The organism is Niallia sp. FSL W8-0954, from assembly GCF_038005605.1.
GTDB classification, from domain to species: domain Bacteria; phylum Bacillota; class Bacilli; order Bacillales; family Cytobacillaceae; genus Niallia; species Niallia circulans_A.
The window spans coordinates 4,834,425-4,892,095 of the sequence record NZ_JBBOTN010000001.1; the positions used below are offsets into that span (position 1 = coordinate 4,834,425).

The 57,671-nt window shown below is 36.5% G+C and carries 45 protein-coding genes and 2 pseudogenes (2 of these 47 cut by a window edge); 24 read left to right on the forward strand and 23 right to left on the reverse strand.

Annotated elements, in window-relative coordinates; genetic code table 11:
* Positions 1 to 430, reverse strand: the 5' end (the start) of a protein-coding gene (locus NX902_RS23585) for an NAD(P)/FAD-dependent oxidoreductase (protein WP_095329440.1). The gene continues 653 nt to the left of window position 1, outside the view; only the first 430 of its 1,083 coding nucleotides appear in the window; the start codon lies at positions 428 to 430; the stop codon falls past the left edge of the window.
* A 613-nt stretch (positions 431 to 1,043) separates the two neighbouring features.
* On the opposite strand from NX902_RS23585, the gene NX902_RS23590 reads away from it, so the two are divergent.
* From NX902_RS23590 to NX902_RS23600, 3 genes are read left to right on the forward strand one after another with little or no spacing between them, the layout of a single operon-like run.
* Positions 1,044 to 2,240 carry a quaternary amine ABC transporter ATP-binding protein gene (locus tag NX902_RS23590; protein WP_341161041.1) on the forward strand — a complete coding sequence of 399 codons (1,197 nt, stop codon included), beginning with the start codon at positions 1,044 to 1,046 and terminating at the stop codon, positions 2,238 to 2,240.
* Entirely contained in the window at positions 2,237 to 3,067 is an 831-nt protein-coding gene (locus tag NX902_RS23595; protein ID WP_095329438.1) for an ABC transporter permease, read from the forward strand. The genes NX902_RS23590 and NX902_RS23595 overlap by 4 nt, the downstream gene beginning before the upstream one ends.
* Before the next feature lie 49 nt (positions 3,068 to 3,116).
* A complete protein-coding gene (locus tag NX902_RS23600) occupies positions 3,117 to 3,989 on the forward strand; it encodes a glycine betaine ABC transporter substrate-binding protein (protein ID WP_163185069.1) in 873 nt (290 codons plus the stop codon).
* Positions 3,990 to 4,189: 200 nt separating this feature from the next.
* Here the strand turns inward: NX902_RS23600 and NX902_RS23605 are convergent, their stop codons facing one another.
* The 9 genes from NX902_RS23605 to NX902_RS23645 all read right to left on the reverse strand — a co-directional run bounded on the left by NX902_RS23605 (position 4,190) and on the right by NX902_RS23645 (position 13,801).
* The gene (locus tag NX902_RS23605) at positions 4,190 to 5,758 is read right to left on the reverse strand and encodes a glycoside hydrolase family 43 protein (protein WP_172859383.1); all 1,569 of its coding nucleotides are present in this window, start codon (positions 5,756 to 5,758) and stop codon (positions 4,190 to 4,192) included.
* Entirely contained in the window at positions 5,739 to 6,182 is a 444-nt protein-coding gene (locus NX902_RS23610; protein ID WP_123258546.1) for a DUF4064 domain-containing protein, read from the reverse strand. Before NX902_RS23610 ends, NX902_RS23605 begins: the two co-directional genes overlap by 20 nt.
* Before the next feature lie 25 nt (positions 6,183 to 6,207).
* Positions 6,208 to 7,095: a pectinesterase family protein gene (locus NX902_RS23615; protein WP_341161042.1), complete on the reverse strand. Its 888-nt coding sequence runs from the start codon at positions 7,093 to 7,095 to the stop codon at positions 6,208 to 6,210.
* On the reverse strand, positions 7,065 to 7,961 hold the full coding sequence (locus tag NX902_RS23620; protein WP_061796992.1) for a dienelactone hydrolase family protein: 897 nt from the start codon (positions 7,959 to 7,961) through the stop codon (positions 7,065 to 7,067). The genes NX902_RS23615 and NX902_RS23620 overlap by 31 nt, the downstream gene beginning before the upstream one ends.
* Positions 7,962 to 9,293 (reverse strand): glycoside hydrolase family 28 protein, encoded by a 1,332-nt coding sequence (locus NX902_RS23625; protein WP_123258547.1) that lies wholly within the window; start codon positions 9,291 to 9,293, stop codon positions 7,962 to 7,964.
* A 12-nt stretch (positions 9,294 to 9,305) separates the two neighbouring features.
* Entirely contained in the window at positions 9,306 to 10,427 is a 1,122-nt protein-coding gene (locus NX902_RS23630) for a glycoside hydrolase family 88/105 protein (RefSeq protein ID WP_171510195.1), read from the reverse strand.
* 141 nt (positions 10,428 to 10,568) lie between these two features.
* Positions 10,569 to 12,065 (reverse strand): extracellular solute-binding protein, encoded by a 1,497-nt coding sequence (locus tag NX902_RS23635; protein WP_095329433.1) that lies wholly within the window; start codon positions 12,063 to 12,065, stop codon positions 10,569 to 10,571.
* Positions 12,066 to 12,199: 134 nt separating this feature from the next.
* Positions 12,200 to 12,847 (reverse strand): YesL family protein, encoded by a 648-nt coding sequence (locus tag NX902_RS23640; RefSeq protein WP_095329432.1) that lies wholly within the window; start codon positions 12,845 to 12,847, stop codon positions 12,200 to 12,202.
* Positions 12,848 to 12,871: 24 nt separating this feature from the next.
* A complete protein-coding gene (locus NX902_RS23645) occupies positions 12,872 to 13,801 on the reverse strand; it encodes an ABC transporter permease (protein ID WP_213084020.1) in 930 nt (309 codons plus the stop codon).
* 558 nt (positions 13,802 to 14,359) lie between these two features.
* Here NX902_RS23645 and NX902_RS23650 point away from each other — a divergent pair.
* Positions 14,360 to 15,247, forward strand: coding sequence for a carbohydrate ABC transporter permease (locus NX902_RS23650; RefSeq protein ID WP_171510197.1), 888 nt, complete (start codon positions 14,360 to 14,362; stop codon positions 15,245 to 15,247).
* Positions 15,248 to 15,435: 188 nt separating this feature from the next.
* Here the strand turns inward: NX902_RS23650 and NX902_RS23655 are convergent, their stop codons facing one another.
* Positions 15,436 to 17,649, reverse strand: a complete 2,214-nt coding sequence (locus tag NX902_RS23655) for a helix-turn-helix transcriptional regulator (RefSeq protein WP_163185063.1) — start codon at positions 17,647 to 17,649, stop codon at positions 15,436 to 15,438.
* Between the two features lie 263 nt (positions 17,650 to 17,912).
* Here NX902_RS23655 and NX902_RS23660 point away from each other — a divergent pair, with 263 nt between their 5' ends.
* The 6 genes and pseudogenes from NX902_RS23660 to NX902_RS23685 all read left to right on the forward strand — a co-directional run bounded on the left by NX902_RS23660 (position 17,913) and on the right by NX902_RS23685 (position 24,936).
* Positions 17,913 to 18,920, forward strand: a complete 1,008-nt coding sequence (locus NX902_RS23660; protein WP_095329428.1) for a LacI family DNA-binding transcriptional regulator — start codon at positions 17,913 to 17,915, stop codon at positions 18,918 to 18,920.
* Positions 18,921 to 18,972: 52 nt separating this feature from the next.
* Positions 18,973 to 20,361: pseudogene (locus NX902_RS23665) on the forward strand (tagaturonate reductase); the annotation flags it as partial.
* Positions 20,362 to 20,397: 36 nt separating this feature from the next.
* Positions 20,398 to 21,876, forward strand: a pseudogene (locus tag NX902_RS23670) (UxaA family hydrolase); the annotation flags it as partial.
* 205 nt (positions 21,877 to 22,081) lie between these two features.
* Positions 22,082 to 23,500 carry a glucuronate isomerase gene (gene uxaC, locus NX902_RS23675; RefSeq protein ID WP_341161043.1) on the forward strand — a complete coding sequence of 473 codons (1,419 nt, stop codon included), beginning with the start codon at positions 22,082 to 22,084 and terminating at the stop codon, positions 23,498 to 23,500.
* Entirely contained in the window at positions 23,478 to 24,215 is a 738-nt protein-coding gene (locus NX902_RS23680; RefSeq protein WP_163185054.1) for an alpha/beta hydrolase, read from the forward strand. The genes uxaC and NX902_RS23680 overlap by 23 nt, the downstream gene beginning before the upstream one ends.
* A gap of 37 nt (positions 24,216 to 24,252) precedes the next feature.
* Positions 24,253 to 24,936, forward strand: coding sequence for a rhamnogalacturonan acetylesterase (locus NX902_RS23685; protein ID WP_341161044.1), 684 nt, complete (start codon positions 24,253 to 24,255; stop codon positions 24,934 to 24,936).
* 76 nt (positions 24,937 to 25,012) lie between these two features.
* Here NX902_RS23685 and NX902_RS23690 read toward each other — a convergent pair whose 3' ends face one another.
* Positions 25,013 to 25,705: a hypothetical protein gene (locus tag NX902_RS23690; RefSeq protein ID WP_341161045.1), complete on the reverse strand. Its 693-nt coding sequence runs from the start codon at positions 25,703 to 25,705 to the stop codon at positions 25,013 to 25,015.
* Between the two features lie 649 nt (positions 25,706 to 26,354).
* Here NX902_RS23690 and NX902_RS23695 point away from each other — a divergent pair.
* A complete protein-coding gene (locus NX902_RS23695; protein ID WP_163188371.1) occupies positions 26,355 to 27,815 on the forward strand; it encodes a sugar porter family MFS transporter in 1,461 nt (486 codons plus the stop codon).
* 280 nt (positions 27,816 to 28,095) lie between these two features.
* Complete coding sequence (locus NX902_RS23700; RefSeq protein ID WP_095329422.1) at positions 28,096 to 29,133, forward strand: PTS transporter subunit IIC; 1,038 nt, start codon at positions 28,096 to 28,098, stop codon at positions 29,131 to 29,133.
* Positions 29,134 to 29,196: 63 nt separating this feature from the next.
* On the opposite strand, the gene NX902_RS23705 is transcribed toward NX902_RS23700, so the two are convergent.
* On the reverse strand, positions 29,197 to 29,484 hold the full coding sequence (locus tag NX902_RS23705; protein ID WP_047940899.1) for a YxcD family protein: 288 nt from the start codon (positions 29,482 to 29,484) through the stop codon (positions 29,197 to 29,199).
* Entirely contained in the window at positions 29,472 to 29,915 is a 444-nt protein-coding gene (locus NX902_RS23710; RefSeq protein WP_095329421.1) for a hypothetical protein, read from the reverse strand. Before NX902_RS23710 ends, NX902_RS23705 begins: the two co-directional genes overlap by 13 nt.
* Before the next feature lie 460 nt (positions 29,916 to 30,375).
* Between NX902_RS23710 and NX902_RS23715 the strand changes: the two genes are divergently transcribed.
* From NX902_RS23715 to NX902_RS23730, 4 genes are all read left to right on the forward strand, one after another.
* Positions 30,376 to 31,134 carry a hypothetical protein gene (locus NX902_RS23715; protein WP_095329420.1) on the forward strand — a complete coding sequence of 253 codons (759 nt, stop codon included), beginning with the start codon at positions 30,376 to 30,378 and terminating at the stop codon, positions 31,132 to 31,134.
* Positions 31,131 to 31,583, forward strand: a complete 453-nt coding sequence (locus tag NX902_RS23720) for a hypothetical protein (protein WP_095329419.1) — start codon at positions 31,131 to 31,133, stop codon at positions 31,581 to 31,583. Before NX902_RS23715 ends, NX902_RS23720 begins: the two co-directional genes overlap by 4 nt.
* Before the next feature lie 229 nt (positions 31,584 to 31,812).
* The gene (locus tag NX902_RS23725) at positions 31,813 to 33,252 is read left to right on the forward strand and encodes an NAD(P)/FAD-dependent oxidoreductase (RefSeq protein ID WP_341161046.1); all 1,440 of its coding nucleotides are present in this window, start codon (positions 31,813 to 31,815) and stop codon (positions 33,250 to 33,252) included.
* A 128-nt stretch (positions 33,253 to 33,380) separates the two neighbouring features.
* Positions 33,381 to 35,387 carry a catalase gene (locus NX902_RS23730; protein ID WP_163188373.1) on the forward strand — a complete coding sequence of 669 codons (2,007 nt, stop codon included), beginning with the start codon at positions 33,381 to 33,383 and terminating at the stop codon, positions 35,385 to 35,387.
* Positions 35,388 to 35,902: 515 nt separating this feature from the next.
* On the opposite strand, the gene NX902_RS23735 is transcribed toward NX902_RS23730, so the two are convergent.
* On the reverse strand, positions 35,903 to 36,484 hold the full coding sequence (locus NX902_RS23735) for an NAD(P)H-dependent oxidoreductase (protein ID WP_095329417.1): 582 nt from the start codon (positions 36,482 to 36,484) through the stop codon (positions 35,903 to 35,905).
* 109 nt (positions 36,485 to 36,593) lie between these two features.
* On the opposite strand from NX902_RS23735, the gene NX902_RS23740 reads away from it, so the two are divergent.
* The 5 genes from NX902_RS23740 (at position 36,594) to NX902_RS23760 (ending at position 41,476) form a co-directional block, all read left to right on the forward strand.
* A complete protein-coding gene (locus tag NX902_RS23740) occupies positions 36,594 to 37,031 on the forward strand; it encodes a MarR family winged helix-turn-helix transcriptional regulator (protein ID WP_235850236.1) in 438 nt (145 codons plus the stop codon).
* A gap of 23 nt (positions 37,032 to 37,054) precedes the next feature.
* Complete coding sequence (locus tag NX902_RS23745; protein ID WP_163188375.1) at positions 37,055 to 37,705, forward strand: SIMPL domain-containing protein; 651 nt, start codon at positions 37,055 to 37,057, stop codon at positions 37,703 to 37,705.
* A 275-nt stretch (positions 37,706 to 37,980) separates the two neighbouring features.
* A complete protein-coding gene (gene guaC, locus NX902_RS23750; protein ID WP_095329414.1) occupies positions 37,981 to 38,964 on the forward strand; it encodes a GMP reductase in 984 nt (327 codons plus the stop codon).
* Positions 38,965 to 39,277: 313 nt separating this feature from the next.
* Positions 39,278 to 40,123: a hypothetical protein gene (locus NX902_RS23755; RefSeq protein WP_123258559.1), complete on the forward strand. Its 846-nt coding sequence runs from the start codon at positions 39,278 to 39,280 to the stop codon at positions 40,121 to 40,123.
* Between the two features lie 207 nt (positions 40,124 to 40,330).
* On the forward strand, positions 40,331 to 41,476 hold the full coding sequence (locus NX902_RS23760) for a fused response regulator/phosphatase (protein ID WP_095329412.1): 1,146 nt from the start codon (positions 40,331 to 40,333) through the stop codon (positions 41,474 to 41,476).
* A gap of 103 nt (positions 41,477 to 41,579) precedes the next feature.
* Here the strand turns inward: NX902_RS23760 and NX902_RS23765 are convergent, their stop codons facing one another.
* The 8 genes from NX902_RS23765 to NX902_RS23800 all read right to left on the reverse strand — a co-directional run bounded on the left by NX902_RS23765 (position 41,580) and on the right by NX902_RS23800 (position 54,270).
* A complete protein-coding gene (locus NX902_RS23765) occupies positions 41,580 to 42,437 on the reverse strand; it encodes a CheR family methyltransferase (RefSeq protein ID WP_123258560.1) in 858 nt (285 codons plus the stop codon).
* A 20-nt stretch (positions 42,438 to 42,457) separates the two neighbouring features.
* A complete protein-coding gene (locus NX902_RS23770) occupies positions 42,458 to 45,238 on the reverse strand; it encodes an ATP-binding protein (protein WP_163188377.1) in 2,781 nt (926 codons plus the stop codon).
* A 301-nt stretch (positions 45,239 to 45,539) separates the two neighbouring features.
* The gene (locus tag NX902_RS23775) at positions 45,540 to 48,020 is read right to left on the reverse strand and encodes a DEAD/DEAH box helicase (protein ID WP_172859490.1); all 2,481 of its coding nucleotides are present in this window, start codon (positions 48,018 to 48,020) and stop codon (positions 45,540 to 45,542) included.
* A gap of 332 nt (positions 48,021 to 48,352) precedes the next feature.
* Entirely contained in the window at positions 48,353 to 49,294 is a 942-nt protein-coding gene (locus NX902_RS23780; protein ID WP_095329409.1) for an ABC transporter ATP-binding protein, read from the reverse strand.
* Entirely contained in the window at positions 49,291 to 50,346 is a 1,056-nt protein-coding gene (locus NX902_RS23785; protein WP_095329408.1) for an ABC transporter ATP-binding protein, read from the reverse strand. The genes NX902_RS23780 and NX902_RS23785 overlap by 4 nt, the downstream gene beginning before the upstream one ends.
* Positions 50,347 to 50,364: 18 nt before the next feature.
* Positions 50,365 to 51,519 (reverse strand): oligopeptide ABC transporter permease, encoded by a 1,155-nt coding sequence (gene opp3C / locus NX902_RS23790; RefSeq protein ID WP_163188378.1) that lies wholly within the window; start codon positions 51,517 to 51,519, stop codon positions 50,365 to 50,367.
* A 1-nt stretch (position 51,520) separates the two neighbouring features.
* Positions 51,521 to 52,450, reverse strand: a complete 930-nt coding sequence (gene opp3b, locus NX902_RS23795) for an oligopeptide ABC transporter permease (protein WP_163188380.1) — start codon at positions 52,448 to 52,450, stop codon at positions 51,521 to 51,523.
* A gap of 152 nt (positions 52,451 to 52,602) precedes the next feature.
* Positions 52,603 to 54,270, reverse strand: coding sequence for a peptide ABC transporter substrate-binding protein (locus NX902_RS23800; RefSeq protein ID WP_163188382.1), 1,668 nt, complete (start codon positions 54,268 to 54,270; stop codon positions 52,603 to 52,605).
* A gap of 498 nt (positions 54,271 to 54,768) precedes the next feature.
* Between NX902_RS23800 and NX902_RS23805 the strand changes: the two genes are divergently transcribed.
* The 3 genes from NX902_RS23805 to NX902_RS23815 form a co-directional block, all read left to right on the forward strand.
* Positions 54,769 to 55,131, forward strand: coding sequence for a DUF3899 domain-containing protein (locus NX902_RS23805; RefSeq protein WP_163188384.1), 363 nt, complete (start codon positions 54,769 to 54,771; stop codon positions 55,129 to 55,131).
* A gap of 156 nt (positions 55,132 to 55,287) precedes the next feature.
* Entirely contained in the window at positions 55,288 to 57,006 is a 1,719-nt protein-coding gene (gene acsA / locus NX902_RS23810; protein WP_163188386.1) for an acetate--CoA ligase, read from the forward strand.
* Positions 57,007 to 57,201: 195 nt separating this feature from the next.
* Positions 57,202 to 57,671, forward strand: the 5' portion of a protein-coding gene (locus tag NX902_RS23815; RefSeq protein WP_172859112.1) for an aldo/keto reductase. It continues 448 nt past the right edge of the window; only the first 470 of its 918 coding nucleotides appear in the window; it begins with the start codon at positions 57,202 to 57,204; its stop codon lies off the right edge, out of view.

Consider the following 57,671-nt stretch of genomic DNA (forward strand, 5'->3'; position numbering starts at 1 on the left):
TATAGTTTAAGTTTGCCACTTCAAATCTTTCGGCACCTTCAATTTTTAATTTTTGTGGAGTGACGATTCCGCTTCCTACTGCCACAATGACTGTTTTGGAATAATGAACTTCTCCTGAATCTGTTTCCAGCAAGAAAATTCCTTCTTCATTTTTGGAGATAGAATGAATCTTCGTATTTGTCACTACTTCGGGGTTAAAGGTCAACCCCTGTTGGACAAGCTGTTCTCTCAACCTTTCCCCTGGCATTGGAGTGATGCCGCCAACATCCCAGATCATTTTCTCTGGATATAAATGCAGCTTTCCGCCTAACTGTGGTAAAAATTCAATAATTTTTGTCTTCATTTCTCTAAGCCCACTATAAAAAGCAGAATATAGACCTGCTGGCCCGCCGCCAATTATCGTCACATCGAATAGTTCTGTATGCTCCATTAACCGCTCACTCCTATAATGAAAGTTTTATACTATCTATTGATTAACTCATTCTGTTTATTAGTTAAATTGATTATCATTCTCATTTACATACTACCTTGTTTTTGGAACTTTTTCAATCCTATCTAGTAACTTTTAAACAACATTTTGTGAAATCAAACAATCTCTCTACTCAGAATATAGAACTAACTGCCGGTTTTAGATCGTACGTTTCTTTTTATACACTAAAAGTGCAGAATCTTGAGTTATTTAGTGAATCAGGTAGTATTTATAAGTATACAGTATATTTAATTTAATCAGAAAAAACTTTACGAACGATATAAACTGTATATGCTATATTTTCACGTTTGCACTGTCTTTTATTTGTTTTATATAATAAGAAGGACTCTACAGGAGAAGGATATGGATAAGTCCCATTACCATACTGGGAGTAACAACAAGCAAGTAATACTATATCACACTAATTTTCACCCAAAGTTCCACTAAAAGTATTGCCATAATACTCGCTTAATTCCTACTATTCCTCTATAAATAATCAGTTTTATTTTTTATTTCCTATTTATTTATCCATATTCGGAAATTCTCCCAAATAAAAAAGAAGGAGAAGTGATTAATGCCTAAAATTGAAGTTAAAAATCTTACAAAAATATTTGGGGGGAACCCAAAAGAAGGGCTGAAAAGACTAAAGGCTGGCGAAGATAAAACAAAAATACTGAAAGAAACAGGAATGACAATTGGTGTTGATAATGCTTCTTTCCAAGTAAAACAAGGAGAATTCTTTGTCATAATGGGATTATCCGGCAGTGGAAAATCTACGCTTATACGTCTCATTAACCGCCTGATTGAGCCAACCTCAGGTGAAGTGCTAATTGACGGGAAAAATATTACTACCATGAATAAAAAGGAACTTATCGAAATACGACGTAAAAAGCTCAGTATGGTTTTTCAGAATTTTGCGTTATTTCCAAATCGAACCGTGCAAGAAAATGTTGAATATGGTTTAGAAATCCAAGGACATCCGCAGAGTGATCGTTCAAAAAAAGCTCTTAAAGCCATTCATGATGTCGGTCTAAAAAGCTATGAGGCAAGTTTCCCTAATCAACTTAGTGGCGGGATGCAGCAACGGGTAGGTCTTGCTAGAGCATTAGCAAATGATAGTGATATCCTTCTAATGGATGAAGCATTCAGTGCATTAGATCCTCTTATTCGTAAAGAAATGCAAGATGAACTCATCCGTTTACAAAACAAGCTTGGAAAAACAATTATTTTCATCACTCACGACTTAGATGAGGCTCTTAAACTCGGTGACCGTATTGCCATTATGAAAAATGGCTTGATTGTACAGTTAGGGACAGCTGAAGAAATTTTAGAAAATCCAGCGAATGACTATGTATCGACATTTGTAGAAGATGTTGACCGTTCGAAAGTGTTAGTTGCTGGTCAAATTATGAAACAGCCCGATCTTATTACCACTTGGAAGGATGGTCCGAGAATGGCCGTAAGAAAAATGGAAGAAGCTGGTCTATCCAGTATCTTCGTAGTAGATAAGGATAAACAGTTAAAAGGCATTCTTACTATTGATGCTGCCATTAATGCCTATAAGGAAAATAAGTGGGTTGAAGACGTATTAGAACACGACTTCCATTCTACTACATACGATACCCCATTAAACGATTTAATTGGGGTTGCAGCAGAATCAAAATTCCCTATTGCTGTTACAGAAAATAATAGATTGTTAGGAATCATCGTTCGAGTCTCTATATTGTCTGGACTGATTCTCGGAAAAGAACAAAAGGAGGCTATCATATGAACTACTTCTTCTTTCCATTAGAAGAATGGACAAATCAATTTGTAGACAATTGGCTGCTGCCAGTTTTAGGTGACTTTTTCAACTCCTTCAGCGGAGTGTTAAGCGTATTTATAAATGCTGTCACCAATTTATTTACCTTCATCCCTGCTGAAATAATAGCAATCCTTTTAGCTCTTTTAGCTTGGCGCCTTGCGGGAAAAGGAATAGCTCTTTTTACCATTATTGGTGCTCTTTACTTAGGTTCGGTAGGTCTATGGACTGGCGCTATGCAAACTCTCTCTATTGTTATTGTAGCAACCTTTTTCTCTATTGTTGTTGGGGTTCCTTTAGGAATATTCACTGCTAAAAATCGAACATTGGATCATATTATCCGACCATTACTTGATTTCATGCAAACACTACCTAGTTTTGTGTATTTAATCCCTGCTATCCTGCTCTTTGGTTTAGGGGAAGTCCCAGCAGTTATCTCTACCTTTGTTTTTGCTACTCCGCCAGCAGTCCGTATGACAAGCTTGGCCATTAAACAAGTTCCCGCTGATATTGTAGAAGCTGCTAAAGCTTTTGGTTCTACTTCTTGGCAGTTGCTCGTAAAAGTTCAGTTACCTAATGCCATCCCAACTATTATGGCTGGAATTAACCAAACGATTATGTTGGCATTATCCATGGCTGTTATTGCATCAATGATTGGTTCACCTGGACTAGGAAGCACTGTTTTATCCGGTATCTCTAGTGTAAATGTTGGATTAGGTCTTACTGGTGGACTCGGAATTGTTGTTCTCGCCATCATCCTGGATCGAATAACACAGGGCTTAGGAAAAAAAGCATAAAAACAAGCAATCTATTAAATTAACAGGAGAAAGGAAGTATACAAATTTTATGAAAAAATTAAAGCTTAGCTTTTTAATGTTACTACTATTCACTCTTTTAATTGGCTGTTCCTCCCAAAACCAAAATACAGGAGGTAGCGAGTCAGGAAATTCTAAAACTGTTACTTTCGGTGTTACTCCTTGGACTAGTACTATTCCGCCAACAAAAGTTGCTAAACTATTATTAGAAGATATGGGCTATACGGTTAAGGAGAGTAATGCTGATGCCGGCGGCGTTTATACAGGACTTTCCCGCGGTGACTTAGATGTATTTATGGATGCTTGGCTACCTGATATGCATGCAAATTATATGAGTCGATACAAAAATCAATTGGAAGATTTAGCAGTCAGCTATAAAGAAGGGGAGCTCGGCTGGGTCATTCCCTCTAATGTAGAGGGCATTGATAGCGTAGAAGATTTAAAAGGAAAAGAAGATCTCTTTGGCGGAAAAGTGTACGGTATTGAAGAAGGTGCCGGAATGACCGTCACTTCTAAGGAAATGATTGAAGAATATGGATTAGATTTAGAATATGTTGCTTCTAGTGAAGGTGGTATGCTGGCACAAGCCTCTAAGTTTATCAAAAGTGGCGATCCTGTCCTTTTCTTAGGATGGCGCCCACATCCAATGTTTGTTGATTATGACTTAAAAGTATTGAAAGATCCAAAAAGTTTCTTTAAGACATCAGAAGTTCACGTAGTCGTAAATAATGGTCTAAAAGAAAAATCCCCTGAGGTTTATGAATTCCTCAGCCACTGGAGCATGCCTGTTGAGGATATTGAAGAAATGATTGTTAAAATCGAAGATGGCGCTGATGAGGAAGAAGTTGCACAGGAATGGATCGATAATAATAAGGATAAAGTAAATGCTATGTTAGGGAAATAAATAATGAAGCGGTTGGGACACCGATATTCCAACCAATATAAGCCCGAACAATTATATGGAGATTCTTATGCGATTTTCATATAATTGTTCGGGCTTTTTTTATTTTTGGACAGAGGATTGATGGTAATTGCTATCCACAGCGCTAGCACCGATCCGCTTCGTTATTACATTACTATGGGAAATGACAGAAGTAGATCCACTCAATTATTATCTAATCCCTCATAACGGAAGTATGCGAAATCAGCGTATGTACTTGCTTTTTTATCCATATCGTGGACTGCTATCCCAATGAAATTTCCGGTAAATCCCCCTGCTAAAAATAGAATATCTTGGCTGCTGGTTATTTCTTGCCAAGAATGTTCTTCATCTGAACGAAAGTAAAAGGTTCCTCTCGCTCCGTTTCCAATAACCTTTAGCTGCACTTCTCCTGCAGTAATAGTGATGATGGCTGGATCTAGTTGAAATTGCCCATCTTCACAACGCATAAAGCGAAGAACTTGGCCTTTTTCTTCATCAAATGTCACGTAAGCATATAGATAATTGCTATCATTTAAATAAAGCATGAGACCAGCCATTTGATTAAAGGTAGTAGGATGGAATGCTACGCTTGTTTCGGCCTGAAATTGAAAGTCCTTTTGACGAATGGCAAGAATATGATGCTCGAACATGGACTGAATGGATTCCCCTGCAAACATACGTAAATAATTAGATCTACTTGTTAAATCACACCAAGAGTCATCTGCTAAAATACGTAAAGTATTCCACTCTTTTTTTAAAGGGCCAGCAAAGTCATCCTCGAAATCAGTATTGTTTTGAAAAATTACTTGTTCACGCGTAATAATTTCAGTCACCAGACTGGGACCATTTGTACCAGATGAAAGGCGCAGCCAGCCGTCCTCTGTCCAATAAACCTCTTCTATCGCTGTTTCTCTTCCTAGTATCGCGGCTTTATTTTGTAATGGTCTAGTACATAAATAAACCATATACCAATTTCCAAGGGGCGTCTGCACGATGCTTCCATGTCCTGAGCATTGGAGCGATGACTCAGGTTTATCACTAGCTGTAAGCATAGGATATTCTGGATCTAATTCATAGGGTCCTGTTATTGCCTTTGAGCGGCAGACAGTTACTGAATGCCCTTTCCCAGTCCCTCCCTCTGCCGTTATTAAGTAATAATAGCCTCCATATTGATAGAGATGAGGAGCTTCCGTTTTAGCTAATTCTGTCCCATCAAATAGTTTATAAACGGATCCAATCAGCGCTTGATTCTTAGCATCATACTCCTGCATGACAATACCTGCTGATTTATTTCCTGTTATCATGCGATAATCCCAAATTTCATTTAACAGCCATTTACGTCCATCTTTATCATGAAATAAGGATGGGTCAAATCCACTGCTGTTTAGATATACAGGACTTGACCAAGGACCATTTATATTTGGCGCGGTAATCAAATAGTTATGACAATCCTTAAATGGTCTTTTTGTACTTTTAACATCTGTATAAATTAGGTAGAACAGCCCCTCTGAATAACTAATTTGCGGAGCCCATATGCTACCATTTTGTGGATTGCCTCTTAAATCAACTTGATTCGTAATAATATCTGTTTCGTGTTCCCAATTTACTAAATCATTAGACTGATAGATTCGTACTCCTGGCAGCCATTCAAAAGAGGAAACAGCAATATAATAAGTGTCATCTACTCTTAAAATATTGGGATCTGGATTAAACCCCCGTAAAATAGGATTTTTAACAGTGGTTCGATACATAGCCTTCTCCTTTCTGACTCACATTAACTCCTTTTCGCAACAAACATAACGTTCCTGCTAAAAAAAAGAGAAAGGCGATAGGAAAAGCAATAAACTGGGTACCTATCAATGTTGAAAATCCAGCAACGAGATAGAGGACTCCAGCCCATCTCGGATGTCGATTTCTCCAGATGAAAGCTGTCGCAACTATAACAAATGCTAGGACAAGTACTAGTGTAATACCGAACCATATAGCTAAGACATTCATGGCTTCTAAACTATCCTGCATCTCACCGAAAGAGACACCTTCCTGCAGAATAGGAAACACTGTTTCTTTATATGTTTCTATATCCATAGAGGTCATTGTTAGTGAAAATCCTCCTAGAAATAGGACACATAACACCATTCCTGCCATCCCAATTATTACTTCCCATTTCCGTTTCATTTCCCTCGTTCCCTTCTCCTAGTCTCTACCTGTAGTAATTTTCTATTTCCCGAAATGTTACTGTTTCTTGATTCTCCTTCTTTCCCCAATCGTCCCATTTATCCGAGTGAATATGAGTCCCTATTCTACATTGAGAAAAGGTTACATTGGCGTATGGTCTCCACGGCCGCCCTAAAAAGACATTTGTTACATCCTTATCTGCTGTTAAATAGCAACGAGAAAATAGGAAGCCATTTTTCCCGGTTGCAGTACTTGCTGCCGTAATATATCCTGGCAGGTTGTTAGGCCGTTTAAGAGATTTCAATTCACATTCTTCAAACTTTGCTTCTCCTCCACCAAATATATAATCAACGGTTCCTTCAATAGAACAATGGATAAAGGTTGTTATATTGTTCTGAAAGTTATTTTTTATTTCTGGAGTTGTAAAAGGAGTTCCATCCTTTTGTACATCTGGCAATGGACCGAGACAAACGGTATCTTGGTACCCTTTTATGGAACAATTTTTAAAGCTAACTTTGTTTCCTTCATTATATAAAGCAACTGCTTGCCCCACTATTTCTCCCGGCCCCGAATTATTTATGATTTCGATATTTTCTATCCAGATATTCTCTCCATTGATAAAAAGAGTCGCTGTTTGAAAAGTACCAATTTCACAACCAAACTCATCCAATTGCCGTGCATATTTATTTCCAATAATTCTGACCGTCCCTATTCCAAACAACTTGCGATTTGATTGATAAAGAAGGATATTTTCATAGTAATCTCCACCTAGGATGATGAATGTAACAGGTCTCTCGATATTGGAACAATGCATAATGGCTTCTTGAATACTCGTAAAATCACAATCATTGCCTTTCCCAATGACAAATTGAAGTTCATTTTTCATAAATGCTTCTGCAAAAAGTTTTCCCATTGCTTTCTCATTTCCTTTGTCTCTTGATGACCGCCAGTTACAATTTGGCTGTTCCACTGATTTTTTGCATCATATTTTCCATATATTTTTCCTAATTCCTCATCTAGCAGCATTACGCCTTCCAGCGGACACATGCGGTCATCTTTTCCAACAAGACTCAAGCGCGGTCTTGGGACAATTAACGATTGTACAGCTAAAGTAGAAAACTGCTTTAAAAAGCCTGGCACATAATAATAAAAACCATGATGATCTAGCCCCCGTTTCTGCCTTAATGTTTCTATATGTACCTGTGCAGCTATATCTACGGTTACTTTTATACGCTCATCTAGTGCTGCCATCCACCAGCTCATAAGGCCTCCCATTGACATTCCAATCGTCGCTACTCTGTTTTGGTCGATATCTGGCCGGTCTACAAGATAATCTAGAAAAGCAATATTATCAAAGATCCGCATCCCCCATAGCGATCTTCCATCTAATAACATTTCTTTAACTAATTCACTCTCTAATTTACCTTTCCGCTCATTAAATCCCCACATATCAATGGATCCAACGGCATATCCTAAAGTCGTTATAGCCTCGACAAAAGAGGGAGATTGTAAATAACTGTTACTTATTAACAGCTCTTCTTTTCCTTGATCGAAATTCCCTCCATGTGAATGATTAAAAAGGACGATAGGCAGTGGACCTTCCTTGTTTAGAGGTTTAGCAACATAAGCGGGTACGGATTCCTCCTCATTTAATTGCAGCATGAGGCTTTCTAATACATAGTTATCCTTCTCTTCTCTCCTTATTAGCTGCACCTTCCTATCCTTTGCATGTGGATAATCCCCTAATAACTCGATTAGCCTTTTTCGCTGTTTTTCCACTTATGCCTTCACTTCCTTTAAAAGCGCTTCTTCCTTCTTTGTATTTTTAGACTTACAGTTTATTAACTCGATATCCTCACAATTTTCTAGAAAAAAAGCTGGACCTTCATGGTTTTCAATCGTCACCCGGTTAAATAAAATATCCTTTGCAAAGCCTACATAAAAGCCCCGGTTATTCATATCTTCTATGCCTGCCATCATTGCTGGTTTTCCAGGAATCGCATCTACCGCCAATGAAATATCCACTTGATTAAAAGTTAGTTCTGATATATATTGCTCGGCTAAACCGTAAATAAATCCGGCTGCAGCCTGAACATTCCTAGCCGTTATATTGGCAAAATGAATGCGCCTAAACATCGGAGTCTCATTAGTTACTGGGTAAGGATTTTTATCCCATACGTATTTGTCCTTTCCTTTAGGCCCACAGAAATAATATAAATTTAAAATGAACGGACACATTACACCTTCCATTACGATATTGCTTACACGAATGTCTTCAACTACTCCCCCACGTCCTCGTCTCGACTTCAACCGAATGCCACGATCAGTATCTTGAAAGACGCAATTACTTATGGTGACATTTCGGATATTTCCGCTCATTTCACTGCCAAGCACTACTCCTCCATGTCCATGAACCATGGTACAATTTGTAATCGTTATATTTTCACAAGCTATCCGTTCTGCAGTGTCCTCTGTTCCTGCCTTAATCGCAATACAATCGTCCCCTACATCAATATGACAGTTACTGATTCTAACATTCATGCAGGATTCCGGATCAATGCCATCTGTATTTGGTGAATCTTGCGGATTATTGATTTTTATATTATCGATCGTAATGTTGTTACTGCATATGGGGTTAACCGTCCAACTTGGAGAATTTATTAAGGTCACATCTTTAATCGATATGTTTTCACAACCATCTAGGCTAATCAATTTTGGCCGCGGATAAAGCAGCTTCTCTCGCTCATTTCGAAAAAGTTGCCACCATTTCTCTCCATTTCCGTCAATGGTTCCAAAGCCAGTGATCGCAATATGCTGGCTATTTTCTGCGTATAAGCATGAAGCATATACTTCTCTAACTACACCTTCCCATCTAGATGTAACAACGAAATAGTCTGCTTGCTGATTAGAGAATTTCAATACTGCTCCTGCGGCTAAATGAAGTTCAATATGATCCTTTAAAAAAAGCGCACCTGTCAAAAACTCGCCTGGCGGGATAACAATTCTGCCTCCTCCATTTTCATATGCCTTATCTATCGCCTTCTGAATCGACTCTGTACATATACTCCCATCATTCTCTGCACCGAATTCAGTGATAATATAATCGCTCATTTTATAATCTCCTTATTCGTTAATGACTTCCTCCACTTCCACTAATGCCTGTAAAAAGGCCCCTAAGCCTTTTTGGTCATTGCAAATAATTGGTTCACTAATATAATAGGTATAAGTTCCGTCTCGTTTGTCAGCTCCGCCAAGTCCTGCTACCTGACAATTTTTATTTAAATTGACCCATCCCTCTTTTGTCAGTAAAACAAATTCATCTAATAATCCTTGGTAGCTTTTCTTTAATGGATGCAGCCATTCTTGTTTTTCTAGAACTCCCAGCCGTATCCCTTTTGCAATAGAACATACGTACATACTGCTTGCAGACGCCTCCAAATAATTTCCCTTTTCCCCTTGCTTATCGACTACCTGATACCAAACACCCTTTTCCTTATCCTGATAGTTTAGTAATGCTGCCAATGTATTCTTAAGAATTTTTTCTAAAAAAGGACGATCAGGTGTATCCTTTGGAATAATTTCTAATGTATCTACTAATGCCATGACATACCATCCCATAGCTCTTCCCCAAAAATTCTCTGATAGTCCTGTCTCTTTATTAGCCCATGGCTGGACTTTCTTCTCATCCCATGCATGATAAAGAAGCCCTGTCTTTTCATCTAATAAGTGTTGATAACTGATTTTGAATTGGTGAAGTATATCGTCAAGACCTTCTCCATCTCGATATTCCATTTGATATTGCGCATAGAATGGCGCCCCCATATATAAGCCATCCAGCCAAATTTGATATGGATAAATTTGCTTATGCCAAAAAACACCTTCTGATGTTCTTGGATGCAGCTCTAATTGGGATTTCAATAAATCGGCTGCTTGCCGATACTTTTCCTCCCCCGTTTGTTTAAAAAGTTGAAATAGTAATTTTCCATTGTTAATATGGTCAATATTAAATTCTGATACTTCAAATCCTTTAATCGTTCCATCCGGTTGCACAAAATAATCGAGGTTTTCTTTTATAAAATGCAAATATTTCTTCTTGCCTGTTCGTTTCCAAAGGTTTTCAAACCCTTTTAAAACAACTCCATAATCATAAGACCATTTTCCGTTATAGCCTCTATCTTCATATAATCGTGGAAGTCTTTCCATAATGGATTGTGCTGTTCTCTCTGACCAACTCATTTCTGCCATTCTTATATTCTCCCATCCTATTTAGATTCTTTATAAAGCCTCTTCATGAAGATTGTTGCTTGCCTTATAAAAATCTTGTTTTTAAATTTTTTAAGGTGAGTGTCTAGCCGAAATCTGCTTTCCCCTCACCTTTATTCAAAATTATTTCGTTTGTTCGTATGCTGCTTTATATTCCTCTTTAATCGTGTTTCCGCCAGAATCTCCCCATGTCTTTACAGCTTGTTTGAAACCATCCAGATCTATTTCGCCTAAAATATACTGGTATGTGGCATCAGTAATAATCTTTTGTAATTCCGATCCTTGTGATGTATTGGTTGCAGATTCTAAAGAATAAGCAGGATTTAACACGGCATAATTCGCATTGTCTGCAATCATCTCATCTGCTAATGCTTTAATAGGGTTGGGATCTTTTAAATCATAGCCTGACTCTTTTGGTCTAGAAGCCGCAAATGGCTGCACTTCCTGTGTCCATAAATCCTGATTGGTAATTTCATATGCACCATCATCTGTTAGTTTATAATGGACATCTTCCAAACCATATGTCATTAATGTGTAAATTTCTGGATCTAGTAAATCATTTACAAACTTGAGAATCCTCTTTAATTCTGCTTCATCCTTTACTTCGGAACGCGGAAATGCCAATAATCCGCCAATTCCATTATTCGCAGCCCAAATGGCACGCTCAGGATTTGAATCCGATACCATATCGTTCACTAATGCTAATTCCATGTTATCTTGGATGCCTGCAGCCATCGTTTGTAGGTTTTTAGCATCGAAAAGTGCGCCAATATAAATTCCTGCTTTTCCCTGTGCAAAGCTTTGCTGCTGGTCTGTTTTTGCGGTAACGGCAAAGTCTTTATTTATCCAGCCATTGCTATACAGCTCCTTCATATAATCCATTGTTTTTACATAACCATCCGTTTCAAATTCCGGGATGAAGTCTCCATTTTCATCCATTTCCCATACATTAGGTGTACCGAAATAAGAACTTAATGTTTTAAAGGCTCCATATATTAAATCGTTCCTATCTACAAATCCAGTCGTATCATTTTTCCCATTACCATCAGGATCACCTTCTGTAAACGCTTTCGAAACTTCCATTAATTCATCAACAGTCTTCGGGACTTTCAGGCCTAAATTATCAAGCCAGTCTTTACGTAAAACGACACCATTACGAGCTAAATCCTTCTGGAAGGGAATGCCATAAAGCTTTCCTTCTATGGAAGCAGAAACCCGTACATCTTGTGAAATTTCCTTCAGATTAGGGAATTCATCTAAATAATCTTCTACATTCCAAAACATTCCAGACTTCAATGCATTGCGGACAGAGGAATTATCTAGAATGGTTAAAGTAACAATATCTGCTAATGAATCAGATGCTAAAGCTGTATTAATTCTTTCTTCCTTTGAAGCATCTGGAATCCACGAAAATTTGATTTGAGCGTTAGTTTTCTCTTCAATTTTGTCTAAAATAGTATCTGTTGGAGGAGATGCCGTATGTAGAATATTCAGCCATGTAATTTCAGCCTTACTATTTTCATCATACGTCCCAGATGATTGTTCTTTTCCTCCACTACATCCTGCTAATAACAACATACCTGCTAAACTAACACTAGCTAACTTTGATAGTTTTTTCATTTAAACGCTCCTTTACAATTTGATAAAGTGAAGTTCCATCAATGAATGTTCGCACTGATTAGTGGAACCATTCGGGTCTATATCGATGCTCTCCCACCTATCTTCCCCGAATTGGATAAGCTGAAAGTTAAGTCTTATTGTCCGTTAAGCGTAGGATAGACAGTTGTATCTTCTACTTCTTCTGTATTTTGTAATTCCATTCTAGTAAACACTTGATTTGCTGTCCAAGTAATCATATAAAATAAGAAACTAATACCGAAGAAAGTGAGAATCCCAGGAAAAAGTGTGATTGCTGTCCAATAGGTAGCTCCAATCACAACAAACAATAATAGAGAATATTGCAAGCAAGAAAAACCAAAGATAAAGGACATCTTTATGCGAAAGAATATTCCCTTCCAGTTATAATGAGCCATTAATGGATAAATATAAACGGCAGAAAGGAAATATAACGAGAATATGATCATCAAGCATACTTTGAGATACCAGTTTGTAACATGGAGTAAATCGATTACTAACACATAGCCGAGTAGTAAATAAATCCAGCTAGTAACCATGGATTCCTTGAAGGACTCTTTGTAATACTTCCAATAAGAAGAAAAGATAGGGACACTGGTATTTCCCCTCATCCACTGTCGGATGATACTAACTAGTGCATAGGTTGCTGGTCCTGCCCCAAATATCCCCAATCCTAATAAAGTAAAGAGCCACCAGAGGAAATTCACATAAACTAAGTTTAAGATTGTTATAAAAATGTGATTTATTTTTTCCACTGATTTTAACATCCAATTCCTCGCTTTCCCCTAACTTTAATAAACCCCATCCTCACCAAACTTCTTGGCAAGCTTATTTGAAAGCATAACTAAAACTAATCCTACTAATCCCTTAAATAAACCAACAGCAGTACTAAAACTTAATTGTCCATTCTTCAAACCAGCAGTATAAATATAGGTGTCAAAAATCTCTGCAACACTTCTATTTAATGAATTCAATAATAGATACATGTGTTCAAATCCTAAATCTAACGTGCTGCCAATTTTTAAGATTAATAATGTAATAATTACTGGTCGAATGGCTGGTAATGTTACATGCCATGTTTTGCGCAGTCGTCCTGCTCCATCCATTTCCGCTGCTTCGTATAATTGAGTATCTACAGCTGTAATAGCGGCAATATATATGATAGTAGACCAGCCTAGTTCTTTCCAAATTACTTGGGCAATATAAACGGTTCGCGTCCAATCAGGTGAAGTTAAAAAACTGACTTTATTGAAGCCCATTGCTGCTAACATTTCATTAATCAATCCACCATCAACATTTAAAAAGACATATGTAATGGAAACAATAATTACCCATGACATAAAATGGGGGATATAAATTAACGTTTGGATACCAGATTTAAAATATTTGTTTTTGACTTCATTTAGCATAAGCGCTAAGATGATCGGCATTGGAAAGAAAATGAAAATATTTAAAGCAAATAAAATAAGTGTATTACTTAAAAGCATAAAAAAGGTTGGTTCTGTAAATAAGCGAATAAAATGCTTCATCCCTACCCATGGGCTGCCCAAAATTCCTAAAAACGGTTGATAATCTTGAAAAGCAATGATCAATCCGCCCATCGGTAAATATTTGAAAATAATAAAATAGAGAAAGCCAGGGAAAATCATTAAATATAGAAGTTTGTTCTTTCTCATATTAGCCCAAGTTTTTTGTCTTCTAATCTTCTTACGCTGCTTCATAGTTAACTCAGGTAATGTCTGATTACTAGGCTTAATGACACTTTCCATTATTTACCCCCATACTTTATGATGTGATGTTCAATTCATACTTTAAGCATATGGAAAAAGCATAATTACGTATATAATCATTATTTGATAACGCTTACAAAACCTTGTTATATCAATAGTTTCCTCTTCCCCACCCAATGTAATGATTACCATTTTGTCCAAATGATTATCTGCCTTTTCAATCGAAAAAAACGCACTTGGTAAGCGTTTTCCTTTTCTGAAATATTGATTATATACGTAATTATCCTCTCTTGATAAAGTAACTTTATAGTAAGAGAGTAGATCTATTTCTTACGCTGTTTTCTACAAAGAGTCTTGACTTTACGAAGGCTTCTAAAGTCTGAGAATCCGCAGATACGCACCTGCGGAAAGCAAAGTGGATTTAGGCGAACCACCTTTATTGAACCGGCCTTTCCCCGTCTGCTTGCTGCTCGTTTAACAGTCTTAACCGAGCAATTAAAACATCTTCAGTAAAGCAACTAGCTAAACAAAATAATAAGGAGGATCTATATGGAGAAAACGCATAAAAATAGGAAAATAACAAAAGGAGGAAAGGTCTTTTCTATTATTAATGGAACCATTTTAATCATTATCGCCTTAATTTGTTTTCTGCCTTTTGTAAATGTTCTAGCTAGTTCCTTTGCTTCTACACAAGAAGTTGTAGCTAAACGATTTATTCTAATTCCTGAAACTTTTTCGTTAGATGCATACCGTTATATTCTTTCTACACCAACACTTTTTAAATCTTTAGCAGTATCGGTTGGCGTTACTGGCGTCGGTACTTTAGTAAGTATGGTCCTAACTTCTTTGATGGCCTATGGCTTATCACGTAAATATCTTCATGGAAGGGGATTTCTTAACTTTCTTGTTGTATTCTCTATGTTATTTAGCGGTGGAATGATTCCTACCTTCTTAGTAGTTAAAGCCTTTGGGTTAATTGATTCTTATTGGTCTTTGATACTGCCTGTAGCAATTAATGCGTTTAATTTAATTATCATGAGAAACTTTTTCCAAGCATTACCGGATAGTTTAGAAGAATCGGCTAAAATGGATGGCTGCACGGATTTAGGTGTCTTTTGGAAGATTATGCTACCTTTGGCACTACCATCAATTGCAACCATTTCTTTGTTTTATGCTGTTACCTATTGGAATACTTATATGACAGCTATTCTTTATATTAATGATTCTACAAAATGGCCAATTCAAGTTTTATTGCGACAGATTGTTATCGTTTCAAGCGGTATGCAAGCAGAAGGTTCGTCAGTTGACGTTATTCCACCTGCGCAAACGATTAAGATGGCCGTTATTGTTATAGCAACAGTACCAATGCTTATTGCGTACCCATTTGTTCAAAAATATTTTGTCAAAGGGGCATTAGTAGGCTCTGTAAAGGGGTGACGTTACTGAAAAAAAGGAGCCTTTAAAAAAACGATATTCTAGTAACTTATAACCTCATACATTTAAAAGCGTGCCATTTCTCATCCAGCTTGCCCTTACCGTTTAAGAGGGTATCTTAGAAATACCGGATGTGCTCTGCGGTTCATAAAAAGCGTGCAAGATTAAGCTCTTTCTTGCACGCTTTTTAATTAATGATTATATTGTTTCCGATAATCTCCTGGGGTCATGCCGACTTTTTTCTTAAAAAAGCGGATGAAGTTTTGAGAATTTCGATATTGGAGTTTTTCGGCAATCTCCTTAATCGGTATATTTGTTTCTTCGAGCAAGGATTTAGCTTTTTGCAGTCGGAATCCCATTAGATAGTCAACAAAGTTTTCTCCATATTCCTTCTTGAATACGCTGCTTAAGTAATTCGGATTATAATGAAGACGGTCAGCAATAATGTCTAAAGAAATTTCCTGGTCATACTCTGTCTGAATGATTTGAACAATTTTATCAGATAAAGACCGAAACTCCTTATCTGTTTTATCCTGTGTGCTGATAATAATTGGCGTAATAAGATGCTCAATTAGCATTTGTTTAATTCGAGCAGGATAATAGGCATTAATCGCTTCATAATAAAGTGGCTTTATACTATCAAAAATCTTCGCCTCTGCACCTAACAGCTGCCCAAGTTGAATAATCTCATTAATTAACCGAATAAGTGTCACCTCTAAGCTGACTGGATTTTTATTCATCCGGAAGATTTCGTTAATTAACGTATCTACTGTCTCCTGCACTTCCTCCTCATTACCTGAGCGAATCGTATTTAAAAGTTCATTTTGTAATTCTACAGGATATTTAGAAATAGAAGCATCATTCAAGAGAGGAGCAATATCATCATAAAAAATGATGGACTCTGGTCCTACATTTACACGATAATGCAGCGCTTCTTTTGCTAAATCAACTGCCTTTTTGCTACTAATTAATGTTTGATAAACAGGACTTATCCCTATGCTGATAGTAATATTTAAATATTCCTTTGCCGCAGATTGTATTTCCTCATAATACTTCATAATTCTTCGACTGGAATCATGATCATTTACATCGGTTATAAATATGGTTGCTTGCATCTCATCATTTAATACAATAGGTATCAATCTTTCCTTAGCAGGGACTATTTCTTCGACAATATTATTTAAAGCCAATAAGTATAAATCTTTCTCAACAATTTTTTGGCTATCCATATTGTCAATTTGTATTAATCCTGTGTAAAAATGATGCCTATCATTAAAGAAATAGCCAAATTGTTTTAACCTGTGCTTTGCTTCATTTGTTGTTATTCTATTTCTAAATAAGCTTAAGACAAACAGCGTCTCAAGTTGTGGTTTTTGCATGGTTAAGCTAGCCATTAATGTTTCATTCTGACCAATAATCTTATCAACAGAATCAGCAACAAGGGAAAGTTCATTCTTCTGCCCACTTAGATGATCTATTGCTAATTTCTCCTGTAATTTGCGGATAGGTCTTGAAAAAGAATTTGCTAACATATAGGAAATGATACCGACCAAAATAATCAATAAGGTCGAGACAATTAGTAAACCAATCCTTGTATTATTAATCATATTAGAGATTTCTTTTGGATTAATCTGTACAACATAAATCCAGCGATTATAGTCTGACTGAGCATACACAAACTTTTTACCATCTGTGTCTACTATTTTGATATTCTCCCCCTCATTTATCATTTTCTCATAATTCTCGTGAGACAATATCCTTTCCTTTTTTCTACTTGAATATAATAATTCATTTTTACTATTATAAATTTCTACTAAACTATCTTGTTCATTATCAACAATCTCATCAATGCTGCTTCTTGGAATATTAGATATCCCTAAAGCAAATTTATCCCGCTGATAAACAGGCAAGGTCATAATCATCTCAATTCCAATACTTGTAGGTCTCCAAAATAAGCTTTGCGTCGCCTCTTCCACATACTTTTCCTTATACCCAGCTATTTCCTCTTCCGATAATTTCTTTAAAGAGCCGTCAATTATTCCCCAATTTTCTGCTAAGCTGATCAGATTATGTTGACTTCCTTCTATCCCCATCATTTCTATATAACTGATTTCTTTTTTTATATCACGATATGTATCAAAGTCTTTTCCTGATAACGGCTTCTTAAAAATCGTCTCAAAGGTTGCAGTAGAACTATATGCCGTATATCCATATTCAATCGTTCGCACCTTTTGCTCTACATTATTGAGAATTTGTTTTGTATAATTTTGTTTATCTTTCAGAAATTCCTCTTCAACGGAGTGATAGGTAGAGTTATAGATAAATACACTAAAGCCAACTACAATACTAATCCCTAAAAGGAAAAAGGGAAAAAATAACTTGTAAAACAACCTTAATTTCTTCAAATCCTCTCACTCCTTATTTCCTCTTACCTCACCATCATTGTAAGCGTTATCATATTATTCAATCATTTAATACGGAAAATAATCATTTTCTTATCTAGTATCAAATGATTATTTTCTATATTCTGGATTAGATTATACATATAATAGCATATCTAGTCTATCTTTTGCGAGTGGATTTTTTCACGTGTGCAGCAAATGTCCGATTGACAAAAAGCCTGAAGAATTATAAAATGTGAACGTTAACATTATTATCAGGAGGAACTATGGTTACCATTAAGGATATCGCAAAGCTTGCAGGCGTTTCGCACACCACTGTGTCAAGAGCGCTGAATGATAGTCCCCTTATTAAACCTGCGACAAAAGACAAAATTAAGAAAATCGCAACAGAATTACATTATGTACCAAACTTTAATGCTAAAAGTCTCGTAAACCAGAAATCTTACACAATTGGCGTTTTTTTCTCTAGTATCAGCCATGGTACCAGTTCAAGTTTTCTTGTCGATGTCATAAAAGGTGTAAATTCTGTGCTAGATGAAAACTACAGTATCGCAGTAAATGGAATTGATACTCTAGTCCATTTTGACAAAATCATTTCCAAACGATTTGACGGGATTATCGTCCTAAGTCAAAGTGACACAGACAATGCATTTATTTACTATATACAACAAACTGGCATACCGTTGGTCGTGCTAAATCGCAGACTAGATGATCCTTCTATTCCAAATGTTTCAGCAAACGATCAACAGGGTGTAGAACAAGCCATCGATGAAGCAATTAGCCTTGGTCATAAGGACTTAGCGTACATCAATGGAAAAAGCTCTTTCCGTTCCTCTGCTGAAAGAAAACAAGGATTTATCAATAGCTTGTCGAAGCATCAGCTTCCCATACAGCCTGAATTTATGGTCAATGGGGATTATAGTATGGAAAGCGGCTTTGAAAAAATGAAGCAATTGCTAGACCTGCCGACGCCGCCTAGTCTTGTATTTTGCGCAAACGATGATATGGCAATCGGTGCATTAAAGGCTTGTTTTTTGAAAGAGAGGAAAGTGCCCCATGATATCTCAATCATTGGATTTGATGATACAGCTTTTGCGCAATACTCTACCCCAGCCCTAACCACTATTCATAAGCCTATTGATAAAATCAGCGAAATTGGCATGCAAATGCTTATTGCGTTAATGAATAGCGACACTTTAGAGGAGACACAAATCTTAGTAGACACATTTTTAGTTAAAAGAGAATCGCTTAGTTATCCAACAAAACAGTCATAACTGTTTTGTTTTATCATAAAATGTTAACGTGTGCAAAAAAGGAGGAACTATAGTGGAAAAGCTTTCAAAGCAATTAAAACCTAATTTGTCTATTTTTCCAGAAAAAGTCATTCAATTTGGCTCAGGCAATTTCATGAGAGGATTTCTTAATTGGCAACTACAACAAATGAATAACCAGCATTTATTCAACGGTAGTGCTGTGTTAGTGAAGCCGACCAAGCATGTTTCTAAACCAACCTTAGAAGAACAAGATTATCTTTATACAGTCGTGCTTGAGGGGTTCTATCAAGGTCAAATGGTTCAGACGAGTGAAATTATTACAACTGCTAATCGATTAATTAATCCTTATGAAGACTGGGAAAATTATTTACAATTGGCAGAACAAGAAGAATTGACCTTTATTATTTCTAATACTACAGAAGCTGGAATACAATTTGATGAAAGGGATTGTTCTATCGATCAACCTTCAACTAGTTTTCCTGGAAAACTTACTGCCCTACTATTCAAGCGCTTTCAACTAAAAAAACCAGGATTTACGATTATTCCTTGTGAGTTAATCGATCGTAACGGTGATCAACTTAAAGAAATTGTCTTACAATATGCAAGTCTATGGAATTTAGAAGAGGAATTTATTAGCTGGATTCATGCTGAAAATATATTCTGCTGCAGCTTAGTAGATCGCATTGTTCCAGGTTATCCACGTGATACAGCAAATCTGCTTAATGAGGAACATGGCTATATTGATAACTTAATGGTTAAAGCAGAGCCTTATTTATTATGGGTCATTGAAGGTCCACAAGAATTAAAAGAATCATTTCCACTCGAAAGGGCGGGATTGAATGTACTGGTAACCGATGATATGACCCCATATCGAGAACGAAAGGTTCACTTATTAAATGGTCCACATACAGCGATGGTCCCACTTGGATTACTTGCTGGTCTTGAAACTGTGGAAGATGTGATGAAAGATGCAGATTTTGCGGTCTTTATTAATCAATTAATGCAGCAAGAAATTATACCATTATTACCTCTCCCTTTAGATGACTTAAAGGCATATGCAAACTCTATAATCGAACGCTTTAAAAATCCCTTTATCCGCCATGAATTATCATCCATTGCTTTAAACAGTGTTTCTAAATATAAAGCACGCTTATTACCGCTGCTAATTAAATACCAAGAAAAACAGCAGCAATTGCCTCCATACATGACTGCTTCTCTTGCTGCTTTATTTCTAACCTACAGGGGAACACAATATAAACCAAAAGATAGCGATGAAGTCCTTGAAGCCTTTTCAAACGCATGGGAAAATCCCGAAACTATCGCTTTTACTATTTTGAATGACAAAAATTTATGGGATACTGACTTAACCTCTATTCCTAACCTTGTGGAAGAAGTAACTGCATATATCCATATGCTTAGAAAAGACGGTGCTCGAGCTGTATTACAAAAGCTAAATAATGAAAAGCAGCCTCCTTCCCTATTAAAATTAAATGAGCGAGACAATGTCGCGGTTGCCCTAAGACCAATTAACGCAGCGGAAACAGTCTATCTTGATGGCATCTCGATCACAGCTAAAGCTGATATTCCCCAAGGCCATAAAATAGCCTTAACTGATATTCAAAAATCTAGCAATGTGATCAAATATGGCTATCCTATCGGACATACGCTGACGGAGATTACGCGGGGGGATTGGCTTAATACGCATAATGTAAAAACAAATTTAGATGGAGAACTTGAATATACGTATGAGCAAGATATCCATCAAGTAAAATACCCTAAAAAGGAGCTTACCTTCCAAGGATACAGACGGGCAAATGGAAAAGTAGGAATTCGCAATGACTTATATATTGTTCCGACCGTGGGTTGTGTAAACGGAACAGCAGAATATATGCTGAAAGAATTTGAAGCTCTCCATCCTGGCTTAGGTACATTCGATAATATTACCATTTTGAAGCATCCCTACGGCTGCTCCCAATTAGGAGAAGACCATGAAAATACTCGCAGTATATTAATAGATGCTGTGAATCATCCGAATGCTGGCGGAGTACTTGTTTTTGGATTGGGCTGTGAAAATAACGTTGTTGCTGAATTTAGAGAGTTACTAGGAGATTATGATGCAAATAGAGTTAAATTCTTAGTTGCACAGGAGGTAGGCAACGAAATAGAAGCAGGCTTAGAACTATTAGAAGAAATATATGAAGCTGCTAGAAATGATCATAGGGAACCTATTCCGATTGCTGAGCTAAATGTTGGTCTAAAATGTGGCGGTTCCGACGGTTTCTCTGGAATTACGGCTAATCCGCTATTAGGAGCATTTTCAGACTTCTTAATTTCCCAGGGCGGCAGCACTATTCTAACAGAAGTCCCCGAAATGTTTGGAGCAGAACAAATGCTCATGGCTAGAGCAGAAGATGAAAAGGTTTTCGAAGATATCGTCCATTTAATCAATGATTTTAAACACTACTTTCATTCTTATGGGGAGCCTGTTTATGAAAATCCTTCCCCAGGAAATAAGGCGGGAGGGATTACCACTCTAGAAGATAAATCATTAGGCTGTACACAAAAGGCTGGAACAGCACCGGTTGTGGATGTACTGCAGTATGGAGAGAAAATCTCCAAAAAAGGGCTAAGCCTATTGCAAGCACCAGGCAATGATCTAGTAGCTTCTTCTGCGCTTGCCGCTGCTGATTGTCATTTAGTTTTATTTACAACTGGCCGAGGAACGCCTTTTGGCAGTTTTGTTCCAACTGTAAAAGTAGCAACCAATTCTACTATTTATGAACATAAAAAGCATTGGATGGACTTTAATGCCGGTCCTTTACTAGAGCGACCAATGAATGAAGTATTAGAGGAATTTATTGGAAAAGTAATAGCGGTCGCAAGTGGAGAAAAAACACGCAACGAAGCAAATGGCGTTCGCGAAATCGCTATTTTTAAAACAGGAGTTACTTTATAACAGATTGATTGGTTTATGAAAAGCGTTTGGCTAAGGTGGAGAAGATTGATAGAAACATAGTGTTAACCTGTAGTGCATTCATTGAAAGCAGTGATGCTAACGCTCTCTCTGTTACCTTTTTTGATCTTACGTTGAGTTTTCGAGCACTGAGACAATAAAAGCAATATTAAACAAAAATTATAAAAATAACGAAAGAGGGATTCTAATGTTTCTAAATGACCAATTTCTATTAAAAAATGATATCGCGCAAAAACTATTTCACGACCATGCAAAGCAGATGCCTATTATCGACTATCATTGTCACTTAGATCCGAAAGAAATTTATGAGAATAAAAATTTTAAAAACCTTACGGAAGCCTGGTTAGCTGGTGATCACTATAAATGGCGATTAATGCGCGCAAACGGAATTCCAGAGACTCATATTACTGGCGATGCCTCTGATTATGACAAATTTTTAGCATGGGCGCGTACAGTCCCTAAAACAATTGGTAATCCCCTATATACATGGACCCATTTAGAGCTAAAACGTTTCTTTGGTATAGATTTATTACTGAATGAGGAGAATGCCCCTCTTATTTGGGATTTAGCCAATGAGAAATTGGCTACCGCTGACTTTAAGCGTCGCAATATAATTATCCATTCAAATGTTAAAGTAGTTTGTACGACCGATGACCCGACTGATGATTTGCATTACCATGAACGCTTAAAGAATGAAGAACGACATTTTCAAGTACTTCCCTCTTTCCGTCCCGATAAAGCATTAAATATTGACCAAGATGGATTTATCGAATGGGTAGAAAAGCTAAGTATACAATCACATGTTACGATCAATTCCTATCAAGGATTAATAGAGGCACTTAAAGTACGTGTAGATTATTTCCACCAAATGGGTGGAAAATTATCGGATCATGCACTGGATATCTTAACCTATGAAGAAGCAGATGAGAAAACACTGGAATCGATTTTTCAAAAAAGACTTAAAAATGAAGCATTATCCCCATATGAAATCAGTGCATATCGTACAGAAACCTTAACTCGCTTAATCTGTTTTTATCATGAGCATAATTGGACAATGCAGCTTCATATCCATGCATATCGCAATACAAATTCAGCAATATTTGACCAATTAGGCCCTGATACTGGATATGATGGGATGAATGATCTCCCTCTTACCATACCTTTGCAGCGTCTGTTAGATCGTGCAGAAAAAGAGGGGAAATTACCGAAAACCATTCTTTATTCCCTTAACCCTAATGACTTCTTTGTTTTAGCTACTTTAATGGGGTCTTTTCAAAAACACACGCCTGGAAAGCTTCAGCTAGGTTCAGGATGGTGGTATAACGATACAAGAGCTGGGATGCGCCATCAATTAACAGTTCTTAGTGACACTGGTCTCCTTTCCACCTTTGTCGGAATGCTAACAGACTCACGAAGCTTTCTCTCGTACACAAGGCATGAATATTTCCGCCGAGTGCTCTGTGAATTTATCGGGGAAATTGTCGAACGAGGCGAAGCACCGGAGGACGAGGACTTGCTTGGAAGCTTAGTTAAGGACATTAGCTACCATAATGCTAAACAATATTTCGGATTTGAGCGTTCATATGTTGAAAATCATCAAGGATAACTATAACCAAATTTCCAAAGAAAATCAGCATATGACATTACATCTCTCCCTTTTAGATAATAAAAAGAGACCCTTCATTCTCGTTTGTCCAGGTGGAGGGTACCACCATTTATCAGAAAAAGAGGCGCAGCCAATTGTAAAATGGCTTCATTCGATTGGTTATCATGCTGGAATTCTCCATTATCCTGTTGGAACAATCAATCATGCAAGCATTATAAAGGAACTAGAAGAAGTATTTAGCCAACTACGAAACAATGCCAAGGATTGGAATTTATTAGAAAATAAAATAGGTGTGCTTGGCTTTTCTGCTGGTGGACATCTAGCCAGTCTTGCTTGCACCAAAATAAACAATCGTGCGAATGCGCTAGTCTTATGCTATCCAGTTATTACCTTCACGGAGCCTTATGGGCATTCTGGAAGCCGAGAGCATTTTTTAGGAAAAAATCCGCCTAACCATTTAGTAGAAGCTTATTCGATTGAACATTTGGTCGATGAAAATATGCCGCCCACCTTTATATGGCACACTGCTGATGATCAATCAGTCCCTGTTCAAAATACCATCATGTTAGCGGAAAGCTTAGCCAAATTTAACATTCCTTTTGAATATCATATTTTTCCTTCTGGAAAACATGGGCTGGCATTAGCAGAGGAATCTCCCTATGTCCATCGCTGGTTGAGCTTAGCAGAAGCTTGGTTAAAAACTACTTTGTCATAATAATCATTTCATTAAACTGCATATGGGAGGGAGAATAATGCCAGACAAGATAACTATATTTATAGCAGGTGATTCTACTGCCGCAGAAAAAACACCAGATAAGCGTCCAGAAACTGGTTGGGGAGAAAAACTTTCCACCTTTTTCACAGACCAAATTGTTATTGATAATAGAGCCGTCAATGGTAGAAGCACAAAATCTTTTATAAACGAAGGACGACTATCTGCCATTGAGGAGGCAATTCATCCTGGGGATTATCTCTTTATTCAATTTGGACACAACGACCAAAAAGATGACCCAGCTCGCGGTACAGATCCATACGGAGACTATCAAACAAACTTGCATACATTTATTCATACCGCCAATAAGCATAATGCACACCCAGTATTACTTACTTCCGTTTCTCGAAGGCATTTTAGAAATCAGCTTATTGATCATATGTCTCTTGGTGAATACCCACAAGCTATGAGGGAACTCGCCAAAACCTCCAAAGTAGCACTTCTAGATATTCATAAAAAATCAATAGACTTTTTTCAATCCCTAGGCCCAGACTTATCCAGGAACTTTTTTCTCCATCTTGAAGCCAATGAATCTAGCAATTATCCAATTGGAGTAAAAGATGATACTCATTTCAATAATCAAGGTGCTGAAGCGGTCGCCAAGCTGATATGTAATGCAATAAAAGAAAGTGACCTACCTTTAAAAAGATTCTTAAAATACTAGTTCAAGAGGGAACCTCATGTTAACACCATTAAATAAAAAGCAGATGATCCCTATCTAAACGGGGATCCTGCTTGCTTTAACTGATTTCCTCCTCCGTTTTGGCTGATTCCCCTTTCGCTTTGGCTGATTTCCTCTCCGCTTTGGCTGATTCCCCCTCCGCTTTGGCTGATTCTCCCTTCGCTTTGGCTGATTTCCTCTCCGCTTTGGCTGATTCTCCCTTCGCTTTGGCTGATTTCCTCTCCGCTTTGGGTGATTCTCCCTTCGCTTTGGCTGATTCCCCCTTCACTTTGGCTGATTCCCCCTCCTCTTTGGCTGATTCCCTCTCCGCTTTGGCTGATTCTCCCTTCGCTTTGGCTGATTCCCTCCCCACTTTGGCTGATTTCCTCTCCGCTTTGGCTGATTCTCCCTTCGCTTTGGCTGATTTCCTCCTCGCTTTGGCTGATTCCCTCTCCGCTTTGGCTGATTCTCCCTTCGCTTTGGCTGATTTCCTCCTCACTTTGGCTGATTTCCTCTCCGCTTTGGCTGATTCTCCCTTCGCTTTGGCTGATTTCCTCTCCGCTTTGGCTGATTCTCCCTTCGCTTTGGCTGATTCCCCCTCCGCTTTGGCTGATTCCCTCCCCGCTTTGGCTGATTTCCTCTCCTCTTTGGCTGATTCCCTCTCCGCTTTGGCTGATTCCCTCTCCGCTTTGGCTGATTCCCTCCTCGCTTTGGCTGATTTCCTCTCCTCTTTGGCCGATTCCCCCTTCGCTTTGGCTGATTTCCTCCTCACTTTGGCTGTTTCCTCTCCGCTTTGGCTGATTCCCCCTTCACTTTGGCTGATTCCCCCTCCTCTTTGGCTGATTCCCCCTCCGCTTTGGCTGATTCCCTCCCCGCTTTGGCTGATTTCCTCTCCTCTTTGGCTGATTTCTCTTCTAATTTGTAAAGATATTACCTCCCTTTCACTAGTTTCTAACTAATCTATTCCTCCCACCGAAAATCTTTCCAAATTTCACTTCTTTCTTATAGAAATAGGCTTAAAATAAATGCCCTCCCTAAAAAGAGCGGCCCTCACACATTATTGTTATTCTTTTATTTGAGCATCGGAACTATATAAAAATGCAAGATAATAACTCTAGTGAAAAAAAATTCACCTGTACGTAAAGATGTTTTCAAAAATTTTTATCGGGGTAATGTATTGGTAAGCCTATCCCTTACATAGCCAAAACAATATACGTTTTATAAAAGAATAATGAAAAATTTTTATCCCTCTTACTATGCAAGTAAAATAATTGCCTTTCGCCGTACAAGATTTCTAATTTTAATAGGGATAGAACGACCAGCTAGCAAAGGAGATGAACTTCGATTTACCTTTCAAATACAACGATAATAATGAACACTATAAAAAAGCATTATTATAAGAGGAGGAGAAAGTAAATACTATGAGTGACCAATTAAACCCTGACAGTAGGAACACCAACACAAATAAGAAAAATAATTTAAAAATCATTGCCATTATCTCTACATTTGGTGGTCTTCTTTTTGGATTTGATACTGGTGTTATTAATGGGGCCTTACCCTATATGGCTCGTCCAGATCAGCTAAACCTCAATGCAGTAACTGAAGGTCTTGTTACTAGCTCGCTCTTATTTGGAGCGGCATTCGGAGCGATGTTCAGTGGGAAACTCGCGGATAGCTATGGACGAAGAAAAGTTATTTTATATTTAGCTGCTATTTTTCTGATTACAACACTAGGATGTACTTTCGCACCGAATGTCCCCATCATGATTACTTTCCGCTTCTTACTCGGTATCGCTGTCGGAGGAGCATCAGTTGCTGTCCCTACCTTCTTAGCAGAAATGTCTCCTGCCGAACAACGTGGTCAAATGGTAACCCAAAATGAACTAATGATCGTTAGTGGTCAATTACTTGCTTACATTACAAATGCTATTATTGGAAATACAATGGATGGGGCAGGAAACTCTTGGAGATATATGCTTGTCATTGCCACCTTACCTGCTATTGTCTTATGGATAGGAATGCTTGTTGTACCTGAAAGCCCAAGATGGTATGCATCAAAGGGCAGATTCAAAGATGCTTTTCGTGTATTATTGCATATTAGAAAAGAAAAACGAGCAAAAGCAGAGCTACAGCAAATAAAAAAAGCAGTGGAAACAGAAGCACATGTGGAACAAGTTGGCTTTAAAGATTTAGCTGTTCCTTGGGTTAGAAGAATTGTCTTTCTTGGTATTGGGATTGCCATCGTTCAACAAATCACGGGGGTAAATACCATCATGTTTTATGGAACACAAATACTAGAAAGCACTGGATTCTCTACCGAGGTCGCTCTCATTGCCAATATCGCCAATGGAGTAATTTCTGTATTGGCTACTTTCCTCGGAATTTGGCTGTTGGGACGTGTAGGAAGAAAACCAATGTTAATTATCGGACTAATCGGTACTACAACTACCTTACTACTAATAGGGATTTTCTCCTTCACTTTAAACGGAACAACTATTCTACCGTTTGCTGTACTTAGTATGACGGTTACTTTCTTAGCATTTCAACAAGGGGCCATCTCCCCAGTAACTTGGCTTATGTTAGCAGAAATATTCCCATTAAAACTTCGAGGATTAGGAATGGGTGTTTCCGTATTTTGCTTATGGATAACAAACTTTATAATTGGTTTAGTTTTCCCGATTCTTCTCGATAAGATTGGCTTATCTAATTCATTCTTCCTTTTCGCCGTACTTGGAGTATTTGCCATAACATTTGTTAGCAAATTCTTACCAGAAACAAAAGGAAAAACATTAGAACAGCTCGAACAGTATTTCCGAAACTTTGATAAGAATTCCCGTGGTGTTCAGAAAACCACTATTGGAGAAAAACAACTCCATTCTTAAAAAAACGAATTGAAATATACAATTATTTCATGAAAGAGTTCCACTTAGAAAAGGAGGAGCTCTTTCTTATTTTTACACTTTGCATTTTTTCAAACATTTTATTTTACATTTGTATAAAAAAATAGATAATTTTATTTCATTTTATATAGTTTATTAAAAAACACTAATCATTTTTTCACTTTTTCACTTTTTCGCGTTGAAGCGTTAAAAATAATCATTGACGATTATCTAGTTATTACATATAATAAACTCCAAATTCAAGGAAAATGGGGAGTTTAAGGTGAAAGAGTTTTTCAGTAAATTATTAAATGGTATGAGTATCGGAATTGTTGTCTCGTTAATCCCAAATGCATTGCTTGGTGAAATCTTAAAGCTCTTTATTCCTTTCTTTCCTCCGCTTCAGCACGTATTAGATATTACTGCATTTATTATGAGTTTATTGCCCGTGCTTATTGGTGTAATGGTAGGAATATCCTTTAAGCTATCCTCTATACAGACAGCTAGTATCGGTATTGCTGCAATGGTTGGTAGTGGTGTTGTGCAAAAAACAGCGGAAGGGTTATTTACGTTAAATGGTATAGGGGTTGTTTTGAACACAGGTATAACCGCAGCGCTTGCGGTATTATTTGTCCGTTTTATCGGTGACCGCTTGAAGGCCTATTCTATTCTTCTATTACCAACATTATGTATATTAATCCCAGGAATGGCTGGGTACTTATTATTACCATATATGAAATCTAGTACTGGATTAATTGGCATCGCAATCGAAAATGTTACAAACTTACAGCCAATTCTCATGGGTATCATTATCGCTGTCTTGTTCTGTTTAATTATTCTTTCGCCTATCTCAACAGTAGGTGTAGCAACCGTTATATCTCTGTCAGGAGTTGGCTCAGGAGCAGCAAACCTTGGCATTGTGGCAGCAGGTATTGGACTGGCTATTGCAAGCTATAAAGCAAACTCTTTAGGTACTGCGTTAGCACATGTTTTGGGATCCCCTAAAATACAAATGGGTAATTTCTTTATGAAACCTAAGATTGTTATTCCAATGATTATTACCGCTGCTGTGTTGGGTGGATTGGCTGGCTATTTAAATATACAGGGAACTCCTTATAGTGCTGGTTTTGGATTATCGGGATTAGTCGGACCTATGAATTTTATGCGCTTAGCTGATGGCGGTTGGACTAGTAAAAACATTACGATTATGGTTTCTACCTTTTTAATTATTCCATTTCTTTTAAATGTATTCCTACTGTATATTTTTTCAAAAAAATTAAAAATGATTAAATCAGACGATTATAAATTAAACTTTGATTAAATTTTAGTCAGAAAAAGTAGAGGATACCAGTCTTTAAAGCCTGGTATCCTCTACTTTTTTTCTCTACTTTGCTATAGCGATAATGCCCTCTTCATCATCTAACACTAATTTCAACCCCATATATGGGTCCATATTTAAATATTCATCTAACCACAATCTGAGTGCTTCAATCATATTTTGAGTGATAAGGACTTGTTTTCGATCATGTACATATGCTTCTGCTGAAAAGCCATAATCATCATCATACATTAGCTCTACTTCTACTTCCTCTGGTCGCACTTGTTTTTTTCGTGCTACATAGACGCAGATTGCATTGATAATATCCTGTTCTGGAATGATTAATTTCTCCAATTATTTGCTTCCTCTCTTTTTTTGTTTCGATAGAAAGTAAATATCCTTTTAATTAAATTGAATACTAATACAATCGCAAGAACATTAATGAAAAGCCCTAATATAGACCCAAATGCTCCCATATTAGCGAAAAGGCTGCCAAACAACAGACCGGCAAGTCCTCCAACCATTAACCCTCTCATTAAGCCTCCGCCTGAGAAGAAGCCACCAGATTTTTTCGCTGTCGTTGATTGATTAGATTTTGACGTATCATTTGTATTATTTTTCTTTTGGAAAAATGAATTTGTATTACTATTATTGTTGTTATTGAAGCTTCGTTTCCCAGATTTATAAGACTTTGCTTCTACTGTTGTTACAGAGTCTTGAAATACTATACTTACTGGAGATAAAACTAAACCTAACGTGAGAATTGCTGATAAAATTTTCTTCATGTTTTTCTATTCCTCCTAAAAAATTGTTTTGAAATTGACATACTAATTTATAGACTTTATCATTCTCCTTGCTTCCTTAGTATTTGCAAGAAAAATAAAAAGCCCTTCCATTGATTTGGTAAAGGCTTCTAAATTTCTATCTATTTATCCCTTTACCAAGAACGGCAAAGGTCTCGCAAACAACATCTCGTTGCCAGTTAAGCCGGCGATTTAATCGCGTATTGACGACGTAACTGTAAGCTACTCCCCTTTGGAGTATACAATTTTTAAATATATATACATTTTAATATAAACAACTTGTCTAGTCAACTTATATGGTGTAAGCCTCTTCACCCATGTTTCCTGAGATTCCGCTAACTACTAAAAATTAAACCTCCTATTTTTTGTAAATCAATGTATAGGATTAACTTATTTTCACACCCTATATATATAATTCCAAAATTAGTAAGTAGGTATGTAAATGAGCGCAACATTAACCTTTCCAAAAGCAAAATATAGCACAGCAGGTATCACCTATTTAATGTATCAAAAGCCAAGTATTGTTGCTTGGTGGTCTGCTGTTTTCCCTGGATTTGGACATTATCTTCTTAATCAGTATGCCCGTGCAACATTGCTGACTGTTTTAGAAGTAATTATTAATACAGGTGCTAATATTAATGAAGCGATGGTTTACTCTTTTTGTGGAGAAATAGAATTAGCAAGATCCGTTATTCATTTAGATTGGATGATTGGATATATTGTGATCTATTTAATAACAATAGGCGATAGTTACCGCTCTGCTGTACAGTTAAATAAGTATATTGAATTATCCACACCTGATTTAGCCAGCGTAGAGATATTCCCATTTGAAATACAATATTTACAAAATAAGAGCCCTCTTTTAGGTGTCTTCTACTCACTTTTCTTTCCTGGATTGGGCCAATTGTACAATCACCGAATATTTTTAGGATTTTATGCAATATTCTGGTGGTGGATATATATTTTATTATCACATGCACATAAAGCTATAATTCTGACCATTACTGGTGATTTTGCTTATTCTACTGCTATATTACACCCACATTGGCTACTTTTTATGCCTTCCGTATTAGGTGGAGCCGTTTATCATTCCTATATAACCTGCGTCCAACATAATATTCTTGCAAAAGAATCACAGCAAAAACGCTTAACAGACAGATATGTCGGTTCCAAATTTAGCATAAGAGGTGTAAAGGGATGATTATTGTCGGAACTTTCCAGCCATCTATTGAAATTGAACGTGCACTTTCTGAAATGGAAGCACTAGGTGTTCCACCAGAAGAAATGATGGTCCTATATATGAATGAGTTCCCTCCTATTAGTAGGAAAAAAAAGGCTTCTGCCGATATCCATGTTTCTTCTTTTGAAATTGGTATTGCTTTTGCTACAGGTATGGCTGTCATTGGTGCTAGTATTGGCTTTAAATTAATTTTAGGACCTATTTTTAGTGGTCTTCTCGCTGCTATTATCGGTTTTTTTTGTGGTTATTCTCTGTATTATCTTTTCCATCGGAAGAAAAAGAACAAGCTGTCTCAAAGCTTGCCTGAAATCATTGTGCTTATTCAAAGCACAAAAGAAGTTGCTCCATTAATTAAGGAGATTTTATGGAAACATAAAGCACTAAGCGTTGGAATGAGAAAAAGATTATAAAAAGAAACGAAATAATAACAAAAGCCAAAAATCTAATTAGTAAGGTTTTCAGCTTTTGTTGCTATTCGTTTTTTTGGTGAACATCTTTTTTAAACGAATTGACCAAAATATTTTAGAAAATTTAGATATTTTATCCATACAAAATGCAAAAGAACATGTTAATATATTGGCATGGTATGTTGATGTAAGGAATCCTTACATCAATTGTGAAAGGGGGAAGGAATGTAAAATGAGCTTAGATGACTTAAATAAACGTGTACAAACAGATCTAGCTTATCTTAATTACGGAGAAGAAAACTGGGTTCGTCCAAAAATTCACGCAGAGGGACATGTTTTCGATGTAGTCATCGTTGGGGGTGGACAATCTGGCCTAGGGATTGCATTTGGTCTTTTACGCGAAAGAGTATCGAACATTCTTGTTATCGATGAGAATAAAGAAGGATGGGAAGGACCATGGGAAACTTATGCTCGTATGGTCACCTTACGTACTCCTAAACATTTAACTTCCATCGATCTTGGTATCCCTTCACTAACCTTTCGATCCTGGTGGGAGGCACAATTTGGTAGAGAAGGATGGGAAAAAATCGACAAAATCCCTCGTCGGGAATGGATGAATTACCTGAGATGGTATCGTAACATTCTGCAATTACCTGTTCAAAATGAAGTTAAATTGACTTTAATTGAACCATTAGAAAAAGGGATACACCGACTCCATATTAAAAGAAAGGGGACTATTTCATCTTCTTTACTCGCTCGAAAGATAATTCTAGCAACCGGCATCCAAGGTGGAGGGGAATGGCATGTCCCAGCCATGATATCCGACAATCTACCTTCTTCTTTATATACTCATACTTCTTCATCCATCGACTTCTCTTCCTTAAAAGGAAAAAAGATTGCCATTTTAGGTGGAGGTGCATCTGCATTTGACAATGCCAACTTCGCTTTATCACAGGGGGTAGCCCAAGCACATGTATATGTTCGCCGTCATAAAATGCAACGCATTAATCCGATTAGGCAAATGGAAGCATCTGGAATGATTGAACATTTTCCTGCCTTAGCAGATGACGAAAAATATGCTGGCATGGCCCATTTTTTCCAGCATAACCAACCACCAACAAATGATACTTTTAATCGAGCGTCTTCCTGGCCTGGTTTCCATTTGCATCTCGGTTCTCCCTGGCTGAAAGTAGCCCAAAAAGGAGAGCAAGCAGAAGTAACTACACCAAAGGGAAGGTTTTTATTTGATTACTTAATCATTAGCACAGGTTTATTAACAGATCCCAAACTGCGGCCAGAACTACGTTTAATCGAAAAGCATATAGCCCGTTGGAAAGATCGCTATAAAGCCCCGGAGGCAATAGCATCTCCTATGCTTGATGCACATCCTTATTTAAGCTATGGCTTTTCTTTCATTAGCCGTGACACAGAAGGAGAAGCATTGCTTCACGGTATATACTCGTTTAATTATGCTGCCCTTATTAGCTGTGGTTTATCTGCTTCTGCATTATCTGGCATGAGATATGGCATTCCCCGTATTATTAAAGCCGTTACGGATGAACTATTTCTCGATGATAGAGACATGAATTTAAAAGATTTTTTTGAATACGATACAGAAGAATTCACTGGAGAATGGCCTGTGAACCAAAAGGATCCCTCCAAAGTTATTTAATAACAAGCTAAGACTCTTTTATGCAGTCTTAGCTTGTTTATTTTGCCGTGTTTTAAATACAGGATGCTGGGTATTAATTAAAAATAACGATTATAACTGATACATACTATCATTTAGGGGGTATTGAAATGGAAAATAAAAAAATAGACCAGTTAAAAAAATACACCATTGATAATGAACAAAATGCGGGGTTAACAACCAATCAAGGCTTAAAAATGGCAGAAGATGAATTCTCTTTAAAGGCAGGATTAAGAGGTCCCACTTTAATGGAGGACTTTCACTTTCGAGAAAAAATGACTCACTTTGACCATGAACGAATTCCTGAGCGCATTGTTCACGCCCGAGGAGTTGGTGCACACGGTGTATTTCAATTATATGAATCCCTTGAAGCCTACACGAAAGCTGACTTCTTAAATGATACAAATAAAACTACACCTGTATTTGTTCGTTTTTCTACTGTCCAAGGATCTAGAGGTTCTAGTGATACCGTTCGAGACGTACGAGGATTTGCTGTTAAATTCTATACAGATGAAGGGAATTATGATTTAGTTGGCAATAACATTCCCGTCTTCTTCATTCAAGACGCCATTAAATTTCCTGATTTTGTGCATGCTGTAAAACCTGAACCACATAATGAAATTCCACAAGGAGCAAGTGCACATGACACATTTTGGGACTTCATTGGTCAAAATCATGAATCAGCCCATATGGTGATGTGGGCAATGAGCGATCGTGCTATCCCGCGTAGCCTCCGCATGATGGAAGGTTTCGGAGTACATACCTTCCGCCTTATAAATAAAGAGGGGCAAGCTCATTTTGTTAAATTTCATTGGAAACCAAAGCTCGGCATTCATTCACAGGTTTGGGATGAAGCACAAAAGGCTGCTGGAAAAAATCCCGATTTCCACCGCCAAGACTTATACGAGGCGATCGATAAGGGCGACTATCCTGAATGGGAGCTCGGTTTGCAACTCATTCCTGAAGAAGACGAATTTGCCTTTGATTTCGATATATTAGATCCTACAAAAATATGGCCAGAAGAGGAGGTTCCTGTTAAAATCGTTGGAAAGCTAACCTTAAATCGAAATGTCGATAATTTCTTTGCGGAAACAGAACAAGTTGCTTTCCATCCTGGGCATGTTGTTCCAGGAATCGATTTTTCTAATGATCCATTATTACAAGGACGTCTATTCTCTTACACAGATACGCAATTGTCTAGACTTGGCGGACCTAATTTCCACCAAATTCCGATTAACCAACCAGTTTGTCCTTTTCACAATAACCAACGGGATGGTATGCATCAAATGACCATCCACCATGGAGAAACAAGCTATCATAAGAATGCCTTGAATAATAATCAGCCAGAACCAGTATCTGTTGAGCAAGGCGGTTATGAACACTACCAAGAAAAAGTAGATGGTAGAAAAGTTAGAGGCCGTAGTGAAAGTTTCCTTGATTTCTATTCACAAGCTAAACTTTTTTATAATAGCTTAGCACCATTTGAACAACAACATCTAAAAGATGCTTTTAGCTTTGAACTTGGAAAGTGTAAAACAGAAGCGGTGAAAAACAATGCAGTCGCTCTCCTTAATCGAATTGATCGCAGTATTGCGGAAGAAGTGGCCAAAAACATTGGAGCAGCATTACCTCAAGAAAACCTAGAAGTAAAGTCAGCTAAGAAATCTCCAGCCTTAAGCATGGCGAATACCATAAAGAAACCTGACACTCGTTGTGTAGCAATTCTTTTAAACGGCGAGCCGGACAACGCCCAATTACTTCAATGGGTTCAAACATTAGCAGCGAATAAAGTGAATTTCAGCATCGTGGATAAAAATCTGCGTACGATAGACGGAGAATTAAAAGTAACGGACATATACGATACTGCTGATGCGAGCCTATTTGATGCTGCACTACTTATTAGCACCAGTACGAAGCTGGAAACGAAAGCTATTGAATTTATCGAAATGACTTTTAATCATTATAAACCTTTAGGTATTTCCCTTAATAATTATGCGGTATTAGAAAAGAGCCGCATAACAATACATGAACCAGGTATATTCGATCTTGCTAAAAATACGATTAATGACTTTATTACAGGTATAGCGGAAGCTCGATTCTGGAATAGAACTATATAATAAAAAGCGACTGGGACAAAACAAAATTTTTAATAGATAAAGATGAACAATCTCTACTTTAGTGGTGAAACCAATTCATTCCATTTCACTCCGTTTTTAAAGATTATTTAATTTTTAAGCAAACTAAAATTACTAGGAAAAAAACGGAGCAGACTGAATACACATAGACTCGAGAAAGTCCAAACACCCGCAGGAACGAGGAGGCTTGGCGCTCGCCCCATGGAAAGCGAAGTGTATTCAGACTGCGGGTGATCACCCCAAACCTTCTTTCTTAAAGTTAATTAAACCGCGAACAATTATACCAATATTTATTAGTGTGTATGTATAATTGTTCGTGGTTATATTTGATTGAAGCACTTATGTCTCTCCCTCTTTTTTATTTCCCTCCATCTTTATATTTATAAGCTCTCCATGTTGCAAACCATCCTTTTATCCCGTAGACAAGTCCATAGATTATCTAACTTTTAGAAGAAAAAGGCTGTCTTATTTTTATAAAATAGAATCAATTCCACCGTTCAACTATTCATCTTTCTAAAGTATCGATAAATCCTTTCTAGCTTTTTCGCTTGTCCGGATGCTTCCATGTTTCCAAATTCAAAAAACTTTACTTTCTTCATTCCTACAAATTGAAATACGGCTTTTTTCATGAGATTTTTATGAACATTATGTAAAAGGAAGAATGGATACATTCTCGGTCCTTTCATCGTGGAGATACAAATGACCGACTTTCCTTTTAATAACCCCTTCGCTGTATATTTACCTGTATTCTTATAGGCAAAATGAGCTGAGAAAACTTGATCAAAGTATCCAAGTAACATAGCTGGCGGCCTCCCCCACCAAATTGGATAAATAAAGACCACTTTATCCGCCCATAATAACAGCTCTCTATATTTAGCAAAAACAGGATTTTTATGCATATGGCGTCTTTTATTCTTTTCATCAAAATATAAGATAGGATTAAAATTTTCTTCATATAAATCTAAAAGCTGTATATCTTTTATTAAGCCGTTTTCCTTGCATCCTTTTACTACATTTTTCAAAAAGGCGCCATTTAAGCTTTCCTTGTTTGGATGAGTAAAGACAATTAATACGTTCATAAAACCCCTCCCACATAGTTATCATTTGATAACTATACTACCATCTAACAAACTAGTTATCAATTGATAATTGTTATTTGATAACTTTTTATGCTATCTTACCTTTGAGGTGATTTTTTTGAACGAAGAGCAATTTTTTCAAAAAGTTATAACATTTACTGCTTCTGTTTACCAACTAAAGCATGCGTTAACCAATGATTTAAGACCAAATGATTTAACTCCCATTCAGTATAGTATTCTTGAATATGTTTCCATTAATCAGCCCGTTATCCTAAGTGAAATAAGCAACTGTCTGCAAATATCACTACCAAATACAAGCCGAGAATTAAAGAAATTAACAGAAAAAAATCTAATTAGGAAATTTACAAATGAAAAGGATCGCAGAAAACAATATATGTCGCTTTCAGATGAAGGAAAAAAGGTAATGAATCACGTTTTTGTTGAAATTGAAAATAAGTTAAAGAAACGAATAGACCACCTTTCTGCTGAAGAATTAGAGGAAATAAATACTGCGATGGCATTATTACAAGGCAAAGTGTTTTTTTAATAAATATACAGAGGTGAATAATCATGTACCAGCCCTCCTCCTTTTTACCACCTAAAAGAAGCTTAACGGTATATGGAAATAGTAAATTGTCGCTGGAACCAAATATTTGTAAAATAACGCTTGGTATTAATACAGAATCGAAAAATGTAACAACTGCACAGCAAGAAAATGCCCGTCTCCATCAACAGGTTATTACAGCTATTTTAGGTTTAGGCATTCCTTCCTCCAATATCCAAACAATAGACTATACTATTTTTCCGCAATATGACTTTGTGGAAAATCAACAAGTATTCAAAAATTATAGAGTAACCCATCTGCTAGCTATTCTTGTCGAAACCATTCAGCTTGCAGGTACGGTTATTGATACAGCCGTACAAAATGGCGCTAATCAAGTCATGAGTATTCACTTTGATGTCAGCAATCGTTCCGAACATTACGAACGAGCGCTTCAAGGAGCAATTAAAGATGCTTTGTCAAAGGCAAGAGCCATTGCTGAAACTCTGCGTATAACCATCGATCCTATCCCTGTAAAGGTTATAGAAATCCCATCTGGTTCTAGTATTCCTATGCCATTAGCAAAAATGTCATTTGCGGAGATTGGAGGAGTTTCTACTAATCTAGAACCAGGACAGCTAACCATTGATGCTACGGTTGAGGTCAAATTTTCTTACTAAACACATTTCTCTCCCTCCCACCTAGCTATGAGCTGTATTTCCCGTTATAAATCAGATCCTTACACTTGAAAATGCCTTCTATCTTCTGATAAAAGGCATTTTTTCGTCCCATTCCTTTATGTAATATATCCTCTTCAAAATGATAACGTTTCAATAAAAATTTCCCCATTATATGAAAAATCTTTGACATCCTGATCAAAATAATGTAAAGTACCTAATGGTCGAACGTTTATTAAACAAACCGACCTTAATATTCGTATTTAGGAGTGTATTTTATGGATAACGTGTTTGATTACGAAGATATACAATTAATTCCCGCTAAATGTATTGTGGATAGTCGTTCAGAATGTGATACAACCGTTACACTAGGCGGTCACACATTTAAACTTCCCGTCGTTCCTGCCAATATGCAAACTATCATCGACGAAAAAATCGCTGTATACTTAGCTGAAAATGGCTATTTCTATATTATGCACCGTTTCCAGCCAGAAACGCGCAAGGCTTTTATCCGTGATATGCAATCTCGTGAATTAATTGCTTCTATCAGCGTTGGGGTAAAAACGGAAGAGTACGACTTTATATTACAATTAGCAGAAGAAAACTTGGTTCCTGAATTTATTACAATCGATATTGCTCATGGTCATTCTAATGCAGTCATTGCCATGATTAAACACATCAAAAAGCACTTACCAAAGTGCTTCGTTATTGCTGGTAATGTGGGAACTCCTGAAGCAGTAAGAGAGCTTGAACATGCTGGTGCAGATGCAACGAAAGTAGGTATCGGCCCTGGTAAAGTTTGCATTACCAAAATTAAAACAGGTTTTGGAACAGGCGGCTGGCAGTTAGCTGCATTGCGTTGGTGTGCAAAAGCTGCAAGCAAACCTATTATTGCAGACGGTGGTATCCGCACACATGGGGATATTGCAAAATCCGTTCGCTTTGGGGCAACAATGGTTATGATTGGCTCTCTTTTCGCTGGACATGAAGAATCTCCAGGAGAAACAATTGAAAAAGATGGAAAGCTTTATAAGGAGTATTTCGGTTCTGCTTCTGAGTTTCAAAAGGGAGAAAAGAAAAACGTGGAAGGCAAAAAAATGTATGTAGAGCATAAAGGTCACTTGCAAGATACGTTAACAGAAATGGAACAAGATCTTCAATCCTCTATCTCTTATGCTGGTGGAAACAAATTAGATGCCATTCGCAATGTAGATTATGTTATCGTAAAAAACTCTATTTTTAATGGAGATAAAGTGTATTAAAATTAGCATATAAATAACCCCAAACCTTCTACGGAGATGCTAGTAAAATTTTTCGTATAAGTGTTTGGGCTTTTTGATTAAACACGGAGTGGAAAGGAGCGATGGACATTCCACTTTTTCACTAATAACTTAAAGACTGTTCGTCTTTATCCATTCTATACTTTCATTTGTCCCACTCTCTCTGATTTTACAAAAACAGCCAATTAAGAGAGTGACATAGGTTAAAATCCCAGGTATAATATAACTAACCTCTAGATTAATCCTCCTGTATCCCCAAAAATAAAATAGAAAAAGAAAGGTTGATTGTATTTTTATGAAGAGCTTTTCCTTCCACACAAACCATCGCAAACGAGAAAAATCTCCAGAAACAAGAATTAAACTGATTCCTCTTACCGGCACCCAAAGCAGAAGTGAAATACTAAAGAAAATAGAAATCAGCTCCCAATTTAATATGCGTTATCGAGGACTGTATGAATATTACGGAGATGATTTAATAGCATATAAAAAGGAAAATCCTACTGATTATTTCCGCAATGAATTTCTGCGAACATTCTCCAGTTATCTCACTGACTATCTTGAAGATAACATGCCTGCATCTTGGCATAAATGTAAGAAATCTTTTATCGAGTTACTCCTCCTTATTCACCTACCCAATGCCTTAAAAATTTCCAAAGAACGTAATAGCATGCAGCACTTTATATCTGAATTTAAAAACTTTTCCATATGGCTGGATCACAAGGAAAAAACGATGTGGACAAAAATGTTAGCTTCTTATGAACAGACATTTCATGAGCTAAAGTTATGTGAGGAATTGTTAAATAGATTATATCTACAAATGTATCCTCGATTTTTTGCTTCAGATTGGGATTATCAAAAAGATTTATCAAGAGTTAGCCAGCTCCTAGAGAAATGTACAGAGGTGGAGGATAATTTCTTTCAAATAAACACTATAGATGGAAGAGATACCGTTTATTTTTCTAATCTCCACACAAAGAAACAATTTCAGGTAAATAATTTTCCGATTGAAGAGAAATTTCTGGGGCTGATTCTTCATGGTTCCATCGGTCGTTTAGAAGGACATTCATCATGGTCACTGCTTCTTACAGCAGGGGTGTATCCAATGCGAGCCAAGAGATATTTAACTTTAAGAGAAAATTAAAAAATAAAAACATCGAGGCAAAGAAAATACATATGCTCCGATGTTTTTATTTTTTCTCCATTATTTCTTCTCTTTATATAGGACGTATAATTATTATTATCTAATAAATAACGTTATAATTATTATTATACATAATTGATGGTTGTTAATTAATAAGATATACATAAGTTTTCTTATCATCATAATAGACAAGGAGTTATAAGAATTATGACTATTCTTTTAGTAGATGACAATACTGTCAATCTATTTGTAATGGAAAAAATACTTAAAAATGCTGGTTACGATGATTGCGTCTCGCTAACCTCAGCTAATGAATTATTTCATTATCTACAACTTGATGCTCCTAACTCCACAGGGAATAGTGTGGACTTAATATTACTTGATATTATGATGCCAGAGATTGATGGCATTGAAGCTTGTAAACGCATTAAAAAAGTGGAAAATCTCAAAGATATTCAGATTATCTTTGTCACAGCATTAGAAGATAAAAATAAACTCGCAGAAGCGTTAGATATTGGCGGCGTAGATTATATCACAAAACCTCTAAATAAAATTGAACTCCTCGCAAGAATACGCGTTGCATTGCGATTAAAAGCCGAACTGGATTGGCATACCCAACATGAAAAAAAGATTCAATATGAATTAGACTTAGCCACTCATGTACAAAGAAGCCTATTAAGCTCACCTTTACAAGACGAGCATATGCATATTGAAGTTTCTTACCTGCCTTCTTTTAACCTTGCAGGTGATATGTATTATTGGCATAAAATAGATGAAGATAAATATGCCATTATCCTTTTAGATATGATGGGGCACGGCATTTCTGCCTCTTTAGTATGCATGTTTATCTCCTCTGTCCTAAGAGAATCCGTTAAACAATTAGTAGAGCCTGACCTTGTTATAAAAGAATTAAATCGCTATATGACTTTACTAAAAAATGATAAAGAAGGGCTGCCTTTTTACTTTACAGCTATTTATCTAGTAATTGACACAAAGGAGAAGACAGTTAAGTATGTTAATGCTGGGCATCCTTATGGCTATATGCTAGTTGATGAAAATGATGTTGTTGCCTTAGAACAAAGTACTTGTGCAGTAGGATTTTTTGACGAAATGGAAATTAATACAAAGGAGATTTCCTTTGAGAAAGATGTCCAAATCATTCTTTATACAGATGGAGTATTGGAAGCGATAGGCCCTTGTGAATTCGAGGCAGAAAAACAAATCCGCTCTATTTCCTCCAAAAGATGGGAACATACTAGTTCTGTAATGGATTATTTACTTACAAAAGAACAGCAGTCTAATCAACCAGATGATATGTGTGTCTTAATGATCCAGGCAAAAGCAAGTAACTGACATAGTATTGTTGATTATTTACATAAATAAATAAAAAAGGGGGTTTCTTCTATGAAGAAATCCCCTTTCATTATAACAAAGAAGTAGAGCTGGTCGATGAACCTTAATAAAGCTTTTGATAAAGTCTTTCTCCGCCATTAAGCTCTCTATATTTTGGCATTACTTCAACAAAACTCAATGTCTCTTTATCCCCTAAACCTAGAAATCCTTCTTTACTTAAACTCTCATAAAATAGGTGATGAACTTGGTTCTGAAGCATTGGATTAAAGTAAATCAGTACATTTCTACAAATAATAACATGAAATTCATTAAAGGATTGATCTGTTACTAGATTATGCTGCGCAAAAATAATATTTTTCAACAAATCAGAATGAAAATAAGCATATTGATGATCGGTTTTATAATATTCTGAGAAGGCATTTGTCCCACCAGCAAGCATATAATTTTTCGTATATGCTTGCATTTTGTGGAGAGGAAATGCACCTTTGCTTGCCTTTTCCAGCACGGTTTCATTCATGTCTGTTGCATAAATAACCGCCTTATCCTTTAAACCCTCTTCTTCTAATAAAATGGCCATAGAAAAGACTTCTTCGCCAGTAGCACAACCAGCATGCCATATCCGAATTTCTTCAAGCTTTCGTAAATACGGGATGATTTGCGCTCTAAAAGAACGAAAAAAGCTTGGATTCCTAAACATTTCTGTTACATTGATAGAAAAATCATTAAGAAGTTGTTCAAGGAATGCCTCTTCATGAATCACTCTTTCCAGCAATCTCGTAATCGTAGGAATATTATCCATTTTCATTCTATAGTAGATTCTGCGTGTAATAGAAGATCGGTTATATTGACGAAAATCAAAACCTGATAATCGAAAAATCCCTTCAAGCAGCAGATCTACTTCGATGTCTGCATGATCTTGATTCTCTACCTCTTGATCATTATTCAGGAATAGATGATCCATCTCCGTTCCTCCTTACTTAGCTAAGCTAACCATACTCTTAAGACGGAGTATAATTGATCCAAATCTAACGGCTTACTGATATAATCAGATGCTCCCGCCTCTAAACATTTTTCACGGTCATTCTTCATCGCCTTTGCCGTTAATGCGATAATTGGTATCTCTGTCAGATTCAACGTTTGACGGATAATTGTCATGGTTTCATATCCATTCATATTCGGCATCATAATATCCATTAGGATAACATCCAAATCTATAGTTCTATCCAGAATGTCTAAGCATTCCTTTCCGTTATAGGCAACAAGAACATCCATTCCTCTTTTTTCAAGAGTCGTTTTAAGAGCAAAGATATTTCGATTATCATCGTCTACAATCAATACCTTTTTCCCTTTAAACACATCCTCGTTCTCATCCTTAGAAATCACAATTTCTGTTTTTCTTTCTTCTTCCTGTTTCTGTTCTTCCTTATCTATTTCTTGTCGAGCTTCTTGCTTTTTCACTTCCATAGTAGCAGCTACATTCATCTCACTAATATTAAGTTGGGTGTCTGCTATTCCATTCGGAAGACTTGGAATAATGAGGGTAAAAGTACTGCCCTTACCTTCCTCACTCTTCAAGGAAATCCAACCACCTAGCAATCTAGCAAACTCTCTACAAATGGAAAGACCTAAACCAGTACCTCCATATTTACGTACAGTGGCGCCATCTGCTTGCTGGAATGTTTCAAAGATTAATTTATGTTTATCTTTCGGGATGCCAATCCCAGTGTCCGTTACGGAAATTTCCAGCCACTCACTACTTAATTCTCTCATACTGCGGCTAATCTGATTTCTCTTCTTAATATTTAAGGAAACTGTTCCGTTTTCCGTAAATTTAAAGGCATTGGATAATAGATTTTTAATAATTTGTTGGAATCTCTTTTCATCTGTAAATACGATGTCTTGGAGACCTTCCTGTTTGTTTACTAAAAATTCTACTTCCTTCTGGTTAGCGATAGGCGCGAAGCTTCGCTCCAATTGTGAAGTAATATCATGAATGCTTACTTCTCCAAAATGAACATCAAGCTTGCCTGCTTCTACCTTGGAAAGATCAAGAATATCATTTATAAGCGAAAGAAGATCTTTACCAGAGGAATGAATAACATTCGCAAACTCCATTTCTTCTTCCGATAGATGATTCGAATCATTCTCCGCTAACATTTCTGAAAGAATTAGAATACTATTTAGCGGTGTTCTTAATTCGTGGGACATATTAGCTAAAAACTCTGATTTATAATTAGAATTTTGAATAACCAACTCTGTTTTCTCTTCTAATTCCTCTTTTGCTTTTTCTAAATCCCTCGTCTTGGCTTCTGCTTCCCTTGTTCGATCTTCAAGCTGTTCATTAGTAGCCATCAGCTCTTCTTTTTGCATTTGCAGCTCTTCTGATTGTGACTGTAATTCTTCTGACTGTGTTTGTAGCTCTTCTGATTGAACTTGTAACTCTTCCGTCATTGCTCTAGATTCATTTAATAAGCGAACGATTTCCATTCTACCCATAATACTATTAATCGTTAATCCAAATGTCTCCACTATCCCAGTAATGAGATTTTGTTGAAGGGTTGTAAATTCTGTCATTGTAGCAAGTTCAAGTACAGCAATAGCCTCCCCCTCAAACATAACAGGTACAATGATAATACTACGTGGAGAAACATCCCCTAACCCTGTTGCAATTAAGCGATAATCACTTGGGATTTCTTGATAATGAAGAACACGCTGTTCTTTAGCACTTTGACCAATTAGGCCTTCTCCTATTTGGAAGGTCTCTCGTCCAATCGTATCTCCAGATTCAGCAAATGTTGCCATTTTTATGTAGGTTTCTTTTTTCTGTTGGGCGTCTTTTACATAAAAGGCTCCAAAGCTTGCATTTGTTTTTAGCGCTATTTCTGTTATAAACACACTAGTTAACAATTCAATAGAAGGAATTCCTTGAAATTTCATCACAATATCAGCAACGTTCGACTGTAACCATTCTCTCTGTTCAACTGTATCAAGGAGGCTATTTGTCGCTTCTGCAAGCTCTCTTATTTCATCGTTTGTCCGGACATGAATACGAGTACTGACATTTCCTTTAGAGGCAGCGATTGTTTTAATAGATCCTGTTACTTCCTTTATTGTTCTAACAATCGATTTAGAAGTTTGTCCAGCCAGACTAATAGCAACAAGTGAAATCAAGACTAATACGCCGAATAGTCCTACTGTTAAACCATTATTTTGTTTGTCCAGCTTTGTTGCCTGCTTGGCCGATGCATCCTTCTCTGTATCTCTAAGATTCGTAAATTTTTCTGTAATCTCGTTTATATAATCTCGTCCATTATCCTCTTTGAAAAATTCTTCAAGAGCTTCTGTATTATTTTGTGCTTTATATTGGATGGTTGGCTCACCAGCCGTATTAATCCAATTCAAAATATTTTCCTTTATTTCGAGTAAATTCCGCTGTTGTGCAGGTTTATTACTCATTAATTGATACAATTCCTCAAATTGCTCTTTCCAATTTTCCTTCCCATCATTATACGGAATTAAGTAACTTTGGTTACCTGTGATTATGTATCCACGCTGACCTGTCTCCATATCTAATACACTTTTCTCAATAGAAGATGTAAGTTCATGTATGCGAGAATCGTAATTGATAATCGAATTACGTTCCTGTTGAAGGGAGCGTATTTGATTATTTAGTAAAATTACTGACACAAGTAAGCAAAGAATGATAACAATGTAACCAAGGATAATTTTGGAGCGAATGCCAAACTTAAATTTAGAATCCATTTGATTACCTTCCTTAACTTATTTTCTATTTTAATAGTATAGTATTTACAATAAAAATGAAAAGGGAATTTGTTCTATTTTCTTCTTTTTCATCTAGTTTATATTACTTTTTTCATCGCTTTAACTTTACAAGCCTATGCTTTGTATTTGCTACTAATAATTTTGTAAGTAAAACGGTGCTTGAATAACCCTTTGCTTTTCAATTACTTTACAACCTGGAAAACAAAGGGTGAGGATGACTGCATTTGCTACTTCTCACCCTTCTCTTACATTCAAAGCCTTTATGCGTATCAATTTATGTCTAATAAAAACATTCATTACAAACAGCAAATTTAAACTTAGCCGATAGTTCTTTCCCGCATTTCTTGCATTGCTTCGTCCGTTTCTTACCTTTAAACCCAGTCTTTAACTGATCGTTTATTTGGTCACTCAATTCCTGTCTTACCTTTTCCCAATAATAGGCTTCTGTCCTTCTTTCTAATCTATATAGGAATAATAAGTGCAGACCAATCGCTTTATAACCGAGCTCCAGTTCCTCCAAACTATCTTGTTTAATTTTTGGTTCTGGTAAATCCCTGTTTTCCACAATTGCCTCCATATTTGCTTTCCATTGCGCTCGTAATGAGGCTTCACTTGTGGCGAATGGTAGTTTCAGAAAACTAAATAAATCATGCAGGGACATTCTCGCTTCGACCATCGTATCCATAATCATTTCATATAGCTGCATTTCCTCTGCTAGTGAAGCCTTTCTTGTTCCTTCTGGGCTTTTAAAATGTCCCCATAAATAAAAGAACAGCCCCAAATTATTGGAATACTTTTGAAATCTTTCTAAAACAGCACTTGTTGGTGCTATTGTGAATCCATACAAGTCTTCGTCTCTTTTTTCTAATAAATACTTCATCCTTTTACGGTCACTGGTGAAAGCAACTCGCCCAATATCATATATCCCCTTTCTTCCTGCTCTACCTGCAATCTGCTTCACTTCCTGTGAGGTTAACATCCTTCTTCTTATCCCATCAAATTTGTCATTCTCTAAGAAGACAATTCTCCTTATTGGTAAATTAAGCCCCATCCCAATTGCATCTGTTGAAACAATAACTTTCGTTTCTCCCTTAATAAAGCGCTCCATTTGTTTTTTTCTTGCTTCTGGTGGCATACTTCCATAGATGATACTGACTTGCCACCCTTTTCTTTGTAACTCAGAGGCTGTTTCTAAGACACTTCTTCTAGAGAAACACACTAATGCGTCTCCCTTTCTTGTATGACTTAATTGAAATAACTCATTTTCTACCTGTAACGGTGTCTCCCGTCGATATTCATGAACCTCTACATCTATATCACCTAATAACTGTAGAATCATGTTTTTGGCATGCAGACTTGCGATAATATGGACCTCTTGTGCATTTGTCTTGGTGATAGCACGATACCATGAGAATCCTCGTTCTCTGTCCGCAATCATTTGTGCCTCATCAATGACAACAACTTCGTAAAAATCCTTTTCATGAAACATTTCTACTGTACTCGATTGATGTTGAGCTTCCAGAACAAGCTTTTCTTCTTCCCCTGTTTTTAGCGAACATGGAATTCCTTGCTGATTCAGCTTCTCATAAATTTCCAATGCTAATAATCTTAATGGCGCTAAATATAAACCGCTGGAAGCTTCCATCATTCGTTTAATTGCTTGAAATGTTTTACCAGTATTTGTTTCTCCAGTATGAAGGATATATTTAACATCTATATTAGTTGGAGGATAATATTCTCTTCCAAATATATCCTCAATCATTCTTGCTTCTTCTTCTTTACGTCGTCTTTGCTCCTCGCGATCTTCTGCTTCCTTCTGTTCCTTCCTTTGACGGTCTTTTTCCATAATCTCTTTATGAATCTCTACATCAAAAGGAATATCTAATAATTTTTCCAAATCGATTACATACTCAGAAAACAAATCTTCAAGAAACTCTTCTGTTATTTCTTCCAGTAAAGGCGTGCTTACTTCTAGTAAAAAAGAATTGCTTAAGGAATGGTCAAATATGTCTTCATATTCTTCTTTTATTCGATTAGGCAATTTATCTTTCAGCCATGTCGGAAAAAAGTCAATTAAATGCTGAAAGATTAAATCTTCATATGCTTCTGTCCGGTCTTCTAAAAAGTAAAATTGGTTATAGGGCATATTCATTTCATTTGATAAATATTCTTCAAAGGTTAACTCCATCGAAGATAAAACAATGCCATTCCGTTCTATCTCTAGCGCAATATTACTTCCTGTTAAATAGCGAACATAGAGAAACAATTCTTCATAATGCTTTTCCATCAATTGCTCAATATAATAAGAGAATTTCATTTTATATTTACGTTTTGCTTCTAGATTTTTCTGTTCTTCTACGGTTTGCAAATAGTTTTCTCGTCTTTCTTTATATCTTTTTTCCCATTCTTCTTTTTTATCCCCGAGGTTTTTTCTTAACCATTCTTCATAACAGAATACTTCAACCTCACGAATTTCACTTCTAAATAATCGGTTAATAACCTTTTTATTAAGATCATTAATGTCCAATCCTTTATTGGTGAGATATTGTTTCTTTTCAGCATACTTGATATGACTAGTTGCAGTATTAAGCCAAGTATTTAGCCAAATCTGCTCTATAAATACTTTTCGGTCATCCATATATTGTTTGAAAGTAGGCAGACGATCTTGTTTCTCTAAATACTTATTTACATCATTCATTATATGGCTTTTTGTTTGTTGAATCGCTTTATCGTATTGCGGTTTTAATATTGGATTTATCATGATGAACTCCTATAGAAATGTTATACCATTCTTATTTTCCTTTATTTTATCTTAGACATGTAGTTTTTTTAAAATTTTTTAGACTTCTACCATTATTCATATGGACTTTCTTAACGATCATAACATGGATACTAAAGTAAAATGTTGTTATATTCGTTTATTTTATTCAATGTCGAATTTTATCGTTTATTTGTATACGATTTTTTTGTTTTGGAAGATTATTTCTTAAAAATTAGGGAAAAACATAAAAGATGATTTCTCGGGAAATAAAAAATCCTTGCACGTTGGCAAGGATTATTTGGGAGGGTCTTCTTTTATAGACTAAAATTTGCTTAGTTTTTCTTAAGGCTTAATTCTCTTTTATATTTCTCTAGTTCTTTCTCTGTGCAGCGTACATAGTGACCTGGAGTTACTTCTCTTAACTCAGCTGGCTCATTAGTATCATGTACAGATGGATCATATGCAATTCTCTTGCGCTCACGTTCATAACGCGGATCTGGAAGTGGAATTGCGGATAGTAATGATTTTGTGTATGGGTGAATTGGGTTTTCATACAATTCATCTGCTTCTGCAAGCTCTACCATATTACCCATATACATAACACCAATACGATCACTAATATATTTAACCATGGAAAGATCATGAGCAATAAATAAATAAGTCAATCCACGCTCTTTTTGGAGCTTTTTCAAAAGATTTACTACCTGTGCTTGAATAGAAACGTCTAATGCAGAAATAGGCTCATCACAGATAATGAAATCTGGCTCAACAGCTAGGGCGCGAGCAATTCCAATTCTCTGCCTTTGACCGCCGCTGAATTCATGCGGAAAACGTGTAGCATGCTCTTTATTCAACCCTACTACTTCAAGGAGTTCTTCAACTCTTTGACGACGCTCTTCTGGTGTTTTTGCAAGATTATGATTATCAATTCCTTCTGCAATAATATCCAGTACTGTCATACGCGGATTTAGAGAAGAATGTGGGTCTTGGAAAATCATTTGCATTTTTTGGTTAAATTTGCGAAGCTCTGCCTTTGATTTTTTCCCATGCACATCTTCACCTTCAAATTTCACTTCTCCACCTGTTGCATCGTAAAGACGAATGATTGTTCTACCTGTTGTTGACTTTCCACAACCAGATTCTCCAACCAGACCAAAGGTTTCTCCTTTAAAAATATCAAAGGATACACCATCTACGGCTTTTATTACCCGATCTCTTCCAGCTGAGAAATGTTTTTGTAAATTCTTAACCTCTAGTAATTTTTCTCTAGTCAACGTTTTCCACCATCCTTTTTACCAGTTTGCGAGAAACCTAACATTCTTTGCTTAACTGATTCTGGCGGTTCCATATGTGGAGCATCTTCATGCAATAACCACGTAGCTGCATAATGAGTATCTGAAACCTTAAACATAGGCGGCTCCATTACTTTATCAATTTCTAGTGCATATTTATTTCTAGATGCAAACGCATCTCCGACTGGCGGCTTTAACATATTTGGCGGGCTACCAGGTATAGCAAACAACTCTTCATCGTCACTATCAAGTGTCGGCATAGATCCGATTAGTCCCCAAGTATATGGATGTTTTGGATTATAGAATATATCATCTACCGTACCAATTTCAACAATTTTACCAGCATACATTACAGCAACACGATCTGCCACATTTGCCACAACACCAAGATCATGAGTAATAAAGATAATTGCACTATCTGTTTTCTTTTGAATATCTTTCATCAACTCTAGAATTTGTGCCTGAATTGTAACATCAAGTGCTGTTGTTGGTTCATCAGCAATTAAAATCTTCGGATTACATGCAAGAGCAATCGCTACAACCACCCGTTGGCGCATTCCACCTGAGAATTGATGCGGAAACTGATTAATTCGTACTTCTGGCTGTGGAATACCAACTAATTCAAGTAATTCTAAGGCGCGTTTTTTTGCATCAGACTTGTTCATGTTTTGGTGCTTAATTAAGCCTTCCATGATTTGATTTCCAATTTTCATTGTTGGGTTCAAAGAAGACATCGGATCCTGAAACACCATTGAAATATCTTTTCCGCGAATTTTTTGCATCTCTTTTTTGGATTTCTTAACTAGATCTTCTCCTTCAAAAAGAATTTCACCTGTTTTAATCACACTTTGCGGCTCAGGAAGAAGTCTCATAATCGCATTAGAAGTAACCGATTTACCAGAACCAGATTCTCCTACTATTGCTAATGTTTCCCCTTTATTCAGATCAAAACTAACACCACGAACAGCTTGTACCTCACCATTGTAGGTGTTAAATGATACTCTTAAATCTTTGACTTCTAATAATTTACTCATTTATTAAACACCTACTTTCTATTTATGCATCTTAGGATCAAATGCATCTCTTAAACCATCACCTAAAATGTTAAATGCAATCATTAGTACTGATAATACAACTGCTGGGAATACTAATAAATATGGGTATAATCTTAAGTTTGCAAATCCTAGTTCAATTAAAGCACCTAAAGAAGCGTCTGGTGGTACAATACCTAAACCGATGAAACTTAAAAATGCTTCGAAGAAAATAGCTCCAGGAATAGAGAACATGGTGTTAACAATTATGATACCACTGATATTAGGAATTAAGTGCTTTCTAATTATCGTACCGTTTGAGGTTCCTAATGTTTTTGCTGCCAGAACAAATTCCTGGTTAGTAAGTTTCATTACTTCACCGCGAACGACACGTGACATGCCAATCCAACCTGTAATTGTTAATGCTACAACAATAGAAATAATACCTGGTTTTAGAATTAACATCATTAATAAAATGATTACTAAATTAGGTATACCCACTAGCACTTCTGCTATACGTTGTAAAACATTATCTACTCTTCCACCATAGAAGCCAGAGATACCACCATATGCAACACCTATTAATAAATCAAGCGCAGCTGCAACAAACGCAATAATGAGAGAAACTCGAGTTCCTTCCCAAAGTCTTGTCCATTGATCACGTCCAAGTGTATCTGTACCAAACCAGAAATACGTATCATCTAACTTTTTTTGGTCGTAAATATGGAAAGTCGCTTTTACAGAAGCTGAATTTCTTTCCCCATTACCTTCATCTAATACTTTAATATCAATAAACTCTTCATCACTCTTATAACGAGCATAGGCCTTGTTTGTTGCATCCTCTACTGAGACACCTTTATAAGTCCCTGATAATGTACCATCCAGCCCAAGCCAAGAAACCTTCTCCAATACCGGTACTCTAGGAGGTAATTTAGCACGAGACAAATCCTGACCATTACTATCATATCCAGTGAAATAAGGTCCAAATATACTCAAGACTATAATCAACAGGATTACAAAGATACTAATAATTGCAGGTTTATTTTTAAATAAAGTTCTTCTCGCATCTTGTCCAAAAGTTCTACTTGGAGCAGTGATTCTCTCACTAATACTCTCTTCTTGCTTAAGAGGTTTAAATAAATTTTTATCTATATTTTTTAGATTATTTTTATCCATCCTATTTCTTTCCTCCTGCAATTCTAATTCTCGGATCTATCAATCCATAAAGGAGGTCAATGATTAAGATGATGACAACAAATGCAAATGCATATAATAGTGTTGTTCCCATGATAGTCTGATAATCATTTACAGTAACTGATGAAACGAACTGCTCACCAATTCCAGGAATTGCGAATATTTTTTCAATTACTAATGAGCCTGTCATCAAGTTAACAGCCATTGGACCTATAACAGTTATTAAGGGAATTAAAGCATTTCGTAAACCATGCTTAAAGATGATTCCAGACTCTGCAACCCCTTTAGCACGAGCAGTTGTAATATACTGAGAATGTAAAACTTCAATCATTTCTGTTCTAATAAATCTAGCAGAAATTGCTAGAGGAGTTATTGCTAAAGCAATAGTTGGTAGGATTGTATATTCGTATCCATCCCATAATGCTACCGGTAACAAGTCCCACTGGACAGCAAAATAGTACTGCAATAAACCAGCAAATACAAACGATGGTATAGATGTACCCAATACCGCTATAATTGTTGATATAAAATCAATTGGTCCATTTCGGAAAATAGATGAGATCAATCCAAGAAGAATTCCTACTATTGTGCCAAGTACTAATGCCTGTGCACCTAGTAAAGCAGATGGTCCTATTTTACTCATTAAAATATCCATTACAGGTGTATTATCATAAGCAAATGACACACCTAAATCTCCTTGTACCAGATTTCCTAGATAACGAACATATTGAACTGGGATTGGATCGTCTAATCCGTATTTTTCTAAGACAATCGCTTTTTGCTCTTCACTTAACTTATCTTCTGCCTTAAGTGGACTTCCTGGTAAAAACTTCATAAGAAAAAAAGATACTGTTGCTATTATGAAAAGGGTTAAAAACATATACCATATACGTCGAAGTAAATATCGCGTCATCTGTGCACCTCCTATTATTCTTTGTATATTATAGCATAATAATTTATTTTTTATATTATCAGAATTTTCCTGCAGCAAAATATAAGAGAGTATATGCTATAAAAGCATACACTCTCTTGTTATTTCATAGCAAGAATTTTCTTGAAAATCAATTACTTACCTGATCCAACACTAGTCCATTTCCATTCATAAGTCGGTCCAAACGGATTAACAATCATGTTTTGGATTTTTGGAGATGAAAGGAATGCTCTACCACGTTGGAAGATTGGAGCAATTGCACCATCTTCAAATAATAACTTTTCAGCTTCTAAGAAGTTTTTGTAACGTGCATCATTATCTGTTGCAAGGGTAGTTGCTGTATCTGCCAATAGCTTATCATACTCTTTATTAGAGTATCCCATTTGGTTGTTTCCGCCATCAGTAATCCATAGGCTTAAGAATGTATATGGATCTAGATAATCAGGACCCCAACCAGCAACTTGGAGATCATAATCCATTGCTGTATCAAGGGCTATACGTTGTTTAAACGGAACCTTTTTAAAGTTAACTTTTAAACCAGGAAGGTTTGTTTGTAATTGATTTGCTAAATATTCATTCATTGTTGTAGAACTTTCAGAATCATCACCTAATAATTCCACTTCAATAGTATCTTTACCTAATTCTTTTTTCGCTTTCTCAAAATACTCTTGAGCAGCTTTTACATCATAAGTTACAAGATCTCCACTTACTTTACGGAAATCACCACTGCCATCTGGCATTGGAGTAAAGTCTGCTGGCACTAAACCATTAGCTACAGAAGAACCATTGTTAAGGATAGTGTTAACTAATGCTTCCTTATCAAATGCACGACTAATTGCTAAACGAAGATTTTTATTTTTAAGTACTTCGTTTCTTGTTTGATTCATCTTAAAATAGAAAACAGAGTTATCTGGTTGCGTAACATAATCAGGATCAGAAGAGAATTGATCAACATAATCAGAAGATAATCCAGCACGATCTACTTCACCTTTTTGATATAGGTCAACCATTGTCTGGTTATCTTTAACTACTACAAAATTAATTTTTTCTAACTTAACAGTATCTGCATCCCAGTAAGTATCATTCTTAGCAAGATTCCATTTTTGAGAAGCACTTTCCCAGTTTTCTAATACGAACGGACCGTTTGATAAGAGAGTATCAGAGCTAGTTGCGAATTTATCGCCTTTTTCTTCCACAAATTTTTGATTTAATGGCAAGAATGTACCGAAAGTTGTTAATGATTCAAAATATGCAATTGGGTGAGCAAGTTCAACAACTAAAGTATAGTCGTCTTCAGCTTTAACCCCTAATTCTTCTATTTTCTTTTCGCCCTTGCTAATTTCTGTAGCGTTTTTGATTACGCCACCCATCATGTAAGGACCGTATTCAGAACCTGTCTCAGGATTTACTGCACGCTGCCAAGCATAAACGAAATCGTTAGCCGTTACAGGGTCTCCATTTGACCATTTAGCATCTTGACGTAACTTGAATGTCCAAGTTAAACCATCTTTAGATACTTCGTGAGTTTCTGCAATACCTTTTTCTATCTTAGCATCTTTACCTAAACGATAAAGACCCTCCATTGTAGCTCCCAAGAATTGGAAACCGTATTCATCTGTTGCCTTTGATGGATCCATGGATGGAATCGCATCTCCATTAATTAAGTTTAATTCTTGTTTCACATCTTTATTTTCTGCTGACTTATCTGAACCTTTAGACCCTTTGTCGTCGCCAGAACATGCTGCTAAAAATACACTTAACACTAATGTCAGTGAAAGCAGCCAAGTAAATTTGCGCTTCATTAAAAAAAGACCCCCCATTGTTATATTATTCTGTAAATTACATCTAAAAAAGAAGCTAAAGTGAGTATACTATTATTCTAGTAGAGTTGTAAAGACTAAATATAGAGATAATTTCAAATATTACTATGACGAAACGGCACTATTCTGCATTAAAACAATAAAGATAACGCTTCCTTTTTTGGTAAAATTCTAAAAATTATTATAAAAAAGATGGGGAAAAATACTTCAAAAGGCCCCGATATTGTAAAATATATCCATATGCCAATATACTTTTTCTCCATATATTAGCAGATTATTTTATTATGCTAGAATTTTTTAGTGAGTGCTGTTTCACATACCAGTGGATTATTTTAATTTTTAGTGTAAAAGGTAAACAAAATACTACTGTTCTGAAGTATTGAATTTCTATCCTTTTTTCTAAAAATGTACTTTCTATTGGAGTTAAGGTAAAATACGTTTATTCGTGATTACAAACTTAATTAAAAAAGGTGAAACTTTATGCAAAATAAAAAATGGGTTATATTTCTTATAAATCTCTTTCTTACATTTATACTTTTTTTTATCTCTTCATCGGAATATTCTCTTGTTCATTATATTAATTCCGTCTTTTATTTAACCTTCCTTTATATTGTTATTTTTCTATTTATGTATATTGCTAAGGGTGGGTTTTTCGACGGAGTAACATTCAGTTTCAGACGGTTCCATCATGTTATTCTAAAAAGGAATGATTATTTAGAAGAATGGAAGGAGAAGCCTCTTCCTTCTCAAAAATTTAATAAAAGGTTTTACTCTGTTCTTAAGTTCCAAGTTATATCCTTATTTGTTTATTTACTAATTTTATTGATAATTTACTATATCTAATAAGATGGAGTTTTATAGTAATCTTTTATCCCGTACATTCTCCCTATTTTTCTAAAACGTAGGAATATTTATTTAATTACAACATTAAAATTGTATATATAGTGTTTAGCCATTATAATGGTGTTGTAAAAATATTGAAATGAGGGGGATGTATTAATGAAATTGGAAGCGTTTCCACCTGTAAAAGGCAAACATAACCTTGAAAACTACGAGGAACAGTACCAACATTTCAAATGGGACCAAGCAGAAAAGGATTTTTCATGGCATCAAACTGGAAAAATTAATTTGGCCTATGAAGCAATTGACCGTCACGCTGAAAACTACCGCGCCAATAAAGTAGCCCTCCATTATTTTCATCCATCTAGAAAAGAAACATACACATTTAAAGACTTAAAAAAATTCTCCAATAAAGCTGGAAATGTATTAAAGGAGATCGGAAATGTAAACAAAGGAGATCGAGTGTTTATTTTTATGCCTCGCTCCCCAGAATTATATTTTGCCTTACTTGGTGTAATCAAACTAGGTGCTATTGTCGGCCCATTATTCGAAGCCTTTATGGAAGATGCGGTGAAAGACCGTCTCTATGATAGTGAAGCAAAAGTAATTATTACCACACCTGAACTAGTAAATAGAATTCCACATACAGAATTACCTGCTCTCGAAACTATTTTTATTGTCGGTGAAGACATCCAAGAAAACGATAAAACAAAGGATTTCCTTCATTACTTTCAAACAGCATCTACAGAATTAGACATAGAATGGGTCGATCGCAAGGATGGTTTAATCCTTCACTATACCTCTGGTTCAACGGGGAAACCAAAAGGTGTGCTTCATGTTCACAATGCCATGATTCAACATTATCAAACGGCAAAGTGGGTATTAGATTTACAAGAGGAGGATGTATATTGGTGCACAGCTGATCCAGGCTGGGTTACAGGTACCTCCTACGGAATCTTTGGACCATGGCTTACTGGCTCGACAAATGTTGTGGCAGGAGGCCGATTTAGTCCTGATATTTGGTATAAAACGGTTGAAACCTTTGGAGTGACTGTTTGGTATAGTGCTCCTACCTCCTTTAGAATGCTAATGGCAGCAGGAGAGGAGGTAACAGAAAAATATACACTCTCTTCTTTGCGTCATATATTAAGTGTTGGCGAACCACTGAATCCCGAGGTAATTCGATGGGGATACGATGTATTTGGACATCGTATCCATGACACTTGGTGGATGACGGAAACTGGTGCTCAGCTAATATGCAATTTACCATGTATGGATATTAAATTAGGTTCAATGGGGAAACCATTACCGGGAATTGAAGCAGTAATTTTAGATGACAATGGCAACATTCTGCCGCCAAACCAAATGGGGAATTTAGCCATAAAAAAAGGCTGGCCTTCGATGATGCATACAATATGGAACAACCAAGAAAAATTTAATAGCTATTTCCAACATGATGAATGGTATGTTTCAGGAGACTCTGCTTATATGGATGAAGAGGGATATTTCTGGTTCCAAGGGCGAGTCGATGATGTTATTATGACTGCTGGAGAGAGAGTTGGACCATTTGAAGTGGAAAGTAAATTAATCGAATTTCCAGCAGTGGCAGAAGCTGGTGTCATCGGTAAACCAGATCCAATTCGAGGGGAAATTATCAAAGCCTTTATTGCATTGGTTGATGGCTATGAGCAAACAGATGAATTAAAAGAACAAATACGATTATTTGTAAAAACCGGCTTAGCTGCTCATGCTGCTCCAAGAGAAATCGAATTCTGTGAAAAACTTCCTAAAACTCGCAGCGGAAAAATTATGAGACGTGTCTTAAAAGCATGGGAACTTGGCCTCCCTACTGGAGATCTCTCCACAATGGAAGATTAAAAGTTAAGAGCCCGAATATAGAGAAGGAAATAAGCAATCCTCTTTTTCGCAAAAAGAAGATATTTATTTCCTTCTTTTATTTGAAAGCGTTACATTTGGCGTTTATCTCCTTTCTATGGCACAATAGTAATGCTTGTTTAGATCTGATAGCAACATATTTTTAAAGCGTTTTCTTATAGGAGGAGGAAGAAGAACATGAGAACAATCAAACTAGGTAGCAGTAACTTAGAAGTACCAGTAGTTGCAGTTGGTTGTATGCGTATTAATTCATTAGAAAAGAAGGAAGCAGAACGATTTGTTCAAACTGCGTTAGAACACGGTGCTAACTTCTTTGATCACGCAGATATTTATGGAAAAGGAGCTTGTGAAGAAATTTTTGCTGAAGCGATAAATATGTCGCCAAGTGTTCGTGAAAATATAATCTTACAATCTAAATGCGGGATCAGAACAGGAATGTTCGATTTCTCTAAAGAACATATTTTGCAATCAGTAGACGGTATTTTGCAAAGATTGAACACTGAATATTTAGACTCCCTTCTCCTCCATCGCCCAGACGCCTTAGTGGAGCCAGAAGAAGTCGCAGAAGCATTCGACATTCTGGAACAAACAGGTAAAGTTCGCCACTTTGGTGTTTCGAACCAAAATCCGATGCAGATTCAATTATT

What these genes read in the sequence shown, in the direction of transcription:
- NX902_RS23590 (WP_341161041.1), top strand. Translation starts at nt 1,044, where the DNA reads ATGCCTAAAATTGAAGTTAAAAATCTTACAAAAATATTTGGGGGGAAC.
- NX902_RS23595 (WP_095329438.1), top strand. Translation starts at nt 2,237, where the DNA reads ATGAACTACTTCTTCTTTCCATTAGAAGAATGGACAAATCAATTTGTA.
- NX902_RS23600 (WP_163185069.1), top strand. Translation starts at nt 3,117, where the DNA reads ATGAAAAAATTAAAGCTTAGCTTTTTAATGTTACTACTATTCACTCTT.
- NX902_RS23605 (WP_172859383.1), bottom strand. Translation starts at nt 5,758, where the DNA reads ATGTATCGAACCACTGTTAAAAATCCTATTTTACGGGGGTTTAATCCA.
- NX902_RS23610 (WP_123258546.1), bottom strand. Translation starts at nt 6,182, where the DNA reads ATGAAACGGAAATGGGAAGTAATAATTGGGATGGCAGGAATGGTGTTA.
- NX902_RS23615 (WP_341161042.1), bottom strand. Translation starts at nt 7,095, where the DNA reads ATGGGAAAACTTTTTGCAGAAGCATTTATGAAAAATGAACTTCAATTT.
- NX902_RS23625 (WP_123258547.1), bottom strand. Translation starts at nt 9,293, where the DNA reads ATGAGCGATTATATTATCACTGAATTCGGTGCAGAGAATGATGGGAGT.
- NX902_RS23630 (WP_171510195.1), bottom strand. Translation starts at nt 10,427, where the DNA reads ATGGCAGAAATGAGTTGGTCAGAGAGAACAGCACAATCCATTATGGAA.
- NX902_RS23635 (WP_095329433.1), bottom strand. Translation starts at nt 12,065, where the DNA reads ATGAAAAAACTATCAAAGTTAGCTAGTGTTAGTTTAGCAGGTATGTTG.
- NX902_RS23640 (WP_095329432.1), bottom strand. Translation starts at nt 12,847, where the DNA reads ATGTTAAAATCAGTGGAAAAAATAAATCACATTTTTATAACAATCTTA.
- NX902_RS23645 (WP_213084020.1), bottom strand. Translation starts at nt 13,801, where the DNA reads ATGAAGCAGCGTAAGAAGATTAGAAGACAAAAAACTTGGGCTAATATG.
- NX902_RS23650 (WP_171510197.1), top strand. Translation starts at nt 14,360, where the DNA reads ATGGAGAAAACGCATAAAAATAGGAAAATAACAAAAGGAGGAAAGGTC.
- NX902_RS23660 (WP_095329428.1), top strand. Translation starts at nt 17,913, where the DNA reads ATGGTTACCATTAAGGATATCGCAAAGCTTGCAGGCGTTTCGCACACC.
- uxaC (WP_341161043.1), top strand. Translation starts at nt 22,082, where the DNA reads ATGTTTCTAAATGACCAATTTCTATTAAAAAATGATATCGCGCAAAAA.
- NX902_RS23680 (WP_163185054.1), top strand. Translation starts at nt 23,478, where the DNA reads ATGTTGAAAATCATCAAGGATAACTATAACCAAATTTCCAAAGAAAAT.
- NX902_RS23685 (WP_341161044.1), top strand. Translation starts at nt 24,253, where the DNA reads ATGCCAGACAAGATAACTATATTTATAGCAGGTGATTCTACTGCCGCA.
- NX902_RS23695 (WP_163188371.1), top strand. Translation starts at nt 26,355, where the DNA reads ATGAGTGACCAATTAAACCCTGACAGTAGGAACACCAACACAAATAAG.
- NX902_RS23710 (WP_095329421.1), bottom strand. Translation starts at nt 29,915, where the DNA reads ATGAAGAAAATTTTATCAGCAATTCTCACGTTAGGTTTAGTTTTATCT.
- NX902_RS23715 (WP_095329420.1), top strand. Translation starts at nt 30,376, where the DNA reads ATGAGCGCAACATTAACCTTTCCAAAAGCAAAATATAGCACAGCAGGT.
- NX902_RS23720 (WP_095329419.1), top strand. Translation starts at nt 31,131, where the DNA reads ATGATTATTGTCGGAACTTTCCAGCCATCTATTGAAATTGAACGTGCA.
- NX902_RS23725 (WP_341161046.1), top strand. Translation starts at nt 31,813, where the DNA reads ATGAGCTTAGATGACTTAAATAAACGTGTACAAACAGATCTAGCTTAT.
- NX902_RS23730 (WP_163188373.1), top strand. Translation starts at nt 33,381, where the DNA reads ATGGAAAATAAAAAAATAGACCAGTTAAAAAAATACACCATTGATAAT.
- NX902_RS23735 (WP_095329417.1), bottom strand. Translation starts at nt 36,484, where the DNA reads ATGAACGTATTAATTGTCTTTACTCATCCAAACAAGGAAAGCTTAAAT.
- NX902_RS23745 (WP_163188375.1), top strand. Translation starts at nt 37,055, where the DNA reads ATGTACCAGCCCTCCTCCTTTTTACCACCTAAAAGAAGCTTAACGGTA.
- guaC (WP_095329414.1), top strand. Translation starts at nt 37,981, where the DNA reads ATGGATAACGTGTTTGATTACGAAGATATACAATTAATTCCCGCTAAA.
- NX902_RS23755 (WP_123258559.1), top strand. Translation starts at nt 39,278, where the DNA reads ATGAAGAGCTTTTCCTTCCACACAAACCATCGCAAACGAGAAAAATCT.
- NX902_RS23760 (WP_095329412.1), top strand. Translation starts at nt 40,331, where the DNA reads ATGACTATTCTTTTAGTAGATGACAATACTGTCAATCTATTTGTAATG.
- NX902_RS23765 (WP_123258560.1), bottom strand. Translation starts at nt 42,437, where the DNA reads ATGGATCATCTATTCCTGAATAATGATCAAGAGGTAGAGAATCAAGAT.
- NX902_RS23770 (WP_163188377.1), bottom strand. Translation starts at nt 45,238, where the DNA reads ATGGATTCTAAATTTAAGTTTGGCATTCGCTCCAAAATTATCCTTGGT.
- NX902_RS23775 (WP_172859490.1), bottom strand. Translation starts at nt 48,020, where the DNA reads ATGATAAATCCAATATTAAAACCGCAATACGATAAAGCGATTCAACAA.
- NX902_RS23785 (WP_095329408.1), bottom strand. Translation starts at nt 50,346, where the DNA reads ATGAGTAAATTATTAGAAGTCAAAGATTTAAGAGTATCATTTAACACC.
- opp3C (WP_163188378.1), bottom strand. Translation starts at nt 51,519, where the DNA reads ATGGATAAAAATAATCTAAAAAATATAGATAAAAATTTATTTAAACCT.
- opp3b (WP_163188380.1), bottom strand. Translation starts at nt 52,450, where the DNA reads ATGACGCGATATTTACTTCGACGTATATGGTATATGTTTTTAACCCTT.
- NX902_RS23800 (WP_163188382.1), bottom strand. Translation starts at nt 54,270, where the DNA reads ATGAAGCGCAAATTTACTTGGCTGCTTTCACTGACATTAGTGTTAAGT.
- NX902_RS23805 (WP_163188384.1), top strand. Translation starts at nt 54,769, where the DNA reads ATGCAAAATAAAAAATGGGTTATATTTCTTATAAATCTCTTTCTTACA.
- acsA (WP_163188386.1), top strand. Translation starts at nt 55,288, where the DNA reads ATGAAATTGGAAGCGTTTCCACCTGTAAAAGGCAAACATAACCTTGAA.